Raw genomic sequence first — 50284 nt, 5'->3', positions numbered from 1 at the left:
CTAAGAGGATGCTTGAAAAGTTTTTTAGAGGTAAAATATTATGCTAATAGCCTCATATAATGCGGATCATGGCAAGATAAATAAAAGTCTCCGATGTTTCGGGCAATAACTCGCACGTCTCTGATTAATCGCTGATATCCCATCAGCCGACCAAAAGTTTGTTCTGACTTTTCACGGTAAGTCTTCAAACACCGAAAAAGCGTGGGTTTTTCCACAAGATAATTATCAATAGCTCTGAGCTAATGATAATGGTTAACAGAAAAATCAGGGCTTGGAAACCCTCAAAATGACCTTTTCCACATACCGTGAAAAGTCAGAAAGTTTGTTCGACTACCCAACGTTTTCAAGCAAAACAAAGCCTTTGGCTTCTTCTGGTCGCAGAACCACCTGCACAATCCAACGGCAAAAGTTCATCACCCATTACATAAACCAGGACTTTTTAGTTGATAACTTAAGACTTATGCAAGAATGAGTAGTTATTTTATGCGTACTCGTAAAAGTATCAATGAATTATTTACAACTTTTTTACAATTAGATGCTGACAGAATAATTGGTTGGGCAATCGATCCTAAACTACGACGAAATCTACTTAATTGTCAGGCAAGTCTATCGCAGCCAGAACATTCAGAGAATTTTTGGATATGTTATTGGTATAAATTGTGGCAAATTCAACCAGAAGGTCTGGCAAGAGAACATTTTTCGGCTTATTTACAAGAACCGTGTTATTGGGCGGCTTACAAAATAATTACTAATCTTTCTGCTACTCAATACACAGTATCTGACTGCTTTCAAATGGTCATAACTAGTGTAGATAAAATTTTAAAAGGATTTAAACCCAACATGGGTTTTAATTTGAATAATTATGCGAGTGCAATTTTCAGTAACGAGATTAAGGAAATACTGCGATCGCACAATGAAATTGATATTAGTACTAACTGGCGATTGTTACGGAAACTGACTCAAAAGCGTCTGGTGGAGTCTTTACAAAATGTTGGTCTGAGTGGAGAGACAATACAACGCTACGTATTAGCTTGGAAATGCTACCAAGCACTATATGCTCCACAGCACCCTACAGGTACTCGCCAACTGTCAAAGCCAGATGACTCTACATGGATTGCGATCGCCCAGCTTTACAATTCGGAACACCACACCCAACTTTCCCAACCAGGGATGGAGTGCAACCCGCAAACGATAGAAAAATGGCTGGTTGCTTGTGCCAAAGCAGTACGAGAATATTTTTACCCCAGTATGGCTTCTCTGAATGCGCCTAGAGGGAATGACGATTCTGGAGAGTATCAAGATATATTACCGCAACTGAAGCAGGACTCCTTAATGACGGAAATCATTGCTCAAGAAGAATTGCTTGAGAGACAGTCAATGCAATCTCAAATCAGCAATGTGTTAATTGCAGCGTTGGACAACCTGGATGAGGAGGCACAAAAGATAATAAAACTTTACTATAGCCAGAATTTGACTCAACAGCAGATTGCCCAACAGATGGGAATTAAGCAATATACCATTTCTCGTAAACTCGCCAAAGCAAAAGACTCGTTACTACTCAAGCTGGCAAACTGGAGTAAAGAGTCACTGCATATTTCTCTAAACTCACTCATACTTAACTATATCAACACCGTTTTAGAGGAATGGTTAAAAGCTTACTATAGTCTTTCCTCCTCTAAGTTGGAGTAGTATCAACATGATGTTTAATCCAGGCACAATCAATTTAATAAACTCTACACATTTGTGGTTAGAAATTCCTGAAACCGAGCAAACCAAACTTTGGCAGCAAAATCAAGCGTTTTCGACGAGTAATCGCCGTTGGATGGCATATCTCAACCGCTTGAGCTTGAATGCTTTTCTGCCTTGGCTACGATCGGAACATACTCCCAATGCTGCTGTTTTTCCTAATATTGCCGCTTTGCCCAGCGTTTGGGAAGTAGTCGATGGCGTAGCGATTTCCCTGGAAGAAAAACGGTTGGTATTAATTCCATCTGAAGCAGCAGATTTAAGCGAACTGCGCGTTCCTCAGGAGTGGGTGGATATTCCTACCTGGACAGCAGATTATTATCTAGCGGTACAAGTTAATTTGGAAGAGGGTTGTATACGGATTTGGGGATATACGACCCATACTCTACTGAAAAGTATGGGTAGTTACGATGCAAGCGATCGCGCTTATTGTTTGGATGGAGAGGATTTAATTTCTAACCTCAATATCTTGTGGATGGCAAGTCAATTATGTCCCGAAGAAGCGACCCATGCTGAAGAAACTGTACCACTGGCAGAATTAGCCCTCGCGCAAGCACACAACTTACTTCAACGTCTAGGAAATCCTAAAGTCATTTTACCACGGCTAGCAGTACCATTTTCAATTTGGGGAGCGCTCCTAGAACATGGAGGTTGGAGACAGCGATTGTATGAACAACGCCAGGGACAACAACAACAGTGGTCGATTAATCAATGGTTGCAAACTGGGGTGTCAGATTTTGCACAGAAATTTGGCTGGGCGAGTATCGAGTCACAGTCAAATTTTGCATTAGCTAGGAGTTCACAGCAACCATCAACATTGCCAATTTTAGTGCGAAAAGTCACCATTGCCGGACAACAATACAAATTGCGCGTACAGCCTAAAACTAATATTGAAGATAGAGTATGGCGCATTGAACTGCATAATGCAAGCAAAGGCGAGATGATTCCCAGTGGATTTAAATTGAGACTTTTGACAGAAGATTTACAACCATTTGATGGAAACCAAGTACAAGCAAAAACTGCTGTAGATAGGCTTTACATTGATGTAGCTCTGGGCGATCTTCAAGAAGGATTGGTTTGGGAGATAGAACCGACCCCAGAAAACTTTGAACGCGAAATCTTACTTTTTTAACCCACCTTCCGCACCCCAACTGTCACACATCAACAAAAAGCGGACAGAGATAGTACACAGGAACTAAGTTCGATTCAAAATTTAACAGACTTAATGTCACTATGACTACATTGTGATTGGTGCCTGTTAGTCCGGTATGGCTAGAGAAACTCGGCTATGAAAAGCTCCAAGAGGAACAGGTACGCATGGATATAATATACTACGCGCATCTATCGCCGCAAACCAGGAAACCTCCAAGGCGATCTCTCGACAATCATCACACCTCTCCCTAACTGGCGCTGTGGAGTCATATTGCCTCAAGAAGGCGATCACTGGATCGTGAGCATTGCTGGTTATCTAGGCGATCGCTATCTTAGTAAATTAACGTGAGTTCGACAAGCCCTTTTTTGACCTCTCCCCCAACCCCTCTTGGACACCCAGAGGGGAGCCAAAACCCTAATTTCTCGTTGCTCCTCCCTTTCCCCGTGGGAGAGGGAGGTTGTCCGGGAGAGGTTCATCGAACTCACGTTAAATTAGTCCAATAATCAACACAGTTGGCTTACCTTAGCCGCAAGTTCGGCGGGGTTCATCTGCTCGTAATGTTCAAAAGGTTGATGAATCCAGGGGTTATCAGGTAGATAATCAACATAATAATTGGGTGCTATAACTGAACAAGCTTTATACCAAAGAACGGCGGTGCGAATTTCTTCAATGGGAAAATCAGTATTTTGTTTGAGCCAAGGTATAGTTTGCTGGAGTGTTACCCCAGAGTCTACTAAGTCATCCACTAGGAGAATGCGCGAACCTAACTTTTCCGCAGTCATTGTCAAGTGACGGGAGAAAATTAAATTACTTCTTTCTTGCTTACCAGTGCCATTGTAATAAGATGAGGTTGCTAAAATTGCTAGCGGCTGCTGGTATATACGGGAAAGAATATCTCCGACTCTTAGTCCTCCTCTGGCAAGACAGATAATCTGGTTAAATTCCCAACCGGATTCATAAATCTGAATAGCCAGTTGTTCAATTTTTTGGTGATAATCTGACCAAGAAACATAAAGGTCTGGCATAAGTCTAACGGGAGTGGTAGATGGCAGTATTGAAGGCGATTGCAGACTTTTTATTTTAGTATGAGTGCAAAGTTTTATGAATAATTCTGCTGCTGATGGCGATGCCAAACGAGATCCTCTCAGTGAAAAACTCGACTTAAAAACAAAGTTGGCTTACGGTGCAGGAGATTTAGGCCCAGCAATTACTGCAAATATCTCCGTCTTTTTTCTGCTGGTTTTCTTCACGAATGTTGCTGGTATCCCTGCGGGTTTAGCTGGCAGTATTTTGATGATTGGCAAAATCTGGGATGGCATAAACGATCCGTTTGTCGGGTTCCTGACTGATAAAACGAAATCTCGGCGTTGGGGTCGTCGTCTTCCTTGGATGTTTTATGGGGCTATTCCCTTTGGAATTTTCTTCTTCTTGCAGTGGATTGTACCGCGATTTAGTGCAAATCAGAGTGATAATATTTGGCCATTATTTTGGTATTACGTAGCGATTGGGGTGATATCTCAGGCGTTTTACACAGTTGTGAATTTGCCCTATACGGCGATGACTCCAGAACTGACTCAAGATTACGACGAACGCACCAGCCTTAACAGCTATCGCTTTACATTTTCTATTGGTGGCAGCATTTTATCGTTGATTTTAACGCAAATTGTTTTTTCGCAAATTAGCGATCGCCAACAACAATATCTCGTTTTAGCAGCCATTTGTACGGTAATTTCGATTTTCGGATTATATTGGTGCGTTTTTGGAGTCCGCGATCGCATTTTGGCTTTTGAGGCTAAACGCAGCCAAACCGAGGAACCTGCATCTCTCCCCTTCTTTGAACAGCTACAAATTGTCTTTAGTAACCGACCTTTTTTATTTGTTATTGGTATATATCTTTGCTCTTGGCTAGGCGTACAAGTAACAGCCAGCATTATTCCCTATTTTGTAGTCAATTGTATGGGTCTTAAAGAATCAGACGTGCCCACAGTGATGATTGCAGTCCAAGGAACTGCTTTGGTGATGCTATTTGTCTGGGGAGCGTTGAGTAAAAAAATCGGCAAAAAAGTTGTTTATTTTCTGGGAATGAGTTTGTGGATTATAGCAGCAGCCGGACTATTTTTCTTACAGCCTGGTCAAATAGTTTTGATGTATGTGATGGCTGTGATGGCAGGTATTGGTGTATCAACAGCTTATCTAATTCCCTGGTCAATGATTCCAGATGTGATTGAATTAGATGAACTGCAAACCGGACAACGCAGAGAAGGCATTTTTTATGGCTTCATGGTTTTGCTGCAAAAATTTGGTTTAGCTTTGGGACTATTTTTAGTGGGAAATGCTTTGCAAGTAGCTGGTTTCAAAGAATCTGTAGCCGGAAGTCCATTACCCATCCAACCGGAATCAGCACTGTTTGCTATTCGCGTTGCTGTTGGCCCCATACCGACAGTTTGTCTGATTTTTGGCTTAGTTTTAACGTATTTTTACCCAATTACCCGCGAGATGCACGCCCAAATTATGCTGAAACTCAAAGAAAGGCAAGAGAACAGGGGGAGTTAAAGAGCGGGGAAGGGAGTAGGGGGCAGGAGGCAGGGGAAGAATTTTGAATTTTGAATTTTGAATTTTGAATTTTTAACTTTTGACTAATGACTAATGACTAATACCTATTAACCTTTTCCCCAAACCCAATTCTGAGTTAAAAATGCACAAAACGAGTGATATTAGGCATAATTGTTTCTTGAAGATTTACGCCGCTGAGGTTAGCTCCCCGAATGTCGGCTCCTCTAAGGTTAGTTCCTCTGAGATTCGCCCCTGCCAAATTCGCGTCTCTAAGGTTAGTCCAACTCAAGTCAGCTTGACTCAAATCAGCTTCACTTAGGTTAGCCCGCAACAAGTATGCACCACTGAGGTGAGCCTTGGTCAGATTAGCTTTGTATAAGTCAGCTTTGTAAAGATAAGCCCCTAAAACATCTGCTTGGTACAAACTCGCCTCGCTGAGGTCAGCTGCAATCAAATTAGCTTCAATCAGGTTGGCAAAAGTGAGGTTAGCCCGAATCAACTTCGCTGCACCTAAATCGGCATCTCTCAAGTTAGCGCTTTTTAAGTCAGTGCCAATTAGATTAGCAGATGCGATCGCAGCACCTCTAAGATCCACCCCGCTTAAGTCAGCTCCAATCAAATTGGCATAACTCAAATCTGCCTGCGTAAGTATAGCGCCACTCAAGTTAGCAACACTGAAGTTAGCCGCACTCAGGTTAGCTTCATTCAAGAAGGCTTTATAAAGGTTGGCACTACTGAGGTCAGCACCACTGAGGTTTGCCCGTACAAGTAAAGCATTACCCAAATCAACTCTTCTCAAGTTTACCCCTTGGAGGTTTGCACCTCTGAGGTTATCGCCTTGCAAATTCGCGGCGCTCAGGTCTGGTTCAATCTGGGGATTTTTCTTTCTCCATTCAATCCATTTAACTGCACCTGCTTTGAGTAAAGTTAGATGCTCTCGATTTGCCATTTTCTCTTTTTTACTCCTGACGCCCACCCAGAGAATTTACCCGACCAGCGACACTTTCAATAGCCGTTAATGCTCCTGCTGCTCCTGCTAGGATATCCTGTTCTTGTCCACCTAAGTAAAGCCGTCCAAAACTACCTACAGCTTGAACTTCTAAAATGTTAATCCTCGCTGCTTTTTCCGCTTCATTGGCAGCTAGTGCGGCGTAAGCAGCAGGCTCCACTTCTAATACATACAGCGTTTGACCTGCTAGTAGTAGCTGTCCTCGGCGCGTGCGATTAATCAGTTGGGTTTGATAAGCATCGATGTTGCGGATAATCTGACTAGAAATAACCCGCGGTTTCAGACATTCCTCTCTTCGGACTCCCAGTGCCGCCAAAATAGCTTGACCAGCAGCTCTGGTTTCGCCTTGGGAGCTAGAATGAACTTCCAATAGTCCATATAGTCGTTCCACTACCTGTACTCCCGGACGGACAGAGGCAGATTTTAGGGCGATATCCGTAATTTTATTAATTTCGATACCAGGAGATATTTCAATCCACAGTGATGTATCTCCTGGTAATGGTAAGAAGCCTTGGGCTACTGTTCCCATATATGCTGCATGTTGAGGTTGCAGGCTGTCGAGAAATACGAAACTGCGTAATTCTATGCCCAAGATTTTGCTCTCCAGTGGTGAGGGTAAAAGTTATCTATATGCGAGATATAAGTGCCTAACTTGACAATATAGGGTATAAAAAAGCGCAAAATCTGTTAAACGGATCTACACCCGTATGTCAAATGGCAATTATAGAAGCTAATGCTTATTTAAAAGACCATTGTCGTCTTGGGATAAAATCTACTTTGAACGGACGACATAATTTTTGTTTAACACGGCTGCTTTGTAAACATCTTGACCCTTTTACATTACCCCAGTTTTACCCCAAATATTTCCCCAACATCTCCCAACTGGAATCGCAAGGAATTTAGATACCAATAAATAGACATCTTGCAAAAGTAACAAATGCCAAGATGTTGGGGAAAGGGACTCATGTTAAAGGGTAAGGGAAAACTCCATACCTTTATCCTTTACCCGTAACCCCATTCCCCACAAGTATTTTCACAAACGCCCGTAAGTTCTTTTCTTTATCCTCCCAATCAGGTAAATAAGCAGATACAAAGTCCTTAAACACCTTGCCGTGGTTTGGGATTTCGGCGCGATCGCTCGCCAATGTTTGGCAAAAGGGGCGATCGCGATTTTTCTGGTATATCTATCAAGTACTGGGCAAGTCTCCTTCTGGTAAGACATTATCTATGCTGAGTACCCACGGTATGCCTTTGTCAATTGGAGAACTGAGAGTAATTTTAGCTCTATTGGCAAACTGTTTTAAGCGATCGGCAAATTAGGGAACAGCTTTCATGATATTGCGATAGCCTTCCATGCTATTACAAATCAGGATCGACGTCAAAACGCCACTATTGATTTGGAAATACCAATGACAACTCGATAACAAAATCCGTGTCATGCGATCGCTAGGAGTTGAAATTCACGCAGCAGTGACAACAACACGCTTTCCTTTGCTCGAAAAACTGCCGATCGAGAGCGTTACTATCGGCGATTTGGAAGACTTTGAGCAATTGGCGGTTGGGTATGATTTACTCATTACCAACTCTCATGGAGTAGCGATCGCTTAACGTTTAAAAATTCCTCTCTATCGTCAAGGGATTCCCATTTTTGACCGCTTGGATAGTGGTCAGTTCTGCAAAGTTGGCTATCGAGGTACTATGCAACTTTTATTTGATATTGGCAATCTGTTTTTAGAGCAGGAAACAAAGGTTAAGCATTAATATTATTTATCATGCCAATGTTTCCTTCACTGACACAGACATTTTAAATCATGATGAAAAGGTTTGTAGAGTGGTGTGTTGAGTTTTCTTCTTGGTGGAATATTCGCCAGAGTAGAAAGTCTCTTTTGTTTATCGTTATGCTTACCTTGAGTGCGATCGCGACGCTGATTCTGTCGTTCCCATTGAACGCTCAAATAAATCTGCCGTCAACGCCAAAAGCTGAGTTAAGGGGAGTGTGGTTAACAAATATTGATAGTGATGTGTTATTTGAGCGCGATCGCCTCAAGGGATCTTTGCAACGCCTTGATGAACTCAATTTTAACACCATATATCCGGCGGTTTGGAATTGGGGATATACATTGTATCCTAGTAAAGTTGCCCAAAAAGTTATCGGGCGATCGCTCGATCCCACACCCGGACTCAAAGGGCGAGATATCCTCAAAGAAATTGTCGATGTGGGACATCAAAAAGGCTTAACAGTGATTCCCTGGTTTGAATTTGGCTTTATGGCACCAGCGGATTCTCTATTAGCTAAAAATCGTCCCCAATGGCTCACCAGTCGCAGCGATGGGACTCGGATTGTCAAAGAAGGGACACATAATCGCGTTTGGCTTAATCCCTTTCGCCCAGAAGTACAACAATTTATTCAAGATTTAATCGTTGAAATTGTTAGAAACTACAATATCGATGGTATTCAATTTGATGACCATTTTGGTTTACCATCAGAATTAGGATACGATGCTTATACAGTAGCACTTTACAAAAAAGAACACGGTGGGAAAGCTCCCTCCAAAAACTTCAAAGATCCAGAATGGATACGCTGGAGAGCTAATAAAATCACCGAGTTTATGAAGCGAGTATTTACAGCTATCAAAGCTACTAAAAAAAATTGCCTGGTTTCCGTTGCTCCTAATCCTCAGCGTCTTTCCTACGATTTCTTTTTAGCAGACTGGCAGAAGTGGGAACGGCTAGGAATCGTCGAAGACTTAGTTTTGCAGATATATCGTGATGACTTGAATGTTTTTATCAGCGAATTAGAGTATCCAGAAGTGAAAGCAGCCAAGAGTCATATTCCAGTGAGTGTAGGCATTTTGGCTGGGTTGAAAAACCGATCTATACCAATGCAGCAGATTCAGACACAAGTGCAAAAAGTACGCGATCGCAATTTTGCTGGAGTTTCTTTCTTTTTCTATGAAACCCTCTGGAATATGAGCAAAGAAAAGCCCCAAGAGCGTCAAACTGGCTTCCAGAAAATTTTTCCCACACCAACAGCTTACCCGAATTTGCTAGCAGGCTGGAAACCGTTCGGTTAATTTTCCTAACAAGCTATCGGTGAACATATCGCTTAATTTTAAGTGAAGGTTCACCGACAATCACTTAAGAATTTGTCTTGAAAGGAACTAAGTTTTTTAGTCAAAAAGCAACTGATTGGAGAATACCTGTATTTTTTAATTTCAGAGTTAGTTAAATTGGTAATACTTGTATTGCTTTGGCGGGGCATTTTACTACACTATTTATATATTCTGGTTGAGAGGGTAGCTCATAACTTTCTTTGTTTCGACAGACAATACTTATCATTTTAAGTTGCTTGTCCCCATTCATGCGAACAGCAAAGACCGCTCCAACATACGACCTAAGTTCAAAACCAAACATACCAGCACAGTCGTCTTGAACGGCATAGCTATAAACAGCATCAATAGTTGTCTGAGAGAAAACTTTAGTATCTGTTTCAGTATAGTACCGATAGCATCTTTGTGTTCCCAAAATTGGTGGAAATGAGCCATATTTAGTTGCTGGTTCGTCAGGAGGTTTTAAAAAGGTTTTGTGCTTTAAGAAGTAGTTATTCTGAGTCTGAACTTTAGATATAATATTTTTTTCTGCTTCTCTCTCCAGTCTTGATATTTTTTCATCCAGCGCCTTATTTTCATCTTCCTTCTCACACCCACCAATAAGGAAACTTAGCAGAATAATGCTAAAAACTAATAACTTTAGAGAAAGGTAAATAAATTGATTACTAGAATTACGAATTGCGTTTAATTTTTCTAAGTATGGTATGTGCTTCACTCCTAACTCCTTTACAGACGCGATTAATCGCGTCTGTACTCCTAATTCAGCACTATCCTATTCCCAAACGCCCAGCCAAGCCAGGAGTAAGAGGTAGAAGCGTGGTAATCATCAAGAATAGAGCCAAAAGACCCAAAGCGGCTCTAGCATCATCGGGTTCAGTAATTTCATTCAAGCTTGGGCGTTCTTGATCCCGTTGTAAAAAGAAAATTACGATCGCCCAATACATGGCAAGAGTATTACCGAGAGACACTAGCGCTAGTAAAATTAAAGTTGCGATCGTTGCTCGTCCTGCGGTTTTGCGTCCATAAATCGCCTGAATAATTCGCCCACCATCTAGTTGTCCTGCTGGCATCAAATTCAAAGCGTTAATTACTAACCCCAGCCAACCAATCACTACTAGGGGATGAACGCTTACCAAGGATGACTGCAATGCCGAACCAAGGACAACTCGCGCCAAGCTTCCCACCAAAATCGACCCTTGGAAAAACTGATTGGGCAATTGAAATAAACTACCTGGATGAGAAAGCAGCAAGCCTGTCACCAGCATTAACAAAGAGACAATACCACCTGCAGCTGGCCCTGCCAAGGCAATATCAAATAATACCTTGCGGTTGGGCAACAGAGACTCAAAGCGGGTAATTGCACCAAAGGAGCCAATTTGCACTGCGGGGAGAAAAAAGGGCCAGCTAAGGCGAATTTGGTGACGCTGGGCAAGTAACCAATGACCAATTTCGTGAGCTAGTAAAATCGAAAAGATTCCAGCGCCTATGGGCAAAGCTTCTTGAAACCGCCCTGGATTGCCAAAAAAATCAAAATTCAGTAGTAATCCCGCAGCTTCTAAACTTGTGGCAATGGTTGCTATCAACAGAACACCTGCAAAGGCTTTTTGCGATAACAACATCGGCCGGGGATCGTTGCGGCTCGGTAGGACAATTACCACAGGTCTACCGTCTGTATTTTCCACTAAAAACAGACGATATTTATCGCCAAGGCGTTGTTGTAAACTTGCAGTTAGACGGTTGTGAGTCTCTTCTGGTTCTCCCCGTAGATTGCCTTTAAAAATGGCTCCATCTTGGTAGGCGATCGTTTCTGTAGCAAAAAATGTATCGATACCGAAAATACCTTTAACTGCATTTAAGTCTTCTTCTGGTATCGGTGGGATCTCCGGTTTCAGTTCTGCTACTTTTGGTTGTGGGGAATTTGCTTCAAGTGAGGAAGCAGCAGCGAGTCTTTCTGTAGCGCGTTGCTTGAGGATGGTATCTTGCCCAGCTTGGCGTAACTGTCTGCCCAAGTAGACGTACAATCCGGCGGAAGTTACTACTAAGAACAATATACCCGCTATATTAATGTAAATCCCTGCGGCAAACAATCCAAAAAACAGGAGCCAGGGAGTCATCAACACCACCGACTGTAACCAGGCTAAGATTCCCAGTTTACCAAAAGGTCTGGCGCGATAAAAGCCCCAGCCCAAAATGCCTAAAGCTACCAGTAGGATTGCCGCCAGGATAGAAGTTTCTGATAAAGTAAACATCTCCAAACCTTTGCTATTGAGACTAAGCCAGAACAAGTCCGGTATTGCAGATACACTTAATAATGTATAACGCCGCCTGTAATCTGCCCAAATTATCCCGCTTTGCGTGGGCGTAGCCAAACCCAGGCAACGGGTAAAAAAGTTTGTAGTCAGGACTTTAGTCCTAGATTTTTAAGCACGCTTTGTGCTTACTACAAACCCATCAAAATTAATGGGACAGACCACAAAGAGCGATCGCATCATATAGCGATCGCTCTCTCGTCCAATAATTAATTTGCTTAAACTTTATATGAGCGAAGTATTCTTCTAAGTCCAATAAAGAATTTCAGCATTTGGAAAGCGTTTACTAATCTCACTCTCAAAAAAGCTACGTAACGCCTTCATTGTGTCTTTCTCATAAACGTACTTCGTCCCGCCAAACTTATTACGCTTGACACTGCGTTTTGCCTCATCCATCTCTAATTTTGATTGCGGATACCAAGTTTGTAACACTTCTTTTGACCCAGGTGTGAACCGATGCGAGATTAACTCAAAGGTAAGGTTACAGTCAAAATCCAGTGCCTCGTTTATCTGCTCAAACAAACGACTATAGTGCATTTGCCAATCGTCTATCGGCATAATTGGCGCAATAACCAAGCCTACTGGATAACCGCCACCGCCACGCTCTTGTGGTAGCGCCAACCGTCGCAATGCATTCAATCTGGATGCTACGGATGCCGTGCCACCTTCAAACTTACCAGAAATCGGTGCGGCATTAACGCTCATCCGACAGCGAGTATGCCCATTGTGTGGTAAATCGAGTAATCCATCCACAGCATCAAACTTCGATACCCAACGTAGATGTGCATTAGGACGAGTGCCAAAGTAACGGATACATTCAGCAAGACTTCCAGTTAAATGCTCAATACCCAATGGGTCTGTATAACAGCTAACTTCAAAACTTGTGGTTTTCCCCTGTTGTTCGTAGTTAGCTAAATTCTTTAATATCTGCGGTAAGTTAGCAAAAACGCGGATGACAGGTGGCCCCGACAAGCTACCCGCTAGGTAGCAGTATTGACAATGAGCCGGACAACCCTCGGCAAGGTGAAACTGCCAATCCGCAGAAGGTGGGATCGGACTCAGTTTAAAAGAACTGGGTGGTGCAGCAACCACTGCTAAGGTACGCTTGGCGATGTTGTAAGTATCCCGCTCAGATTCACCGCGCAGACCCTTCAGGCGGTTCTGTGATAGTTCTTCTATTGGTAAGTTGAGTGACTGCACACGTTTAAGAATCTGCTGCCCCCAATCCTCATCTAGGGCAGCAGGTGTAAACAGTACCCGTTCAGGTATCCACAACCTTGGCGATCTTGTTTGTGTATCTGATACTGAAACTTGGTCTGTAATGGTATTCAGCAATATCTTTCTCCGTTATTTAGTTTGCTGATTTCTGCAATTAATTTTCCAGGACTTGCTTAATTCGTCGCTCTAACAAATCAAGATCCAAACTGCCTTCATCACGGTTAATTCGGCGCACAGTCGAATTAACATTAGCTAAATTAACCAATAAATCTTGAAGAATTTCCTGCTGTTGACGGGCTTGAGTAATTTCGCGTGGTTCTTGTACTAAATCACGCACGATGGTATCTTCAGCGCGAGAGGCGATAATTGGATCGTTTTGCCCTTGAACGTGAACAAAGGTTCGTCGCCCAGGCCCTCGTTCTTCTTCTATTGGTATAACTGCTGTTACTTGGTCAGAACGCACATATTTGCCAAATCCCAAATGAACTAGTTCTGATGAGAGTATTTTCATATAATTGAAGCGTTATTTTTATGTCTTACTTATATTGTAAAATATAGGGAAGTGACTTAAAGCCATAGACCATACGGGTTATACCCAATTCACTGTAGTAGTTTCCTTTCCCAATTGCTGCTTGATATCTCTATTTCAATTACACTATTCCTACCAGCTTTCGGACTTGTTCTGGGGTTTCACTGGCAGGATATTTATCTTGCTCTGATTTAATATCCTTATCTGCGATCGCGTCCACTTAGGCAAATGCCAGAACTGACAACAGTTAAATCAGTTTTAGCGATCGCACTACTATGGCAAACACCATCAGCGGTTGTCCAATCGACTGTCCAGTAATCGCTGCGATCGTGGAATTGATTTAAGGTACCGCTACAACCGTTGCTGTTTTTTCATCCACAGCCTGAAAGATGCCCCAACCTTCAAATGTTACTAAGCTTTGGGCTGAAGGTGTAAACCATTCCGGCTACCCGTGTGCAAACTCGTCCACCTTTGACGCAGGGCGCGAGAAATTGGGTGGTATGTAATTGTGCTTCTGCGATCGCAATTTGGTTGATTAGCTTACGGATGTCATATCATGTCCGCTTGATTGCTTATTAAACCCGAAGAACCCCACCCCGCCAAAGCTACGCCTTGTCTCCCCTCCCCGCAAGCGGGGAGGGGTTGGGGGTGGGGTGTAATGACTGTGGTTAGCATAACTAATTATGCGGACATGATATCAGTCATCATTATCTCTATTTACGCATAATTACTCAAGATATTCTTAAAACTAAAGTATATAAAAAAACATAGTTATCGGACAGTAAACCCAAAAAATAGAAAAATAATGACTACCCAAATACAACAAATATCAGAATCCCGAAAAAAGTTAGCATCTGCTTACCGTGCAGTTTACGCAATTGGAGTTTTGAGTATTTTTCTAAGCATAATATTCTTTGTTGCTGGTAGTCGATTGCCCGATCATCTAATATTGGTTTTTTGTTCTTTATTTATTGGTTTACTCTATTTAGTTCTAGGTTTTTTTGTACAACGTAAATCAAAAATTGCACTAGGTATTGCAGTAGGATTGATGTCGCTAAATGTGTTAACAGGCATTTTCAATATGATTCAAACTGGTAAACCGTTTGGCTTGATTGTTCCTATGATATTTTTAGGTCAGACTATAGGAGGATTTAAAGCTATAGAAGTATTAAAGTCAAAGACTTGAAGTTAATTTTAATTTTGTTAATCAATATCCTCCTACTTAGAAAGTAGTAAAATTCCTGCGTGCAAGTTGGTGGAGCATTGCGTGTTCTCAGTTACTAAAGGGACTCCGCTGGTGAGTTGTTACACACTCTTTTAAGGATGGCTACTTTTAAGCCTACCTCCCAGGTTCTTCGTACTCCCCGTTCACACACGCCCACTGTATTTGACAGTGTACCGTTCCTCTCGTACTAGTATGTAGGCTCCAAGAGTTGGGGCACGCAGTATATTAATATAATACAATATACTACATAAAATTAGAAGACATGAAAAGAGAGATTTTGGAGTTGAGCGATCGCGATCATCAGCTCAGAAACGTCTGCTGAAAACCTTATTATTTCGTCAAATTACAAAAGTTTTCAATCTACTGAATGTAAGTTAATCGTTTTATTTCTAAACTAACTAACCTCACTAGGCGTTTCCGTATTCGCCAACAGCGTCACATCATTTGCGAACCAATCTCCCCTTTTCACATCCCGTGAAAAGTCAAGCCGGAACAGGTTGCATTTGGCTCTCTGCCTCCCTGACATTGCGGTTGTACTCCTCAATCAACTGAGCTTCTTTTTCACTAAAGAAAAATGACACAAGCGCAAAGCGTCGTCCTTTTGTAATGTCTGTAACCTCATGGAGTAGCGAACTCGAAAATATTGCTGCACAGCCTGTTTCTGGCTGGTATAAATCTGTCCCGTACTCTGGAAACCTTAGATATCCCCCTTCATATTCCCCTGCATTCAGGTTAATGGTCATAGAAAGGCGACGGTAAGCAGTATTCTCTGTACAATTGTCACGATGTAAACCCAGGTATCCACCATTACTTGCCTCGTAGCCAAAAATACTAAAACCCTCAAATCGAGTAACTTGAAAGTGAAACGCTTTCTGAATTTCAGGGCGAACCCGATTCCGAATGAAATGCTTAAGGCGCTCTAGTGTCTCTCCTTCTTTAAGACAATGGTTTCGTCGAACAGCTTGTTTATAGTCAATACGTTCACTCCATTTTCCGTTCTCTTTAATTAGGTGAGTAGTATCTTGATTTCCTTGAGTTTCCCAAATGTGAATAAGGTGTTTACAAAAATCAACATCTAAAACGTTTGGGATGAAAAGAACTGGTGCCTGCATTGTGATTTTACGGGGGCAGTCTGTAGATTGGGTCATAACTTTACTAATTCTTATTCCAAGAAAAATGTGAGCATTCAGAGTTTAGCGGTTAGCTATCTAAAAGATGAAATGGGTATGCTTTGTATCGACGCTGAGGGGTTGTTGGGCTTAACCTTTTTCGTAAGATATGTTAAGTACTAATGTTGATATGTGGGCGAACCTTGTGTTCGCCCTGAACGAGTGTAAAAGGCCCCCTTACTACAACAAAAAAGTTAGTTTTAATTTCATGTAGATTGAGGCTCAATTAAGGGGAACGGTAGAACCATTCTCATCAGTGTTATAGTACAGAACCTACACCAAGTTTTGCTATCCCTAAATTAGCTATCCCTAAATCAGATGTTGCTAAGTTAGCTATCCCTAAATTAGCTATCCCCAAATCAGATGTTGCTAAGTTAGCTATCCCTAAATTAGCTATCCCTAAATCAGATGTTGCTAAGTTAGCTATCCCTAAATTAGCTATCCCCAAATCAAATGTTGCTAAGTTAGCTATCCCTAAATTAGCTATCCCCAAATCAGATGTTGCTAAGTTAGCTATCCCAAACTCAGATGTTGCTAAGTTAGCTGTCGCTAAACCACCTATGATGTCATTGCATTCTTTATCATCTAAATCGGTCATCGAGATTTCGGAATCCAGTTTGTAGATATTAATTTCAGCCATTTAGAAATGTTCTCCTAAGTTTTGTCTGCAAACTACAAAATTTCTAATTTTGAGTTGCTAGCGACTAATGCGATTGATATCTCTTTTTTATGCAAAGACTAAGGTTGTATGTAACATTTCTTCACAAAACTGATTTTGCAGACCGATGAATCATGTAACACTAGCCAGTAGGGTGTGTTAGCGACAGCGTAACGCACCATCATCAAGGGTTTGTGCGTTACGAACTGTGTTCTAACACACCCTACAATACCTAATTTTGTTCAAAAATCAAATATGATTCCTATAGATATATGCATAAACTTGGCAGTTTCTAGGACTTAGGCACTTTACACATTGACTATTATGTGAAGAGTTAGCCTGTTAAACTAAAAGTCCTACCCTGCCTCGTTCCCAGGCTGTGCCTGGGAATGCAATCAAGGTGGGCTACTACCTACTTGTTTGAGGAGAGGCAGAGCCTTGTAACGAGAGGTAATTCACAGTTGGCTGTCTTTGTCAATGCATAAGTTCTATAGACTTCACCGAACTTTAGAATATGTATAATTTGAACAAATATTGACAAATTATCTCAACAGTATGGTATTTTATTGATAATTGTTCTTGAGTTATTTGCATAAATTTAAAGGGACTAGATGGAACTAGGTGGAATACGTGAATTGTTTGAAGCAGGCGGTGCTGTCATGTGGCCTCTGCTCTTCTGCTCAATTTTGGCATTAGCCTTAGCTGCCGAGCGTACAATCTTTTGGTGGAAAATTTATAATCGTCAACAGCGTGTATGTAGCACGAGATGTTTTGAATTTGTACCGTTTAAATAATGTAGTTGGGGCTATAGAAAAACTACGAAAAAATATTGATTTACCCATAGCACGCATTTTTATTTTTACTTTAGAGCTTGAGAACCCGAATCCAGAAGAGTTTCGTTTGGCATTGGAAACTGAAGCCAAAGTTGAGATGTCGTTACTTAAGCGTTTTAATCATATTTTTGACACAATTGTTGGACTTGCACCTTTACTTGGTCTTCAGGGAACAATATTTGGGTTGATGACAACTTTTGCATCTTTAAATATTGGTAATCTTGGTGCTACCAATAAAGCTGGTTTGACGGCAGGTATTAGTGAAGATTTAATAGCTACTTCATTCGGATTGTTAGTAGGTATTATGACACTCACATTTGCCAGTATTTTTCGAGGCTTATACCAGCGTGAAATAGAACGTATTGAGGAGTATGGCGGACACTTAGAACTAATCTACCTTCGTCGTTTTCAACCAACAGAAAAAGCTTATGAAGTTACCCAAAGAACCGAATATTCCGGCACAAATTAACATTGTGCCATTACTTGATGTAGTTTTCACTCTTTTGACGTTTTTTGTTATCTCGACTTTGTTTTTAACTAATTTCGAAGGGCTGCCAGTAAATTTACCTAAAGCTAGCACTGGACAACAATCACAAACCCCACAGAAAATTACAATTACGATCGATTCACAAGGACAAGTAAGCTTAAATCGCCAACCAACTACTTTTGATGCTTTGACAGAAAAAATACGTACTTTAGTTGGCAGTAATCAAAATGTATTAGTAGTGATTAATGCCGATGAAAAAGCATATATGGGGCTGACGGTAAGTGTAATGGATAAGGTGCGAAAAGTTCCTGGTACAAAGCTGGCGATCGCGACTCAAAGGCAATAAAGCTCTTTGTGTTGCCAAAATCCCAACAGGTAAACTCAAACTGAGAAGAGTTTTTCGAGTTTTCAAATATTTCTTATTTAGTTGCTTGGCTCGAAAAAAGTACAAGTAGGTAACATTGAAAAAATTCAATGCTTACTATTTATGATAATAAGCATTGTCATACTTTAGAACCTACTTATCATCCCGCACAGGCAACGGCATATCCAAAATCTCCATTAGCAAATCCAGGCGAGAGGGGCGCGTCAGGAGTGGGACGATGTTCGGCAAACTGTAGTAGTCACCCGCAAAGGTGAACGTATCTACAGGTGCTTGCTGCTGCTTCAATTGACTCTCCACCCAGTTGTAATGAGTACCCACACGGACAATCACCACATTGGGCATTATCGCCAACTCCCGGCAGTAGTTCTTGTAAACTTCACCAAAGTAAGGAGCCGCATTTTCGCCCTCATCCGTCACCAAAATTATCTGGTCAACTACCTGCTTTTTCTTCCGCATTGCTTCCAATGCACAGCCGATGCTAGTACCACCGCCTGCCTTGATGTGCTGGAAGGCACGCTCCCAATCGCTCAACTCCTTGCCCTTTGCTGTAACAGCGTAAGGAATGGTATCGAAGGCGTAGACAAACAGTTCTGCCTTAGTGATACCAGAAATTAGGGCAGCGAGTTGCTTACCGATCGCGATCGCATTTTCCATTGAACCAGACTTGTCCACTAGTAAAGCAGTTGGACGAGCGATCGCACCACGCCGCTTTACCTGTTCGTTTGTCACCTTTTCCAGTTGAGCAACCGTGTCTGCGTCAAAATCTCCTACGTCTGCGGCAACCTGTGCTTTGAATGCTGAGACACGCCCACTCTTAGACGCTGCTTCTAGTTTGGAATCAATCAACTTCTTGACTTCTGGATGATCCATTGCACCTCTAGTCTGGAGAGACTTGAGGTTGTTGATCGCTTCTTGTGGAGACATGCTGTTGATTAACGCCACCAAGACAACTGGTGTAAGTTGCTTGATTGCACCAACTGCGATCGTGTATGGAATTTTGAACTCCACAATCAGCCGTGCCTGTTCTGCGGCATTTTCTGCCTTAGGAAGCTGCTTCAGCACATTTGCCAAGGAACCCTCTGGAGGAGTATCGCCAAATAGAATCGCATTTGCCCGCTCATTTGGCTTGATGTGCAGTGAAGCGTATAAGTGCTTCATTGCTTTACGACCTCTGAGCGCAGCGCGATCGAACAGAGCCGGATTGTTCTCCCGTGCTTTTAGGTAACGCCGTACCGCAGTCCGAGCGGAACGAGGCAGTTTATTCTGCTGCTCCTTCATGAAGTCCACCACACGAGCCACTTGATAGGGAGGAAATTCTTGCAGCATCATAAATCCAGCATCTCGGTGTTCAGTCAAATTGCTAGTTAACAAATGAGCAACAAACACCTCCTTGTGGTCGCGGACATCACCATAACGCTGATACCAAACTGCCAAGTGTCCGTAGAAGATGGGATCGAGTTCAACAATTAACTGATGAATTTCTGCGACTTGCTCAAGCTTGCGGTGAGGAGTTGTGAGCAAACTGTTGAGCATTTCCAAACGCAGATCGCGTTCTGCGGTGTTCATTATGAACCTCCTTTAAGAATTTTGGATTTTGGATTTACGATTTTGGATTGCAATCAAAAATCCAAAATCTAAAATCTAAAATTGAAGGAGGCAGATGTTGCACGCGGGGCGATAAAGTCACCGCGCAAGTTGTAGAAGCATTGGATATAACTTATGCAGAGTTATGTAAGCTTCTGCGATCGGGGCGCGGCAACAACTGCCAAGTAAAAGGGACTGGGGATTAGGGATTGGGGACTGGGTAATGAGCGGAAAATTATCGAATTTGCTCTTACTCCCTAAAAGTAGTAGCTGCGTAAGCTGCCATCATATCTGCCGCTATTGCGACAGCACTTTTTGAAAGCAGCGACCAGAACCACAAAGACAAAGGTCATTGTTACCAAGTTTTTCTTGTAGTTCCTTGTCGCCATGAACAAGGCGATCGCCACGTTTAACAGCTTTTTCAGATGGGTAGCCACGACGACGTTTGCTCGATGGTTCAAAAGCAGAAATCGTCAAATTCGTCGAAATCTTCAGGCTCGATGTTGAAAGAATTAATCTTTTTCATCGTTCTCACCTCCATATTTAAATGAAATAAAATCGCTTCGTGCAAGTCGAAAAAGCTGTTGATTCACACACGGGATTTGAACCCGTAGTTGCTCGATCTTCAGTCAAGTGCCTTACCATTCGGCTAGTATGTAAGCTTTTTCAGTTAGGGCACGAAGTGAAAATTTTAGGTTTTAGAAAGTTGATTTAAAATAAATCGAATTTCTTTCTTGTTACACTGCTGTTTCTTAACAGCGTAAATCATTCGACCTGTATATGCCACAGAATGATGAATTATACCTTTGACAGCATCCCTCACATAATGAATGGGTGGCGATGGCAAATCTTCAAAGGTAATTAAATACCAAATTTCGTTTAGCTTCTGGTATTGATGATAATTATCAATGATGACAATATCAGTTTGTTCCTGCTTTTGCTTCTGCTTTCGAGGTATTTTCTCGGCTGCACAAAGAATTCCAGTTTCAGGATGGATATAGAAGCGATCGCGATGGCTTACATCTAGCTGATTTCGATACCCTTGATAAGGCTTGCTATAAAAACCACCATCAATTATTTCCACATGCCGTTCAACGTAGTCCCACACATGATCGATAACATGCTGTCCTGCCATTGTATTGGGATCTAGTCGTTGACACAGTTGACTGTAAACGTCATTCCAAGGCTGTCCGACTTTTGAGCGTAAAAATCTACGCAGAGGGCCGAGATGATCTGAAAGATACTTAGATTTATTTATTGGTTTAATCAGGTAAGAATTCAACAATCCATCCTGAATTGCATCCTGGGTGATTTTGTATAATTGCTTCTTAAAGCCAGTCACCTTTTTGAGGCTAATTCTCCTCCCACCGCGAGGACGCTCAATTACAATCTCGCTCAAACGATGTTCGCTCATATCTCACATTCTTTAAATGCAATTGTGCTAATTGAGTTGTTATTAAACATGAGTTAGCTAACATCATTGAACTCACCTCCGTATTGAGTAAAGGTTATAGATAAATACGATTTAAATAATTGAAATTCCGCGCAAGTTAGCAAAGCAGTTTTCACGATTGCCTTTACCAGTTTGGCTACGCTCCCATTAGCGGGAGCGGCAGGAATCGAACCTGCATTCCGTTGCCGGAGTGTGTGTAGACTTCACAAGTTAGGGCGCAGAATTGAGTCTTAAATCATTCCGTGCAAGTTCAAAAAGCTTTTTACAGCTACGGCCGCTCTTACCAAATATTGGCAGTGGGCACGCACGCTAAATCTGCGAGAGACTTAGAAATCATGCTTCGCTTAGTCCGATCGCTCGAACTTTACTACCTTAGGGCCGTTATGAATGTGTATGTATGCTTCTTCTGTTAGGGCACGGATGACTCGGAAATTTAACCATAGACAGCTTCCGGACGAACAATCAGATCGCCACTAGGACGGCGATCGATTACGTAAGCAGAAAGGCGATCGCTATTCACATCTAAATGCCGAGCAACGCGCTCCTTCACTGCCAGATCGTTCATCCCTGCTGCAATTCCCAATTGTGTTTTTGGCACATCAACAGAACGTCCTTCAAATCGAATATGAACCATTACAATCACCTCTTGTTTTAATTACGAATTGATATTAGTGGATCTGATCGGGATTGAACCGATACCCTCCCTGTGAGAGTTACACTCACACCTCGTGCGAGTCGAAAAAGCTGTGGTTACACCGCAGGAATCGCACCTGCAACTTATCGTTTTAGAGACGATCGCTCTACTATTGAGCTAGTATGTAGGCTTTTTCTGTCAGGGCACAAGTGACATCTGGGAACTCTACCGTTAGAGCTACAGACCCAAGGAAAGCATTATTGCAATGCTTTTGAGGAGGCTTTTTTTTGTATACTACAAACGTAATACATAATTTGCATAATGTCAAGTGTCGGGATGAATCGGGCAATTGTCTTTGATGTAGTGTCCTTGATGTCGTGTCATCGAAACCATTGCCCGACAGCATCGACCATTTTTCACCATTTGGCACGAGCGCGGCGGAACCAATACCTTTTTTCATAACAGTCTTTCAACTCAACACCACAATCTTGGTTTTTATATCAAGTCCGGTTAATCACTTATGATTACCGCATCTGTGCAAAAATCCCAAAAGCCCCTTTCCCCCTGCTCCCTGCTCCCTGCTCCCTGCCCCCTGCCCCCTGCCTCCTTCACGACTTTGTTTTTAATTAAAAAGTATTGAATACAGTTGACAAATTCTTCTAATTCTAAAATTAAATTAGTAGTACCTCTAAAGTCTCGATCGCTAGCTAATTGTTCTAGTTTGTCAGTTGCTAAGTACATAGCTGTAGCTCCAATGTTGGCACTAGCACCTTTAAGGTGATGAGTTTCTCGTGCTATTTGCCCAAAGTCATCAGCTGCGATCGCTGCTTTAATTATCTCTAAACGGGGTTTAATATCTTCAACGCATATTTGCAATAAATTTAATTCAAATTCTCGATCGTTTCCTGATATCTGATGCAAGTGTTCCCAATCAATTGCTAAGTCAGTGGAAACTGTCTGTTCATACACACCTGCCTCTTGCTGGGAAACGATCGCACCTGTCCAATATTCTAAAGTCTGTGCCAATTTTTCTTTAAATACTGGCTTACTCAAATAGTCGTCCATTCCGGCATTTAGACAAGTTTCTTCGTCTTCTTTCATCACATTAGCTGTCATCGCAATCACTACAGGACGATGACCCAATGCAAAAGCATCCTCTTGCCAACGATGAATTTCTTTTGTGGTTTCCAAACCGTCGAGAATTGGCATTTGGCAATCCATTAAAATCAAATCGTAAGGAATTTTTTCTAAAAGCTGCAAAACTTCCTTTCCATTAGCAACGACATCAGCTTTATAGCCCAAACTCTGGAGTTGCTTTAGTGCTACTTTCTGATTCACCAAATTATCTTCGGCTAAGAGAATTCTTAACTTGGATTTAGTAGAAGGATTAGAGGGACAGGAAGTAAGAATACTTGAAGTTTCTGTACTCGGAATTTCTTCTGTAGCCTCTAGCTTTCTGCCTCTACACCCTTGTTCTGATTCCGGCTGAGTTTCTAAAATGGCATCAAGGAGTCGTGATGGCTTAATGGGTTTGAATAAATAAGTAGCAAATCCAATTTTGAGCGCCTGTTGTACTTCATCCCGTTGATTAGTAGAGGCGAGCAGAATCAAAGGAATCTTAGCAATTGCAGAATTGGCTGGAATTTGTTCTTTTATTGTCATGCCATTTGTTTGGGCTATTTGCATATCAACCAAGGCAACATGATATGATTTCCCCTGCTCGCTAGCTTGCTGAATAACTTTAACGGCCGCAGCAATACTGTCAGCTCGATCTACCTCCATTCCCCAATGAGTAGCTTGATGGGAGATAATTTTATAATTAGTAGTGTGGTTATCCACTACCAATAAGCGGCGATTTTGCAAAAGTCCGCGTTCGCATTTTGGCTCAACAGGCTCAACTTGTTTGGTAAAAAGCAACTCAAACCAAAACTTAGATCCTTTGTCCATCTGACTTTCTACCCCGATCGCTCCTCCCATCAAAGTTACAAGTTGTTTACAGATGGCTAATCCCAAACCGGTACCACCATACTTGCGAGTGGTTGAAGCATCCACTTGGGTAAATGGCGTAAAGAGTTTGCGTTGGTCTTCAGGGCTAATGCCAAGACCTGTATCTGTAATGGCAAAATGGATAGTGGCTGTAGTCAAAGAAAGCGATCGCAATTCGGCTTGTACTAATATTTCGCCAGCGCTGGTAAATTTGATCGCGTTGCTGATTAAGTTCATCAAAATTTGCCGCAGCCTACCAGTATCTCCTTTGAGTTGAGTGGGGACATTGCGATCGATTATTGCAGCAATTTCTAATCCCTTGTTATGGGCTGAAGGAGCCAATAATTCCACCACGTCTTCTACACAAGTGGATAGGTCAAAATCGAGAGTTTCGAGAGCCATCTCTCCAGCCTCAAGTTTGGAAAGATCCAAAATCTCGTTGATTAAACTTAAAAGAGCGTCTCCACTACTCCGAATTATTTCAATAAAATCTCGCTGTTCTTCGTCTAAAGGAGTATCTAACACCAAACTAGTCATCCCCAATACAGCATTCATCGGAGTGCGAATTTCATGACTGATATTTGCCAAAAAGGCACTTTTCGTCTGAGAAGCTAATTCGGCTTGGCGACGGGCAATTTCAAGTTCTTGTCGCTGACGAGTTTCTGCTGCTAATAGTTGGGCTTGGGTTAAAGCAATACCTACTTGGTCAGCTATTTGCCGCAAAAGATCGGTTTCAAAACTAGACCAGTGGTGGGAATCGTCACACTGATGAACTATGAACAAACCGCTAAGTTCTTCTTTAACAAGAATAGGTACAACCAAATTAACTTTGACCCCAAACTGTTGCATTAATTCCAGATGGCTTTGTTCAACTTCCAAAAGATCCAAGTTATCCAGTCCGAAAACCTTGCCTTGACGGTACTGTTGTAGATAGTACTGTTGGAGATATTCTGCTTCAAAGTAGGGGGCAGCATTGTTTTGCTCTTTGATTGCTGGTAAGCCAGAAACTACTGCTTCAACAACGGTGTTTGCAGTAGTTTCTGGCATCAGCTGATAGATTAAAACTCGGTCAGTCTGGAGAATCTTTTGTACCTCTTCGACAGTGATTTGGAGAATTTCTTCGATGTCCAAAGATTGACGAATCTTCAGAGTGATTTCGGTAAATAGTTGCGATCGCAAATTTTGGCGTTGTATTTCTTCTTCAGCCTGTTTACGTTGGATAAATTGCCCTACTTGCTCGCCGATAGAATTCATCGTTTTTACTAAATCTTCGTCAAGGGGCTGGATTTCACGGTTGAAGCAGGTAATCACACCGAGGATTTTGTTACCACTGCGGATCGGAAAACCAAAAGCTGCGTGTAGTCCTACTTGAGCAGCTATTTTGAAGTTAGGGAAATTAATATCTTTAGCGATATCAGCGATCCAAACCGATTCAGAACTAGCCCAAACCCTTCCAGGTAGTCCAATTCCGGGTGCAAAGGTGGTTTGCCGCTTCAGTATTTCAAACTCTTGCATTTCAATGGATGCTTTATGCCAGATATCGAGAAAATGCAGCACATTTGCTTGCTCATCTACCATCCAAATTTCACCCAAATCCCATGCCAAACTCTCACAGATTCCTTGCAATATTTGGCGAGTAGCTTCGCTAATTGTGGCGGACTCTGCTAGAACGCGGGTTGCAGCATATTGTGCTGTCAGATGCTTTTGTGTGCGTTTGGCATCGGTAATGTCAATGCCAGTAGCAACTATGTATTCAACACAGCCCTGATAGTCTTTTAAGATGGTATTCGACCAGGCAATCAGCCGCCGACTACCATCTTTCATTACCCAATAATTTTCATAATTATTGGAAAGTTGACCAGATCGTAACTGGTCAAAAACTGCTTTAACTGCCTCCACCTCTTCAGGAAGTAGTAACAAGTTCCAGCTATACCTACCCCTCACCTCATCAAAGGAGTAACCCGTTATTTGCTCACAGGCTTGATTGAAACGAACGATTTGCCCTTGAGAATTGAGAACTATTACCAACGCACCGACCGTATCAAGGACTGCTGAGATAAAGTTGCGTTCTTGATTTAAGGTTTCTTCTGTTTTCTTCCGCTCAAGAACCTCACGATAGATCGAGTAGTAGACTACAGCAAGAACGATAAAACTTAGGCAAATAGCGATCGCCAATGTGAAAATTGTGTTTCGAGTCCAAGTCTTTGCCGCTTGTGACTGCTGTCTAATTCGTCCCCTGTCCTCGTTTTCCATCTCAGCGATCGCTTTGCGGATATCATCCATGAGATTTTGTCGATCGTTTTTCAGCAGTACTTGCAACGCTGCCTCTAATCCCTTATTCTGGCGCAAATCGATAGTCTGTTTTAGTTCAGTAAGTTTAGCTGTTATCAGAAATTCAAGCGTTGCAATCTGCTTTTGTTGGTTCGGTTGAGTTGCTGTTAAATTCTTCAGCTTGGCAATTTCTCGATCGACGTTACTAAGTGCTGTTTGATACGATTTTAGATAAAGTTTTTCTCCAGTGAAGATGTAACTACGTTGCCCAATTTCAGCATCCTTTACCTGGGACAGTATTTCCTCTTGGCTGTTAAGTTTTTTATAAGTATTTTTTACGATACTGCGATTAAAATTACTAAATACTCTTGTATTTTGATCGGAAACCACCCCAATCAGAACTAAAATTAGTGACGACAAACCAAAACTTGCTGCAATCTTTTTGAAAAATTGCTTGCGTACCCTCTGTACCTGGTTGCTTTTCTTGCTAACAAGTACCAAACTTGCTAAATTTCGGCGCAATTCCAGTTGCTTTATGACTTGACGACCTAAAGTTCGTAATGCCTCTATTTGTTCTGGATTAAGTTCTCGCGGTACGTAGTCAATTACACACAGGGTTCCGAGGACGTATCCTTCAGGGTTAGTTAAAGGTACACCAGCATAAAACCGAATATTTGGGTCAGATGTCACCAGTGGATTTGTTGCAAACCGTTCGTCATCTTTTGCATCAGGCACTACCAAAACATCAGACTGGAGAATGGCATGGGCACAGAATGCGAAATCTCGGTGCGTTTCTGAGACATCCAAACCGATTTTTGACTTGAACCATTGGCGATTTGTATCAATTAAGCTAATTAAGGCAATAGGAGTCTGACAAATATACGAGGCTAAACGAGTCAGATCGTCAAAGGTGGCTTCCGATGGCGTATCGAGAATCTTATACTGCAAAACTGCATCGATTCTCTGGGCTTCGTTATCAGGTAATGGTGCTTTCATCCTTGAGCCTTATCTACATTCTGGGGAGTGGGGAAATGAGGGGACAAGTGGGATCGGGAAGACAAGGGAGACAAGGGGACAAGGGGACAAGGAGACAAGGAGACAAGGGGGAATTATTGAACAAGTCTCTCCCAAGTCTCCCTGCTCTTCCTTGTCTACTTTGTCTCTTCTCCATGCTCCATGCCCAATGCCCCATACCCAATTTGGTCAATAAACTTACCTTAATTAATGACAATAGTTTACTTAAAACCGTTAGCGTAATTTTACTGACTTATATGTTGTTAAATAATCGATCAAATGCTTAAGTCTCTGCTGTATTTTTTGTGGGCTGGTTTATTTGAAATTGGGGGTGGCTACTTAATCTGGTTGTGGTTGCGCGAAGGTAAGCCGGTCTGGTGGGGCATATTGGGGGGAATTGCTTTAGCTTTCTATGGGATTCTTGCAACTTTCCAATCGGCAAATTTTGGCAGAGTCTATGCAGCTTATGGCGGCGTATTTATCGCAATGGCAATGCTTTGGGGTTGGAAGGTAGATGGGGTAACTCCAGACCGCTACGACTTAATTGGAGTATGTTTAGCTTTAGTGAGTGTTTTAATTATCATGTTTGCTCCCAGAAGTTAAGTAAAATTTCTAGATTATTTTGAACTTTTATATAGGACTCATATTTGATTGCGTGAAAAAAACTCAGTACAGCTTTATTCCTTCTTCCCAGTCCCCAGTCCCCAGTCCCTAGTCCCTACGATTAATTCAGAAATCAAATCAGATTGCTATAGTGTTCCCTGTTAAACAACTAATAATCTCACGCAAAATTGCAAAAGTTTTTTCGCAACTAACCTGTTAGAAGCAGGCATCTAGATATCTACGTGTTTATGAGGGAAATATAAAGAGAACTCATGATGCAGCATTTTGCAACTAGATGAGGTATATTTATCCCCAACCCTCACGCTATTTGCTTCTCTCTTCTCTAAGATGACGATCGCGATCGCACGAGTAGGATATTTCTCTACCTCATATTGGCGTAGCCTCTGTCTTTGCACCCTGTTCGCGATCGCACGAGAAGTTGAAATTTGCTGCATATTTGGGCAAATTATCGGAAAATACTGACAATAATTTACAAGACTCGTCACATATCACAATTATTTTGGTTTGTAACAGTAAGTAACTAAAAATTCGTAATTTTGTCCGGCTTGAATAAAATACTATTCTTCTATTCTTTAAAAAAAAAGATGCAATGTAATGATTGCGTGTTTATACGCTAATTTAAATCTTGGCAACTACAATCAGGTATATATTTTTGTTAACATTTCAAGAAAATTCAAGTTAAGTAACTTTCAAGACAAAAATGTGTCAATAAAAGTAATCAAATGTAGTTAAGGATACAAATTCTTGGTGTTTAGGAAGAAAAAAAAGTGTTGAAGAAAGTTGTGATGATTGGAGCTATCACCCTACTATTTTTAGGAGGGCCGTTGATGGGCAATGCTTTTGCCCAAACCCCAACTGCTGCCCCACCTACTGCTGATACTGGAGACACAGCATTTATGCTGATTTCAGCAGCACTTGTGCTGCTAATGACACCAGGATTGGCGTTTTTCTATGGTGGATTTGTGCGATCGCGCAACATCCTAAACACATTGATGATGAGCTTTGTGTTAATGGCAATCGTCGGAGTTACCTGGATTCTGTGGGGCTATAGTCTTGCCTTTGCGCCAGGTTTACCATTTATCGGTGGATTGCAATGGCTGGGTTTGAATGGTGTCGGATTAGAGATAACCGATTATCTCAAAGGATCAAACCCGCCAGAAGTCGTCTCTTATGCCGGCACAATACCCCATCAGGCATTCATGATTTACCAAGCCATGTTTGCCATTATCACCCCAGCCTTAATTTCTGGGGCGATCGCAGAGCGGATGAGTTTCCGCGCCTATTCGCTGTTTGTCCTCCTGTGGTCAACCTTTGTTTACGCTCCCCTAGCCCACATGGTATGGGCGAAAGGTGGATTCTTGGGTTTGTACGGTGGATTGGGTGCCCTCGACTTTGCAGGTGGCACAGTAGTTCATATTAGTTCTGGCGTTTCAGCCTTGGTAGCAGCGATCGTCCTTGGGCCTCGGAAAACCCATCCCGATCGCCTTAGCCCGCCCCACAACGTTCCTTTTATTTTGCTGGGTGCTGGCTTGTTGTGGTTTGGTTGGTTCGGTTTCAACGCTGGGAGTGCCCTATCTGCTGCCAGTGGAACTTCTGGTAATGTAATAACAAATTTAGCAACAACAGCCTTTGTTGCTACCAATACAGCGGCGGCGGCGGCGGCTTTAATGTGGCTAATTTTGGAAAGCGTTTTACGAGGTAAACCAACCGCCGTGGGAGCAGCTACAGGAGCTGTTGCTGGTTTGGTGGGTATCACCCCCGCCGCCGGATTTGTCACACCGTTATCAGCAATTTTAATTGGTTTTATCACCGCCTTAGTTTGCTTCTACGCGATCAGTTTCAAGCACAAACTAGAAATTGACGATGCTTTAGATACTTATCCCGTGCATGGGGTTGGTGGTACAGTAGGGGCGATTTTGACGGCTATCTTTGCCACGACTCAAGTCAACGGAGGAGGTAAAGATGGAGTACTGCGTGGTAATTTGGGTGAATTGGGAGTTGAACTAGTAGCAATTGTCGTTGCCTATGTAATCGCAGGTGTTGGTACGTGGATTATTCTCAAAGTGATCGATGCTACAGTCGGGCTGCGAGTCAAAGAGGAAGCTGAATTGCAAGGTATGGATATCAACGAACACGGCGAAGAAGGTTACAACTCCGAGTTTGGCGATCGTCCTACTCAATAGAGAGTGCTGAGTTAGAAGTTGGGAGTTAGGGGTTAGGAGTTTAGAGTTTGGAGGAAAGAACTTTCTGTTTGCTTCTCCAATCCCCAATCCCCAATCCCCAATCCCCAATTTAAGATTGTGTAATTTGCGATCGCTAGCGTTAAAATTTGATTCAAATAATTGGTAAATTTCGCTAGTCGTGTCTACATCTCTTAAAACCTTTCCTATCTGGGCATTTTTCTCGCTGTTAACCAACGGCATCCTAATGTTGGCGGTCATTCTGCTCATTTGGCAACAGCAGAGATTGGCCGCTTTTTTTGGGATAATCGCATCCCCACAGCCAATCAACCTGAATAATTCACCGCAAATTGCTACACCTGATTTAGGTCGCCGTCACCAACTCACTTATCAAGAGTGGATAGATATCCTCAACCAAGAAGCCAAGGTCGCTGCTGACCAACATCCTCCGCATTTAACTATCCTGGCGGGAGATTCTTTGAGTTTGTGGTTTCCCCCTGAGTTATTACCCGAAGGTAAAAATTGGCTCAATCAAGGAATTTCTGGCGAAACCAGCAACGGACTCTTAAAAAGATTAAAAATATTTGACCGCACCCAGCCAGAGGTGATTTTTGTAATGATTGGCATTAATGACCTAATTCGGGGCATGAGCAATGCAGAAATTTTAGATAATCAGCAGCAAATTATCAATTATTTACGAAAGACTCATCCCACAGCGCAAATCGTTGTCCAATCGATTTTGCCACATGGGGCAGAAGAAGCAACTTGGAAAGGACGAGATAAACTATTGGCTGTTGCCAACAGTCGCATTCGCGAGTTGAATCAGCAAATACAAAGCATATCTACCAAAAAAGGTGTCAAATACCTCGATTTACATCCCCTGTTTACCAACAAGCAAGGAAATCTCCGCCGCGAATTTACTACTGATGGCTTACACTTAAGTCCTGAAGGCTATATGGTTTGGCGTTCTGCATTGCAGATTTATAGCGAGATTGAATTAAAACCCCAGCGTCAACGTCCTGCGAGAGAAAAAGGCTAAAGCCCAAAAAGAAGTAATATCTTTGAAGACAACTCTGTATCAATCGCGTCTAGGCGCGAGAAAATAAGAAATAGTGAGTTTAAGTAGACAAATCTAATGGATACAAAAGCTTTTAAGCGCAACCTCCAACATTCAGAAAATTACAATCGCAAGGGCTTTGGTCATCAAGCAGAAGTTGCCACGCAGTTGCAATCTGAGTATCAGAGTAACTTGATTCAGGAAATTCGCGATCGCAATTACACTCTGCAACGGGGTGATGTAACAATCCGACTAGCACAAGCCTTTGGCTTTTGCTGGGGTGTAGAACGTGCTGTGGCCATGGCCTATGAAACTCGTCAGCATTTCCCCACAGAACACATCTGGATTACTAACGAGATTATCCACAACCCTTCTGTAAATAAGCGGATGCAGGAGATGGAAGTAGAATTCATCCCCATTCAAGAAAAGAATAAAGACTTTTCTGTTGTTGGAATTGGTGATGTGGTCATATTACCCGCTTTTGGGGCTAGCGTTCAAGAAATGCAGATACTTCACGATAAAGGCTGCAAAATTGTTGATACAACTTGTCCTTGGGTATCTAAAGTTTGGAATACAGTAGAAAAACACAAAAAAATCGATTATACATCAATAATTCACGGTAAATATAAGCACGAAGAAACAGTTGCAACTAGTTCCTTCGCTGGCAAGTATTTAATTGTGTTAAATTTGCAAGAAGCAGAATATGTTGCTGACTATATTATCAATGGTGGCAACCGTGAAGAATTTCTGACAAAATTTGCTAAAGCTTGTTCGGCAGGATTTGACCCCGATCGCGATTTAGAAAGAGTTGGCATTGCTAACCAAACTACCATGCTTAAAGGCGAAACTGAGCAAATCGGCAAGCTTTTTGAGCGGACTATGTTACAGAAGTATGGCCCCACTGAGTTAAATCAGCATTTCCAAAGCTTCAACACCATTTGTGATGCCACTCAAGAACGGCAAGATGCCATGTTGGAATTAGTGGAACATAATTTAGATTTGATGGTAGTAATTGGTGGGTTTAATTCCTCGAATACTACTCAGTTGCAACAAATTGCCTTTGAGCGAGGAATTCCTTCTTACCATATTGATACTGTTGAACGCCTTAAATCAGTATCTTCTATTGAACATCGGCAATTAAATGGGCAGTTAATAACTACAGATAACTGGTTGCCTGATGGGGAAATTGTTGTAGGCATTACTTCTGGTGCTTCTACGCCTGATAAGGTAGTAGAAGATGTAATTGAGAAGATTTTTAGATTAAAAGCAACGGCAGCACTAGTTTAAAAGTTCTCAGAGGGACTTTCAAATAAAAACATCCAACTACTTATGAGGTGGGCAGCATTCGACTGAACAAAGCCAAAGTCTTGCCCGCCTTACAAAAGTATTTTTGCTGTATTATGCAGACTGCAATAATCCCGAATTCTTACTTTTGAATTCCTCTTTAATTGTTTGCAATTGCCAAGATAATGAGTGAGGTACAAGAACTGCATCCTTAACCTCTCTTTGCAAGCGAGGAAAGGACTATAATGTACCTTCACTACGATGAGGAAATACTATATTTATTCACACATCACGCGTTTTGAAAAAATTATAGATAGCAAGGCCAATAGCTAAAAGCAACACTGCATGAATGAGATTTCCGGCAATATGAAGTGCCAGTCCTAATGCCCAAAAAGCAACCAGTATAACAACAATACCCCAAAGTATACTCAACATATTATTTGTTCTGAATTAAATCAGTTTTAATTTGTTCAAATATTTTACTCCCTAGCTTCACTTTTATCCATTTGCCTGAAGAAAGATTACTTTGAGTGATGGCGCACAGTCATTTGCTATGCTTAATCTTTCGTTACTATTTAATTAGATAAAGATAACGGTTTTGAACTGTCAGTTAACTGCCCCCATCACTATCTCAAGCAACAGGATTGCTTTATAGTCGGAGTCTGCGCGAGTTGCGCCATAATTGCCACTAATCAACCGCAACCGTCGTGCGATCGCCTGCAAGCTGGCAATTATTGAGTCACGTCCAAAAACGGCAACAAACCAGGGAATACCAGCAGCAGGCATCCAAAATTGACAGTAACTTTTGTAGGCATTTTCAATTAACTAATCTGTGGTTTTAATTTCCCGGTTTCCAACAAGCGGCAAGTTTTCTTTAACTAGCTATTTTGGTAATTCTGGCATGATTTTAGAGATTTGCAAGAATTAACGCTTCTAGCCATTGGGATAATAAATATCTCTACCGAAAGAACTATAAAAATTTCATCACGATTTCATTATTGGATGAAATCTTTAAAGGATAAATTCAGTTGCATGTCTTTCTTCAGCTAGAGATAAATTTTATAATATTTTTGATATTGATTGATTTATGCAAGACTCATATTGAATTTTTGCAAAGCTAGTACATAATAAGTACAAAGTCTGTTGAATATGTCTAGTCAAACCGATGTACAAGTACAAAGAATTAGAGCTATTGGCTTAACAGTGACAAACTGCGTAGGCGTAGCCCGTCGTAGACATCGCTCTTTGGATTTCTATACACAAGCACTTGCTTTTGAATTAGTTTCTGACATTACTGTTGAAGGACAGGATTACAGCGATTTAGAAGGTGTGACTGGGGCAAAAATTCGCATTGTCACTTTGCGATTAGGTGATGAATTTATCGAGTTGATGGAGTATCTTAATATTCAGGGTAAATCCATCCCCAGCGATTCACAAAGTAATGATTTGTGGTTTCAACATATGGCGATTGTAGTGAGTGATATGGATCGTGCTTATGCTCACTTGCGTTCATTTCCCATTGAACCAATTTCAGTTGCTCCCCAGACAATACCACCTGAGAATAAAGCATCTGGTGGTGTCCGCGCTTTTAAGTTTAAAGACCCTGATGGTCATGATTTAGAGTTAATTTGGTTTCCGCCTGATAAAGGACAAGATAAGTGGCATCAAAACAGCGTAGACGCGGAGCGGCTTGTCGGTAGACATCGCTTGTTTTTGGGAATCGATCATAACGCAATCGCTATTTCCAATACCGAGCAGAGTCTACACTTTTATCGCGACCTTTTGGGAATGCAAATTGATAGTCGCAGTCTCAACTGGGGTGCAACCCAATCTCGCTTGGATAATTTACCAGGAGCCGAAGTCAAAATTACAGCACTACGACCTGTTCAAGATGGTATGGGAATTGAACTGTTAGACTATATTGTGCCTAAAAAAGGCCGCCCAATGCCGAGTGACTGGAAAAGCTGCGATATTGCACATATGCAAATTGAGCTTGTCGTAAATAATCTTGAGCAGTTAGTGGATAAACTACGGCGTAACGGGGTTGAATTTGTATCGTCGCAGATTGTACAGTTTGCAGATAGTACAAGTCCTTATCGGCAAGGTTGTTTAGTTAAAGATCCTGACGGACACGCAATCTTGCTAATTGCGGAATCTTGATGTGGGAAGCGGTAGGTCGTTGATTGGCTATAATGCTTGTAGTGAGTAGGACATAAATAAAAATGTCAGAAAAAACTTTTGATATTGCTTACTTATCTGATAATTTACTTGAGTTATTATCAGATATCCAAAATAATGTTGAAATTACGCTAACTCATCAAGGGGTTCCTTGGGCAAAGGTTTTACCTCTGTCTCAAGCAGAGTCTATAGTTGAAAAAGCAAGTTTAAATCATGGCTCGATGGTGATGATTAGTGAAGATATCTTAGAACCCAGAGTTGCAGGTTTTTGGCAAGGACAGGTTAAGATTTATGATGATTTTGATGAAACTTCCGAAGAGGTGATTGCTGCTTTTTATGGGGAAGATTAATGAGTTTTCTGCTAGATACTCATATCCTGCTATGGTTTTTAGAAAATGATTCTAAGTTGTCAAATCAGGTACGAGAGATAATTACTAATCCTGAAAATTTAATTTTTGTCAGTGCTATTAGTGCTTGGAAAATTTCGATTAAACAGTCTTTAGGAAAGTTAATAGCTCCTAGTAATTTAGAGGAGGCTTTGCACTTTAGTCGATTAGAAGTTTTAGCGATTACGTTGGCACATGGAATAAAGGTTGCTGATTTGCCAATGTATCATAAAGATCCTTTTGACCGGATGTTAATTGCTCAGGCTTTGGTAGAAGGTCTAACGATAATTACTGTAGATCAAAAGTTTAAATTTTATGATGTGGCGTTGTTAATAACTGAATCATAAATATGATAATTCACCTTCCAAAAATCATAGTATCCAGCGAATAAGCACCAGGGCCTAAAACTGCGATCGCAATCAGCATAACGCAATACATAAAAGCCTTTTCCCAACTTGGGGGTTCACCTTGTCCTAAAGCACCCTGATACTGTTCTTGAGGAATTAAGTATGGATCTTGAGCTACAAAAGGCTTACTTCCAGTGATGTGCAAATATATCGCAAAAATCATTGAGCAGAGAATGGGCAAAGTTGCTAAGAGTGTGAGGAATCCAATAATCAAAAAAATTCCGCCACCTAACATTGATGCAGCTGATAAAAAGCAAAGAAAGACAGGCATTTTTAGAGACTCAGCCCACCGTCGAAGATGCGTTATTTTGGGATAGCCGTGTAATATAAACAACCAGCCAAGGCTAACTCTGAGAAGTAAAAGTGCCAATCCTGGGAATCCGTCAGGATACACCGGAGAAAGTGAACTTAACAAGTGTGGACTTAGCTGTGGGAAATTAAATGCAGCTAGGAAAAAAGCGAGTTCCTTCGGAATAGCTTTGCTTAACGCTACACCCAACCCAAATTGATAAATCATAGTTGTACACCACGGGTATTAAGGTCGATAACATATAACGAATGACCGGCTGTGATAAATAGGCGTTCACGAAGTGTCCCTGAAAGGGAATCGCCTTCTTTACCACCGAAAGTCAGGTTAGCTGATGTCTCCGGTACAAAAATTTTTCCTAAGCGAGTTCCATCGGGGGCGTATATCTGCACGCTATCTTGAGAGGTAGTAAAAACATTGCCATATTCGTCAACCCGCAGTCCATCTGGTTGTCCTGGCTCAATGACTGCAAATACACGCCCATTCTTTACATAGCGCTTGCCTACAACCTCATAGACGCGAATATGATGAGGCCCCCCAGGAATATTAAACGCGGCTGTATCTGAAACATATAAAAGGCTTTCGTCTGGACTGAAAGCCAACCCATTAGGGCGCACCATGTCTGTTACTACAGGATAAATCTCAGCAGTTACCGGGTCAAAGCGATAGACGTAACTTCCAGGTTGTTCCTGTTCGCCGCCATACCCTTGATTTGGCTCGGTAATCCCATAAGGCGGATCGGTGAACCAAATTGTACCGTCACTTTTGACTACCAAATCATTTGGACTGTTCAGGCGTTTGTTTTGGTAGCGATCGACTAAAACCTTCCATTCACCGTCTTGTTCGCATCGGATAATAGCACGCAAACCAGAGGAACACGCAACCAGACGACCTTCCAAGTCTCGATAATTACCGCTTTGGTAATCAGATGGATCTCGTAAGACAGTCACATTGTCAGTGGGACTCCACCGCAACAGGCGATTGCCGTGAGCATCACTCCATACAACACTGTCATCTTCATGGAAGTATACAGGCCCCTCGCTATGGACTGCACCGTTGGCAAGCTTTTGAAGTGAGGCTCCTGGGCGTACAATAGCACGCAGGCGATCGTCATAAATCTCAATGGCTTCAGGCATAGAAATCTTCTGTTATTTAACTTGGCTACTGACGATAAATAGCAGGTCTAAATTAATACTAAAATACTGTAAATGTGTATTTAATATCGTGTAACAAAATGAATGTAAAATTTCTAGCTATTTTCATCACTTACTAAATACAAAATTGAAGTTAGTTATTACAAAATCAATTCTATTTTCTTACTCTCAAATAACATTGCACCATAGATATAGATTGCACCAAAACAGACTATTGTTGTTAACAGCAAAAGTATTTAGTATTTGTATTAAAAACTAAATATTTTTTCAGACAATCAAATTGCTGGTTTAGCAAAAAAGGTCAAGTTAAATTTATTTGTTAATTTTCTCAAGAGATTATATGGCTAATTCACATAATAGAAAGAAAAAATGAAATTAAAATGAAATATTAACCTGTCTTTAGACATAAATAAATATTAACCCATTAGAAAGAAGCAAGATTGTAGTTAAAGCTTTAGTCTAAGCATAAGAATCTGTCTTTAGAGCTATTTAAATTTTGATAAAACTTATAAATTAACTTAAAATATTGCCAAATTACTTTGTGGCATCAAATAAATTAAACCGTAATTAATATGAAATTACTAATTATCAATTATGACTAGTATCACAGAACATTACGACATCATTATTATCGGTACAGGAGCCGGTGGAGGTACATTAGCCCACCGCCTTGCACCCACAGGTAAAAAAATTCTAGTACTGGAAAGAGGCGACTTTTTACCGAGAGAGAAAGCTAACTGGAATCCAGAGGAAGTCTATCAAAAACATCGTTACCATACACATGAAGAATGGTATGACAAAGAAGGTAAAGCCTTTCAACCTCAGACAGGCTACTGGGTTGGTGGCAATACCAAACTCTACGGTGCAGCCCTAATTCGATTCCGGGAGCGAGATTTTGAAAGGGTAATTCATAAAGGAGGAATTTCTCCAGAATGGCCTTTGAAGTATCAAGACTTTGAGCCATACTACACCCAAGCAGAAAAGCTGTATGACGTGCATGGACAGGAAGGAGAAGACCCCACCGAACCACCTCGCAGCGAACCATATCCCTATCCGCCAGTGAGTCATGAGCCAGATATGCAGTCCCTTGCTGATGGCATTCGGGAACTAGGTTATTACCCATTTCATTTACCACTAGGATTAAAGCTCAATGAAAGCGATCGCACCAAGAGTCGCTGCATTCGCTGCGATACTTTTGATGGATACCCTTGTCTCGTACATGCAAAAGCTGATGCTGATGTCAACGCCATTCGTCCGACTCGTGAAAAGTATACCAATGTTACTCTCTTAACTAATGCCAAAGTCTTGCGGCTGCATACCAGTGAGTCGGGGCGAGAAGTGACGAAGGTAGAAACTGAAATTGCAGGAGAGCAACATTGGTTCACAAGCGATATTGTGGTTGTTGCCTGTGGTTCTGTCAACTCAGCGGCTTTGCTGTTACGCTCTGCTAATGACAAACATCCCAACGGATTAGCAAATAGTTCCGATCAAGTGGGGCGGAATTTCATGAAACAGTTGGAAACAGCCATAGTTTCCATACATCTAGAGGTGAATCACGCCAACTTTCAAAAAACGATCGCTGTCAATGATTTTTACTGGGGAGAGCCGGATTTCCCTTATCCGATGGGCATGGTGCAGAATACAGGTAATGTCCTAGCTGATATGATTCCCGGAGAAGCACCGCCACTGATGGCTCCATTTGTCAAGCTGATTCCTCATTTTGAGCGCCATTTGCTGGCCGAGCGATCGGTTGGCTGGTGGTTGCAAACAGAGGATTTACCAGACCCGAATAATCAGATTCGGGTGGTAGGCGACAAGATTCATGTTGACTATACATTGAATAATATTGAAGCAAGCGATCGCTTAATTCACCGATGGACATCTGTACTCAAATCAATCCCTGGTTCTGCTAAACACGTCTTGCCATTTAGCATTTATCCCCGCACTCATATACCAGAACAAGCAGTTGCTCATCAATGCGGTAGTTGTCGATTTGGCACAGATCCTAAAACCTCAGTCCTGGATCTCAATTGCCGTACTCATGATGTCGAGAATCTTTATGTTGTAGATAGTAGTTTCTTTCCGTCAAATTCGGGAGTTAACCCTACACTGACGATTATGGCGAATGCATTGCGTGTTGGCGATCTGCTTGCAGCACGCTGCGCGTAGCAAGATCCCAGAGGGTGCGCTAACGCATAGCTGAAGGACTGTTAGGTTCGGGTTATGTGTCTGGTGGAACCGCAACGATCGTTACCATTGTGCTGATGATCCTGTTAGATGTGATGCATCCTCCAGCCGTTTCTACATCCTTAAGCTTTGCTTTAAAAGCTGGCAATGAATAGGACTTACGCAAAATCATGAAAAAACGAACCGCAAAGGAGGCAAAGGAACAAGAGTTTCAGAGAGTTTTTGCGTAAGTCCTAATGAAAATAACCTAGTTTTGTTTGGGCTGTCTGTAGGCATCACTGCCCTGTTAGTTGGATTACAACGCTTCGCTCCGTGGCTTCTGGCACACCTGAGCCAGAAGTAGTTTCATACTGGATTATAGTTTCAAGGAGAAACAGATTATGAACGAAGAACACTCTACTTCTAACCAAGAACATGAAAATCAAACGCCCCCAAATACTCATCCTATTGCAACAGGATTGGGAGCAGCTGGAGGCGGAATTGCCGGAGCCGCACTAGGCCGCTCAATTGGTGGTAAGGTTGGTGCTGCAATTGGTGGCGTTGCAGGTGCGATCGCACTTGGAGTTGCAGCCAATGAACTGGCAGGATACACCGAGCAATTCATTGAAGAACTCCAGCCGACAGTAAGCTTAGGATTAGGAGCAGATCGCAAACCAATTGAATTACCTAGTCACTATAGTTGGGAAGAACTACAAGCACTATCAAAACCTCAAGGGGAAAAAATCTAGAACCGCAAAGTTTGCTAGAGAATGAGTTCGACAAGCCCTTTTTTGACCTCTCCCCCAACCCCTCTTGGACACCCAGATGAAAGCCAAAACCCTAATTATCTCGTTGCTCCTCCCTTTCCCCGTGGGAGAGGTTCATCGAACTCACGTTCAATTACATCGAGGATAACGATTAAACAACCACAAAATTATTGTTCGTTAGTGACAACCCAGGAGATAATCCGGCAAATTGTACCTGAGTAAATGCGCCTGCACTACCATCAGAGTCAAAGAACAATGCACCTGTAGTGGAGTTATAAATAAATCGCTGGCTACTAGTAGTTGCGGATTCTCCAAGTGTAAACTGACTTGCTTTAAGTACACCTGCTGATAAACCGCCACCAAAACCAGCAGCCGACACCTGAATTATTTCATTCGGTTCATTAACGGCACCGAAATCACGTATCAAATCGAGACCTTCATCGAAACTATTGAAAACAAAGGTATCAGTACCACCTTCTCCAAAGAGGCGATCGTTACCCTTGCCACCGATGAGGATACCATCGCCACTGCCACCTGTGAGAGTATCATCACCATTACCACCTATGACGGTGTTATTACCAGTCGCACCAGAGGCGATCAGGGAATCATTACCATCGCCCCCATCTAATATGTTGGCATTTGAACTGCTGACATCTAATGTATCGTTACCAACACCACCGTTGAGGGTGTTATTACCTGAGGTATAAGAGGCGATCAGGGAATCATTACCGTCGCCCCCATCTAATAGATTATTGCCTGTTGAACTGCTAACATTTAATGTATCGTCACCAACACCACCGTTGAGAGTGTTATTGCCAGATACGCTACCCTGAACGTAATTTCCGAATTCATCTTGAATGTAACTCAAGACCTTTAAAGAATCGTTACCATCGCCTCCATTGAGGAGGTGATCCCCTGTTGAAAGACTAATATCTAAGAAATCTTCACCAGCGCCGCCATCTATTGTATCGTTACCATTGCCTGAGCGGAGCGTATCATTACCATTGCTTCCGATTAGATAATCATCGTAGTTTGTACCTGTGATATTTAATTGTTCGATATTCTTGTAGCTAAACACTGTTGTGTCCGGCGTCGTCGAAATTACTACAGTGTTATTAGTAGGGTTGAAAGTCGAAGTAATTCCGGTGGTAGCACTGCTATAACTCAAAGACAAAAAGTCGTTACCTGTTCCCCCGTCTACTGTTTGAGTTACTAACGTCGATAGGGAGCCGAAATTAAAGGAATCATCGCCATTGCCACCATTGAGGATATTATTGCGATCGCCACCATCGAGAGTATCATTGCCATCGCCCCCATTGAGAGTATCATTGCCATCGCCACCCCTCAAAATATCATTGCCACTTAAGCCTTGAATAATGTCATCACCCCCTTGACCATTGATGACATCATTTGAATTGTCAAATCCACTAACATTGTTGTCTAGGTCGTTTAGGAAGGTGACTGTATTTTTTTTAAAGACAGTGTTTTGGGTGAAGTTGGCATCGAAGACATCAAAGCTGTCAGCGATCGCAGTTTGCCCATAAAACAGAATATTGCCCAAATCTACAGTCGCTCCAGTAGATTTTGTGAGGTTATCCAAGTTTTCCAGAGCAAAGTTTTCCAGGATGAATCTGGCATCACCATACCCTTGAAAGCTGATTTCTAAACTTGTGCCATTCTGGGTAAGAAGCAAATTTTTGGCAGTGAAACCACTATTGTCCTGGAATATCAAAGTATCCACTTCGGCAATGACTGCTGCTGTCGGGTTTATTCCTTCACCTACTCCAGTAAAATCGGCGATTGTATAAGTGCCAGTATTAATCGGGTCTGTGCTTCTTACGCCATTCGTGTTGTCTCCGATTAAGCCTTTGTAAACAAATTTATCCTTACCACCGCCGCCTGTGAGGCTATCTTTACCACCACCGCCTGTCAGGCTATCATCGCCATTACCACCGTTGAGGGTGTTATTACCAGTGGCACCAGAGGCTGTTAGAGTATCATTGCCATCGCCTCCAGAAAGCAGGTTCTTGCCAGATGACCGAGAGCCGAAGTAGGAGTCCGAATATTGGTAAACATAGCCAGAAATGTCTAGAAAATCATTGCCATCGGCTCCAAAAAGCAGGTTATCGCCTGACGATCCACTAGCGCTCAAGGTATCATCACCAGCACCACCTTTGAGGGTGTTATCGCCTTCTGAGCCAGAGATAGACGCTGAATACTCCCCACTGCTTCCACTCCCAGAGATGGAGAGAGAATCATTGCCGTCGCCTCCATCTAAGAGGTTATCGCCAAATGAACCGCTAGCATTTAAAGTATCATCACCAGCACCACCGTTGAGGGTATTATTGCCTAAAGAGCGATCGTCGTAGTCTGGTGCGTAGGAATAGTACTTGTAGCTGCCAGAGGCGAAGAGAAAATCATTGCCATCGCCACCATTAAACAGATTATTGCTTGAGGGAGAGTCAGCATACAGAGTATCGTCACCAACACCACCGTTGAGGGTATTATTGCCTGCACCACCCCTCAAAATATCATTGCCACTTAAGCCTTGAATAATGTCATCACCCCCTTGACCATTGATGACATCATTTGAATTGTCAAATCCACTAACATTGTTGTCTAGGTCGTTTAGGAAGGTGACTGTATTTTTTTTAAAGACAGTGCTTTGAGTGGAGTTAGCATCGAAGACATCAAAGCTGTCGGTGATGGTAGTTTGCCCATAAAACAGAATATTGCCCAAATCTACAGTGGCTCCAGTAGATTTGCTGAGGTTATCAAGGTTGGACAGGGCAAAATTTTCCAGGATAAATCCGGTATTACCAAACCCTTGAAAGTTGATTGACAAACTTGTGCCATTCTGGGTGAGGAGCAAGTTTTGAGCAGTGAAGCCACTGTAGTTCTGGAAACTTAGGATATCTACTTCGGCAATGACTGCTGCTGTGGGGTTTATTCCTTTACCTACTCCACCGAAATCGGGGATCGTATTAATGTAGTTTGAGCCGCCGTAAAGAAATATATCGTTGCCACCGCCACCAGTTAGAGTGTCGTAGTTATCGTAGTAATCTAAAGTGCCCTGTAGGGTGTCGTTACCGCTGGTTCCAATGATAATTGCCATAAGTTTTTCCTACCTGGATCGATTTTTGGAGTAACTTTAGTTGTCAATAATCGAGTTAATGCTGTTTGATGGCACAAATAATCTGCCAAAAGTTGAAGCTTTCGGCATACCTTATTCAGTCTTTAGATAGAGTCGCAAATTGTTCATTAAAGACTTCCTTTTTAATTCACTGGCAAACATTACTATCCGAGTATTAAGGACTATCTAAGTCTTAAGCACTGGACAAAATTTAGTTGGTTTGTCAACGCATAAGTCTTACTAGTTTCAAAATAGGTAGGGGACACTTGAGACAGCACAAAACAGGAAATCTTTATAAATTCGTTATCAGCGTAGCTTGCCGCCGTAGGCCTCGCCTTTGAAAATTCTATCTGGAAATAGGAAACATCAAAATAACCCAACAATAACTAAATACCGAATATTTACTTAGATGTCTATCTTTTAAAAAAATCTTTGCATACTCTTCATATTCATAATCGTTCAAATAATGGGGGTAGGAAAGTGATGTCTACGGCCGCAAGCTACGCAAACAATGGTAATCAAAATCTGATAAATTAAGTACACCAAGATGCTAAATATATATAATACTTTATGAGTAATGGTATAAAAAAGCTTGCTGTTGCTAAACCCAAGCGAGTTGCGATCGCAATCTTTTCTTTCACCGTCCTCGTTTACAGCCAAGTTGCATCAGCTGCCTTAACTTTACCCCTACGCAGCAAGAAGGGGATGGTGGTTTCAGCCCATCCCCTAGCAAGTGAAGCGGGAATTTTGATGTTACGCAAAGGGGGTAATGCAGTGGATGCAGCTGTAGCCACAACCTTTGCTCTTTCTGTAGTTGAGCCTTTTTCAGCCGGAATCGGTGGCGGCGGATTTTTATTGATGCACTCTGAGAAAACTGGCGAGATGAAAGCGTTAGATTTCCGCGAACGCGCACCCCTAAAAGCCACAAAAAATATGTATCTAGATGCAGCAGGAAAGGTGCGTCCGAATGCAAGTATTAATGGTTATTTGGCAGTAGCGACACCAGGAACGGTGGCGGGACTTTATGAGGTGCATCGCCGCTATGGTAAGCTTTCTTGGCAAGAGGTGATGAAACCTGCGATCGCACTCGCTAAAGATGGCTTTATTCTTGGCAATGTGCTAACCGAAAGGCTGAACCAGCGCCAGGAAGCAATTCTCAAGAATCCCGCAGCGCGAGAAATTTTCACTCGCAATGGTGAATTTTATCAACCAAGGGAAAAACTTGTGCAGCGCGATTTGGCACGCACTTTAACAGCAATTGCCGAAAATCCCCAAAGTTTTTACACCGGAAGTATTGCTCGCGCGATCGCTTCTGATATGGTAAAAAATGGTGGTTTAATTTCTCTCGAAGACCTGAAAGCCTACAAACCAATCTGGCGCACTCCTGTTTGTGGCAACTTCCGCAAAGCTAAAATCTGCTCAATGCCACCACCATCATCAGGAGGCGTTCACCTATTGCAGATTTTAAATATTATCGGTGACACCGATCTAAAATCTTTGGGATGGCATCATCCAGACGCGATACATTTAATGGTAGAGGCAATGAAAATTGCTTATAGCGATCGCTCAAAATATTTAGGCGATCCTGATTTTGTCAAAGTCCCCGTACAAGAACTGCTCAGTCCAGCTTACGCCAAAAAACGCCGTCAAGAAATTAATATGCAAATGGCTCGACCCTCCACCGAAGTCAAGCCAGGAGATTTAAATTCAAAATGTCTGCGTCTTCCTTCATCCCCTTGTCTTCCGCACGAATCTCTCCAAACCACTCATCTGAATGTTGTGGATGAACAACACAACGCCGTCAGTCTGACTTTCACCATTAATCTCAGTTTTGGTGCTGGTGTGGTGACACCGGGAACTGGAATTATTCTCAACAATGAGATGGATGATTTTGCCGCTGCGCCAGGAGTGCCTAATGCTTTTGGTTTAGTTGGTAACGATGCCAACAGCATTGCACCCCGCAAAACTCCTCTATCCAGTATGACTCCTACAATTGTCACAGAAAATGGTCATTTTCGGATGGCGGCGGGTGCGCCTGGTGGTAGCACCATCATCACCCAGGTTTTGCAAGTAATCCTGAATGTGCTGGAATACAACATGGATGTTGGTGCGGCTATTTCTGTTCCACGCATACATCATCAATGGCTGCCAGATGAGTTGCGCGTTGAATCTTGGGGCTTGGATGCTTTGACTTTGCAAGACTTACGCCGTCGGGGGCACAAAATTAAGGAAACTACTCCTTGGGGTAATGGTAACGCGATCGCTATTACATCTGATGGAATTTTAGAAGGAGCCGCCGATCCTCGCGGCGAAGGTTCCCCCAGAGGTTTGTGAGGAAGACGCGGGGACACAAAAAATAACTAATGACAAATGACAAATGACTATTGATTTTGGATTGTTGACTCTGCGTAGCTGCTGCTGCCAAACTCGTTTGCCCGTGCGCTAGGTACTAGTGTCCAACCTGCTTTCAAAAGTTTTTGATAAGTTGCCCAACCTTTAGAGCCACCTGGTATTTGATAATCTGGGACTGCAAAATGTCCAAAAGCTGTGTAAGGACGCCAAGGTTGATTGGGTTCTGTCTGCAAATACAAAATTTTCTCTCCATCGCCACCAGACTTAGATAACCAGCACATTTGTCGATGCATTGCAAACTCCTTTGCTTTTAGCTAATGATGCATAATAGCTTATCTTTGTCAAGCTAATTATCACCCTTGGGGATAATTTTTGCCTAGTACTTTAGACAAAATGTAATTAAGTTCTATCCACTGCGAGATAATTGCTTAATAACTTATAGCCTGGAAGACAGCTGCTAACGGGACATAAAGATAAACAGCCTTGGCTCACCTTGTTTATTGGGTGAGATTTTTCTCATGTTATCCGCGTTTTTTGCGATCGTGTGTAACAATCACTACTATTTTGGCTGAGGCTCGGAATTAGACTATTTGTTTTTCTGCTGAGATATATAAGCGCAGATTCTAGAAGTTATACCAATTTGAAAAAAGAATGCGACAAATAGACCATTTGTAGAGACGCGATTCATCGCGTCTTTACCCAAGGATGTGTTGCAATCATTAATTGAATTAGTATTAGTTATAAATCGTTGATTAAACACTTTGAGCAAACAATATAAAATCTATTTTGATGTTGGTTGTATACAATCTTCCGTTTGATGACGAGAAACAATTTCGTATTTATCTATAAGCTAAATTTAAATCCCCGACTTTTTAAAAAGTCGGGGATTTGAGCAAACAAGTTGGGTTATTAGAAGGATGGAGCATACAACTTATCGCCGACAATTTCGCGAATTGTCTCTACTAGTTGGCTGTATGCAAAGTTAGATAAAACTGGTTGTGCTGTTTGCAACTGAATTTCTCGATCTAAATCAATCCATGACTTGCAGCCAGCGTATTTGGCGTAATAGGGAATTTCTTGCTCAAGCGGTAGTTTATATGTCCGTAGGAGGAGGATATAAAGGGGCTGACGTGCCTTCCATTTGAGGCGATCGCTAATAAAATGCTCGTTCCAAATATGGAAGGGAAGTAAGTTGTTGACAATAGATTCGTCACTACAGGGCAAAATATCTGTAATTTCAGCCCAACTACCAATGCGAACTGTTTCAGGATGCCAGCCTGATGTTACTGGATAGACGTTATTGGCATATTCAGCTTTCAGCATGAAAGCTTGTTGATGTTCATAAGTAGGATAAAGCAGAATTTGCTTGTGAGCAACTTGGAAATGTCCATTTCGTTCGTGGATACCGCCTTTGCGGAGCAACATAATTGTTTTGCCACTTTCCAAGGCATTTATGGCAACTGCCCATTCTTTGAGAGCATGAAAAGTTGTAGTCAATTCCATCGGCATCTACTGTAACTCTGATTTAATTTGAAGCTAAGACTGATAAAGTGTGAACCTATCCAAGGCAATAAATTAGGAAAGCGATCGGTGTTTCCAATTTTTCTGGCGTCCAGTTAGCAAAAACAGCAAGTTATAGACGTATTGATAGTTTACAACCACCCTATTCTTTATTCTGGAGACAGGTAGAACAAGATGCATTGCCCTATTGTATCGAAAACAATATTTCTATCCTTGCTTATTCGCCTTTAGTACAGGGGTTGTTAACAGGAGATTTGCTCTCAGTCATAAATTTGACCCAATAGATAACCGTGCTAAAAATAAACTGTTTCAAGGCGAAACTTTGAACTTGCCTAACAAGCACTAGAAAAACTGCGTCCTATAACTCTTCTTAATAATTGTACCCTTGTTCAGTTAGCTTTAGCCTGATTAATTGATCAACCTCAAACAAACGCACAGACGCGTCATAGCGGCTTGTCGCCAAATGCATTAGCCGCCCAAATCAAGCTTTCTACAGCCGAATTGGCAGAAATTGATGCCATTAGCAGTATTGTCACCGATCGTCTGGATGACAATCAGATTATGTGGAATTGATGACAATGTAGTTTTGTTGCGATGCTTAATCTATCTAAGATCCCTTTAACTTTCTTCAAAAGAGAGTTGGGGATCAAATTTATGGGCTAGATTGCAAAATCTAACAAAACATCAACTTTCGTAAACCAAGGGTTGCAACTCACAAATGTAAGTGATAATTTAGATAGTAGGACACAAAACAAAATAAACCAAACAAAAGGGTCAATGACTTAGTGTCCCCTCGTCATCAGCCCAAGCAAATTTCAGCATATCAAATGTGATAAAAGTGGCAAAAAGCCTAATGTAGAAGGCAAAGCCAAATCCTAAAGCGGAAAAACGCAAGAATGCTGAGTTTGTTAGTTTTTTTAGTCCACCCTAGTTATTAACCTTCAGTTAGTTAATCAGTTTAAAATTTGAAATCTGTAAACTCGATAAAACCTGGTCAACCTCGACCAGGTTTTTGGCATTTTATTGTAATATGATTTTCTCAGTACGGCAGAGATTATGGGTGGGGCTTTGTTGGGTTGAGCGACAGATAAACCCAACCTACATCAGTATAATTTTTAGTCTTAGCTGAACTGTATTAAAGCGTATTGGACTCTAGCTAATTTTCCAGCAGCGAATAAAATAAGACAGCAACATATCCTGCGAGGAAAATTTGATGAAAAATTATCGCTTTTTAACTAAGATTACTACAATTATGATTGTAGCTGCACTTTCTTTTTCTTGTAAATCTTCTGTTAGTAAAAATGCAGAACAGGCAAAAGCAACTGAGAAACCGAAGCCAGAACAAAATCTTATCTATGGCGATTTAATTATTAAAGAACAATCAGATTATCTAATGATTCCTGTTAGTCTTGCAGAACAGAATGAAGATAAAGGAGTTGATTTAAACCTTTCACGTTCTTATGAAAAGGAAAGAAATAATCAATTGTATAACATCATCTTTTATCAAAAGCAAGGTGGTGAAGCTCATCTTTTATTAAATAAAAAAGCCATTGTCGCTTCCTTCGATTTATTGGAAGTAAAAGCGGCTAACAAGCCTAATACAAGAGTTTGGTTATATAAAATCATTGACCAAGATACAAATATAGATAAAAAACTTAATAGCGAAGATGCTACTATTGGCTATCTTTCTGATATATCAGGTAAGAACCTCCAGCAAATTACCCCAAATAATACTCGAATCATCAGTTGGGTTGTTGTTCCAGGTCAAAATGCAATTTTTCTAAAAATTCTTAAAGACTCGGATAATGATAAAAAGTTTACAAAAGAAGATAAAACAAATTTTGTGAGGGTTAACCTCGATAAAATCGGTATGGGAACTGAGATTATTAGTGACCAAATAGAGCAAGAAATTAAATCTTACGTTTTTAAATAATTAAATAAGTGTATTTTAAACTTGACAGGGCAAATTTTAGCTGGTAATGAACCGCTAAAATTCCTTTGCTCTTTAGCGATCGCCTTTTCTACAGGTGGATTCGTTCATATTTTGATAGCCATCAACAAAAATTGCCAAAACTAATCCATAAACTTGACAATTATTCGTAGATTACGAGTAACATTGAAAACATATAATTTACGACGCAAAACACAAGGTAATGTCTGAGGAGAACTATGTAAGTAACTTCTGGCGCTCGCATAATTTTCGCTTGGAGCCTTGGGGGAATGACTATGAGCCGCCAATTCAAATCAGTGATGAACTTTCGCTCTCTGAAAGCGATGTTAACCCGACAGTAGAGACTGAGAATTGGGAATGTTTTCAGTCGCCTGAACCGCGATCGCTACCTAATCGCCTTATCTTTATTGATGGGCGTCGTCGCCTGGATGCTGGACTCGTTGGTGGCAATGGCAACACCATAATATACGGTGTGTTTGGAACAATTGCTGTGGGTGCGGTGGTAGTAGATAAAACTATTCCCAAGGCGAGTTGCATTGAAATTGATGTTCGTCGAGTTTTGGGTTTTGGCGGTGAGCAAGAGGCTGTATCAACATCCATCCCTTGTCCTTTAGGAAGTAAAGCAGAATTACTCTACAAAGCAATTAAAAGCAATCAACCAAATACTCCTGAAGCTCGAAGTGCAATTGTTCAAAATGCCATGCTAGCCGCAGAAGAACAGCTAGTAAGCAAACTAGATATAAAAGATACGAATACTTTGGTAATTCGAGATGGAGCATTACGATATGAATCTCCAACTTTTACCTTGGGCTACATTAAGACAATGCATAAACAATACTTGTCTGAAAAATATGCTGCCCTTCTGTGGAAATTATTACCAGGACAACGCACGCCTATTTTTAATATTAAAGATAGATTGCAATACTCATGGTATTTAAAATCTGGTAATTATCAACATTCCCCACAACAACTCGGCTACCACGATTTACATGGTATTGTGCGCCTGGAATTATCTAGCAAAATTGACATTGAAAAAGCTCAAGAAATAGCCAATCAAACTTGCTATTTAATTCCCAATTATGCTTCCCATCCATCACGAGATCCGCGCGCGCCACAAAACCTCGCACCTGTTAGCGCTTTGGAACGGGAATTAGGCAGAAGAATGGGTGATGCAATACTAATTAAGCGGCGGCTGCAATGTTTTCTGGCATCTTTTGGAGGTAATAAATGATATCTTCTGAACCAATCGGTTTTGTACTTGGTACTCAAGAAGCTACTCCTTTGGAATTTTGGATTGCAGTGGATGTCAAAAAAGTTTTACGGCTAGATGATGTTGTAGAGGTGCAAACTCAACGTCCTGATGGTGCGGGAATTGTGCGTTTTTACGGTGTGGTAGACTATGTTCGCACTCAATACGAAGGAGCGCAGTTTGATACTGATACTTTTTTAGTTGCCAAAGAAGGTATTTTACCAATAAATATTTCTTACACT

General features: G+C 41.7%; 44 protein-coding genes, 1 tRNA gene, 4 pseudogenes and 1 other annotated feature (1 of these 50 running past the window's edge). Of the genes and pseudogenes, 25 read left to right on the top strand and 24 right to left on the bottom strand.

Features of this window, described 5'->3' with window-relative positions:
* Window positions 1–316: 316 nt before the first annotated feature.
* Window positions 317–402, bottom strand: a pseudogene (locus RMY64_RS18255) (IS5/IS1182 family transposase); the annotation flags it as partial.
* An 81-nt stretch (window positions 403–483) separates the two neighbouring features.
* On the opposite strand from RMY64_RS18255, the gene RMY64_RS18250 reads away from it, so the two are divergent.
* Together RMY64_RS18250 and RMY64_RS18245 are read left to right on the top strand one after the other, a co-directional pair.
* The gene (locus RMY64_RS18250; RefSeq protein WP_322670144.1) at window positions 484–1689 is read left to right on the top strand and encodes a sigma-70 family RNA polymerase sigma factor; all 1206 of its coding nucleotides are present in this window, start codon (window positions 484–486) and stop codon (window positions 1687–1689) included.
* A gap of 7 nt (window positions 1690–1696) precedes the next feature.
* Complete coding sequence (locus RMY64_RS18245) at window positions 1697–2878, top strand: DUF1822 family protein (RefSeq protein WP_322700776.1); 1182 nt, start codon at window positions 1697–1699, stop codon at window positions 2876–2878.
* Window positions 2879–3402: 524 nt separating this feature from the next.
* Here the strand turns inward: RMY64_RS18245 and RMY64_RS18240 are convergent.
* Entirely contained in the window at window positions 3403–3924 is a 522-nt protein-coding gene (locus RMY64_RS18240; protein ID WP_322670146.1) for a phosphoribosyltransferase, read from the bottom strand.
* Window positions 3925–4000: 76 nt separating this feature from the next.
* Between RMY64_RS18240 and RMY64_RS18235 the strand changes: the two genes are divergently transcribed.
* Window positions 4001–5452, top strand: coding sequence for an MFS transporter (locus RMY64_RS18235; RefSeq protein WP_322700775.1), 1452 nt, complete (start codon window positions 4001–4003; stop codon window positions 5450–5452).
* Between the two features lie 136 nt (window positions 5453–5588).
* Here the strand turns inward: RMY64_RS18235 and RMY64_RS18230 are convergent, their stop codons facing one another.
* Entirely contained in the window at window positions 5589–6401 is an 813-nt protein-coding gene (locus RMY64_RS18230; RefSeq protein WP_322700774.1) for a pentapeptide repeat-containing protein, read from the bottom strand.
* Window positions 6402–6411: 10 nt separating this feature from the next.
* The gene (locus RMY64_RS18225) at window positions 6412–7053 is read right to left on the bottom strand and encodes a hypothetical protein (protein WP_292856419.1); all 642 of its coding nucleotides are present in this window, start codon (window positions 7051–7053) and stop codon (window positions 6412–6414) included.
* Window positions 7054–7568: 515 nt separating this feature from the next.
* Between RMY64_RS18225 and RMY64_RS18220 the strand changes: the two genes are divergently transcribed.
* The 3 genes and pseudogenes from RMY64_RS18220 to RMY64_RS18210 all read left to right on the top strand — a co-directional run bounded on the left by RMY64_RS18220 (window position 7569) and on the right by RMY64_RS18210 (window position 9535).
* The gene (locus tag RMY64_RS18220) at window positions 7569–7781 is read left to right on the top strand and encodes a hypothetical protein (RefSeq protein ID WP_322700773.1); all 213 of its coding nucleotides are present in this window, start codon (window positions 7569–7571) and stop codon (window positions 7779–7781) included.
* A 123-nt stretch (window positions 7782–7904) separates the two neighbouring features.
* A pseudogene (locus tag RMY64_RS18215) lies at window positions 7905–8222 on the top strand (nitrogenase component 1); the annotation flags it as partial.
* 53 nt (window positions 8223–8275) lie between these two features.
* Window positions 8276–9535, top strand: a complete 1260-nt coding sequence (locus tag RMY64_RS18210) for a glycoside hydrolase family 10 protein (RefSeq protein WP_322700779.1) — start codon at window positions 8276–8278, stop codon at window positions 9533–9535.
* Window positions 9536–9686: 151 nt separating this feature from the next.
* Here RMY64_RS18210 and RMY64_RS18205 read toward each other — a convergent pair whose 3' ends face one another.
* The 4 genes from RMY64_RS18205 to RMY64_RS18190 all read right to left on the bottom strand — a co-directional run bounded on the left by RMY64_RS18205 (window position 9687) and on the right by RMY64_RS18190 (window position 13609).
* Window positions 9687–10286 (bottom strand): hypothetical protein, encoded by a 600-nt coding sequence (locus tag RMY64_RS18205; RefSeq protein ID WP_322700772.1) that lies wholly within the window; start codon window positions 10284–10286, stop codon window positions 9687–9689.
* 52 nt (window positions 10287–10338) lie between these two features.
* Complete coding sequence (locus RMY64_RS18200; RefSeq protein ID WP_322700771.1) at window positions 10339–11820, bottom strand: site-2 protease family protein; 1482 nt, start codon at window positions 11818–11820, stop codon at window positions 10339–10341.
* Window positions 11821–12126: 306 nt separating this feature from the next.
* Window positions 12127–13149, bottom strand: a complete 1023-nt coding sequence (locus tag RMY64_RS18195) for a spore photoproduct lyase family protein (protein ID WP_322700778.1) — start codon at window positions 13147–13149, stop codon at window positions 12127–12129.
* Window positions 13150–13252: 103 nt separating this feature from the next.
* Window positions 13253–13609, bottom strand: a complete 357-nt coding sequence (locus tag RMY64_RS18190; RefSeq protein WP_322670153.1) for a hypothetical protein — start codon at window positions 13607–13609, stop codon at window positions 13253–13255.
* A 471-nt stretch (window positions 13610–14080) separates the two neighbouring features.
* On the opposite strand from RMY64_RS18190, the gene RMY64_RS18185 reads away from it, so the two are divergent.
* Together RMY64_RS18185 and RMY64_RS18180 are read left to right on the top strand one after the other, a co-directional pair.
* Window positions 14081–14206 carry a hypothetical protein gene (locus tag RMY64_RS18185; RefSeq protein ID WP_322670154.1) on the top strand — a complete coding sequence of 42 codons (126 nt, stop codon included), beginning with the start codon at window positions 14081–14083 and terminating at the stop codon, window positions 14204–14206.
* Between the two features lie 226 nt (window positions 14207–14432).
* A complete protein-coding gene (locus RMY64_RS18180) occupies window positions 14433–14813 on the top strand; it encodes a hypothetical protein (protein ID WP_322670155.1) in 381 nt (126 codons plus the stop codon).
* A gap of 108 nt (window positions 14814–14921) precedes the next feature.
* Window positions 14922–14977: a sequence feature (23S ribosomal RNA rRNA prediction is too short), on the bottom strand.
* 357 nt (window positions 14978–15334) lie between these two features.
* Here RMY64_RS18180 and RMY64_RS18175 read toward each other — a convergent pair.
* Window positions 15335–16000, bottom strand: coding sequence for a 2OG-Fe(II) oxygenase (locus tag RMY64_RS18175; RefSeq protein WP_322700770.1), 666 nt, complete (start codon window positions 15998–16000; stop codon window positions 15335–15337).
* Between the two features lie 280 nt (window positions 16001–16280).
* On the bottom strand, window positions 16281–16661 hold the full coding sequence (locus tag RMY64_RS18170) for a hypothetical protein (RefSeq protein ID WP_322700769.1): 381 nt from the start codon (window positions 16659–16661) through the stop codon (window positions 16281–16283).
* Window positions 16662–17290: 629 nt separating this feature from the next.
* Here RMY64_RS18170 and RMY64_RS18165 point away from each other — a divergent pair.
* Window positions 17291–17981: pseudogene (locus tag RMY64_RS18165) on the top strand (MotA/TolQ/ExbB proton channel family protein).
* Window positions 17941–18345 (top strand): biopolymer transporter ExbD, encoded by a 405-nt coding sequence (locus tag RMY64_RS18160; RefSeq protein WP_322700768.1) that lies wholly within the window; start codon window positions 17941–17943, stop codon window positions 18343–18345. The pseudogene RMY64_RS18165 and the gene RMY64_RS18160 overlap by 41 nt, the downstream one beginning before the upstream one ends.
* Window positions 18346–18516: 171 nt before the next feature.
* Here RMY64_RS18160 and RMY64_RS18155 read toward each other — a convergent pair whose 3' ends face one another.
* From RMY64_RS18155 to RMY64_RS18130, 6 genes are all read right to left on the bottom strand, one after another.
* Window positions 18517–19950, bottom strand: coding sequence for a vWA domain-containing protein (locus RMY64_RS18155; protein ID WP_322700767.1), 1434 nt, complete (start codon window positions 19948–19950; stop codon window positions 18517–18519).
* A 315-nt stretch (window positions 19951–20265) separates the two neighbouring features.
* A complete protein-coding gene (locus RMY64_RS18150; RefSeq protein WP_322670160.1) occupies window positions 20266–20445 on the bottom strand; it encodes a hypothetical protein in 180 nt (59 codons plus the stop codon).
* 113 nt (window positions 20446–20558) lie between these two features.
* Window positions 20559–20627 (bottom strand) — tRNA-Phe (locus tag RMY64_RS18145).
* 32 nt (window positions 20628–20659) lie between these two features.
* Entirely contained in the window at window positions 20660–21382 is a 723-nt protein-coding gene (locus RMY64_RS18140) for a hypothetical protein (RefSeq protein ID WP_322700766.1), read from the bottom strand.
* 472 nt (window positions 21383–21854) lie between these two features.
* On the bottom strand, window positions 21855–22055 hold the full coding sequence (locus RMY64_RS18135; protein WP_099100993.1) for a hypothetical protein: 201 nt from the start codon (window positions 22053–22055) through the stop codon (window positions 21855–21857).
* A 510-nt stretch (window positions 22056–22565) separates the two neighbouring features.
* Window positions 22566–27308 (bottom strand): GAF domain-containing protein, encoded by a 4743-nt coding sequence (locus tag RMY64_RS18130; protein ID WP_322700765.1) that lies wholly within the window; start codon window positions 27306–27308, stop codon window positions 22566–22568.
* Between the two features lie 297 nt (window positions 27309–27605).
* On the opposite strand from RMY64_RS18130, the gene RMY64_RS18125 reads away from it, so the two are divergent.
* On the top strand, window positions 27606–27929 hold the full coding sequence (locus RMY64_RS18125; RefSeq protein WP_322683656.1) for a YnfA family protein: 324 nt from the start codon (window positions 27606–27608) through the stop codon (window positions 27927–27929).
* A 230-nt stretch (window positions 27930–28159) separates the two neighbouring features.
* Here RMY64_RS18125 and RMY64_RS18120 read toward each other — a convergent pair whose 3' ends face one another.
* A complete protein-coding gene (locus RMY64_RS18120; RefSeq protein WP_322683657.1) occupies window positions 28160–28384 on the bottom strand; it encodes a hypothetical protein in 225 nt (74 codons plus the stop codon).
* 351 nt (window positions 28385–28735) lie between these two features.
* Here RMY64_RS18120 and RMY64_RS18115 point away from each other — a divergent pair, with 351 nt between their 5' ends.
* The 3 genes from RMY64_RS18115 to RMY64_RS18105 all read left to right on the top strand — a co-directional run bounded on the left by RMY64_RS18115 (window position 28736) and on the right by RMY64_RS18105 (window position 32474).
* Window positions 28736–30133, top strand: a complete 1398-nt coding sequence (locus tag RMY64_RS18115; RefSeq protein WP_416212152.1) for an ammonium transporter — start codon at window positions 28736–28738, stop codon at window positions 30131–30133.
* A 178-nt stretch (window positions 30134–30311) separates the two neighbouring features.
* Window positions 30312–31169 (top strand): SGNH/GDSL hydrolase family protein, encoded by an 858-nt coding sequence (locus RMY64_RS18110; RefSeq protein ID WP_322689308.1) that lies wholly within the window; start codon window positions 30312–30314, stop codon window positions 31167–31169.
* Window positions 31170–31265: 96 nt separating this feature from the next.
* Complete coding sequence (locus tag RMY64_RS18105; RefSeq protein ID WP_322670167.1) at window positions 31266–32474, top strand: 4-hydroxy-3-methylbut-2-enyl diphosphate reductase; 1209 nt, start codon at window positions 31266–31268, stop codon at window positions 32472–32474.
* Window positions 32475–32753: 279 nt separating this feature from the next.
* On the opposite strand, the gene RMY64_RS18100 is transcribed toward RMY64_RS18105, so the two are convergent.
* Window positions 32754–32906 (bottom strand): lmo0937 family membrane protein, encoded by a 153-nt coding sequence (locus tag RMY64_RS18100; protein WP_322670168.1) that lies wholly within the window; start codon window positions 32904–32906, stop codon window positions 32754–32756.
* Window positions 32907–33077: 171 nt separating this feature from the next.
* On the bottom strand, window positions 33078–33257 hold the full coding sequence (locus RMY64_RS18095) for a hypothetical protein (RefSeq protein WP_322670169.1): 180 nt from the start codon (window positions 33255–33257) through the stop codon (window positions 33078–33080).
* A gap of 363 nt (window positions 33258–33620) precedes the next feature.
* On the opposite strand from RMY64_RS18095, the gene RMY64_RS18090 reads away from it, so the two are divergent.
* From RMY64_RS18090 to RMY64_RS18080, 3 genes are all read left to right on the top strand, one after another.
* A complete protein-coding gene (locus RMY64_RS18090; protein WP_322670170.1) occupies window positions 33621–34631 on the top strand; it encodes a VOC family protein in 1011 nt (336 codons plus the stop codon).
* 62 nt (window positions 34632–34693) lie between these two features.
* Window positions 34694–34999 carry a hypothetical protein gene (locus RMY64_RS18085; protein ID WP_322670171.1) on the top strand — a complete coding sequence of 102 codons (306 nt, stop codon included), beginning with the start codon at window positions 34694–34696 and terminating at the stop codon, window positions 34997–34999.
* The gene (locus RMY64_RS18080) at window positions 34999–35382 is read left to right on the top strand and encodes a type II toxin-antitoxin system VapC family toxin (protein ID WP_322670172.1); all 384 of its coding nucleotides are present in this window, start codon (window positions 34999–35001) and stop codon (window positions 35380–35382) included. The genes RMY64_RS18085 and RMY64_RS18080 overlap by 1 nt, the downstream gene beginning before the upstream one ends.
* Before the next feature lie 10 nt (window positions 35383–35392).
* Here the strand turns inward: RMY64_RS18080 and RMY64_RS18075 are convergent, their stop codons facing one another.
* Complete coding sequence (locus tag RMY64_RS18075; RefSeq protein WP_322670173.1) at window positions 35393–35959, bottom strand: DoxX family protein; 567 nt, start codon at window positions 35957–35959, stop codon at window positions 35393–35395.
* Entirely contained in the window at window positions 35956–36885 is a 930-nt protein-coding gene (locus RMY64_RS18070; RefSeq protein ID WP_322670174.1) for an SMP-30/gluconolactonase/LRE family protein, read from the bottom strand. Before RMY64_RS18070 ends, RMY64_RS18075 begins: the two co-directional genes overlap by 4 nt.
* A gap of 612 nt (window positions 36886–37497) precedes the next feature.
* Between RMY64_RS18070 and RMY64_RS18065 the strand changes: the two genes are divergently transcribed.
* From RMY64_RS18065 to RMY64_RS18055, 3 genes are all read left to right on the top strand, one after another.
* Window positions 37498–39072: a GMC family oxidoreductase gene (locus RMY64_RS18065; protein WP_322700763.1), complete on the top strand. Its 1575-nt coding sequence runs from the start codon at window positions 37498–37500 to the stop codon at window positions 39070–39072.
* Between the two features lie 56 nt (window positions 39073–39128).
* Window positions 39129–39245 carry an HPP family protein gene (locus RMY64_RS36845; RefSeq protein WP_416211784.1) on the top strand — a complete coding sequence of 39 codons (117 nt, stop codon included), beginning with the start codon at window positions 39129–39131 and terminating at the stop codon, window positions 39243–39245.
* 225 nt (window positions 39246–39470) lie between these two features.
* Entirely contained in the window at window positions 39471–39818 is a 348-nt protein-coding gene (locus tag RMY64_RS18055; protein WP_322670176.1) for a hypothetical protein, read from the top strand.
* Window positions 39819–39987: 169 nt separating this feature from the next.
* Here the strand turns inward: RMY64_RS18055 and RMY64_RS18050 are convergent, their stop codons facing one another.
* Entirely contained in the window at window positions 39988–42951 is a 2964-nt protein-coding gene (locus RMY64_RS18050; RefSeq protein ID WP_322700762.1) for a calcium-binding protein, read from the bottom strand.
* 588 nt (window positions 42952–43539) lie between these two features.
* On the opposite strand from RMY64_RS18050, the gene ggt reads away from it, so the two are divergent.
* Window positions 43540–45303 (top strand): gamma-glutamyltransferase, encoded by a 1764-nt coding sequence (gene ggt / locus RMY64_RS18045; protein ID WP_322700761.1) that lies wholly within the window; start codon window positions 43540–43542, stop codon window positions 45301–45303.
* Window positions 45304–45350: 47 nt separating this feature from the next.
* Here the strand turns inward: ggt and RMY64_RS18040 are convergent, their stop codons facing one another.
* A complete protein-coding gene (locus tag RMY64_RS18040; RefSeq protein WP_292785151.1) occupies window positions 45351–45614 on the bottom strand; it encodes a hypothetical protein in 264 nt (87 codons plus the stop codon).
* A gap of 616 nt (window positions 45615–46230) precedes the next feature.
* Window positions 46231–46830, bottom strand: coding sequence for a DUF1802 family protein (locus RMY64_RS18035; RefSeq protein ID WP_322700760.1), 600 nt, complete (start codon window positions 46828–46830; stop codon window positions 46231–46233).
* 71 nt (window positions 46831–46901) lie between these two features.
* Between RMY64_RS18035 and RMY64_RS18030 the strand changes: the two are divergent.
* From RMY64_RS18030 to RMY64_RS18015, 4 genes and pseudogenes are all read left to right on the top strand, one after another.
* A pseudogene (locus tag RMY64_RS18030) lies at window positions 46902–47415 on the top strand (aldo/keto reductase); the annotation flags it as partial.
* A gap of 640 nt (window positions 47416–48055) precedes the next feature.
* Window positions 48056–48775: a hypothetical protein gene (locus RMY64_RS18025; RefSeq protein WP_322670180.1), complete on the top strand. Its 720-nt coding sequence runs from the start codon at window positions 48056–48058 to the stop codon at window positions 48773–48775.
* A 220-nt stretch (window positions 48776–48995) separates the two neighbouring features.
* Complete coding sequence (locus tag RMY64_RS18020) at window positions 48996–50024, top strand: hypothetical protein (RefSeq protein WP_322683669.1); 1029 nt, start codon at window positions 48996–48998, stop codon at window positions 50022–50024.
* A protein-coding gene (locus RMY64_RS18015; RefSeq protein ID WP_322683670.1) for an ATP-binding protein crosses the window boundary here: on the top strand, window positions 50021–50284 show its 5' portion. 1503 nt of this gene lie beyond the right edge of the window; 264 of the gene's 1767 nt are visible here — the first part of the coding sequence; its start codon is at window positions 50021–50023; its stop codon lies off the right edge, out of view. The genes RMY64_RS18020 and RMY64_RS18015 overlap by 4 nt, the downstream gene beginning before the upstream one ends.

This window comes from Nostoc sp. DedQUE08 (genome assembly GCF_034530895.1).
Lineage (GTDB): Bacteria > Cyanobacteriota > Cyanobacteriia > Cyanobacteriales > Nostocaceae > Nostoc.
Note: the sequence above shows the minus strand (reverse complement) of the source record. Positions and strands in the feature narration are given on the sequence as shown.

Bases quoted from the DNA above. Each gene is read 5' to 3' on its own strand.
- RMY64_RS18250 (WP_322670144.1), top strand. From the start codon at position 484: ATGCGTACTCGTAAAAGTATCAATGAATTATTTACAACTTTTTTACAA.
- RMY64_RS18245 (WP_322700776.1), top strand. From the start codon at position 1,697: ATGATGTTTAATCCAGGCACAATCAATTTAATAAACTCTACACATTTG.
- RMY64_RS18240 (WP_322670146.1), bottom strand. From the start codon at position 3,924: ATGCCAGACCTTTATGTTTCTTGGTCAGATTATCACCAAAAAATTGAA.
- RMY64_RS18235 (WP_322700775.1), top strand. From the start codon at position 4,001: ATGAATAATTCTGCTGCTGATGGCGATGCCAAACGAGATCCTCTCAGT.
- RMY64_RS18230 (WP_322700774.1), bottom strand. From the start codon at position 6,401: ATGGCAAATCGAGAGCATCTAACTTTACTCAAAGCAGGTGCAGTTAAA.
- RMY64_RS18210 (WP_322700779.1), top strand. From the start codon at position 8,276: ATGAAAAGGTTTGTAGAGTGGTGTGTTGAGTTTTCTTCTTGGTGGAAT.
- RMY64_RS18200 (WP_322700771.1), bottom strand. From the start codon at position 11,820: ATGTTTACTTTATCAGAAACTTCTATCCTGGCGGCAATCCTACTGGTA.
- RMY64_RS18190 (WP_322670153.1), bottom strand. From the start codon at position 13,609: ATGAAAATACTCTCATCAGAACTAGTTCATTTGGGATTTGGCAAATAT.
- RMY64_RS18180 (WP_322670155.1), top strand. From the start codon at position 14,433: ATGACTACCCAAATACAACAAATATCAGAATCCCGAAAAAAGTTAGCA.
- RMY64_RS18175 (WP_322700770.1), bottom strand. From the start codon at position 16,000: ATGACCCAATCTACAGACTGCCCCCGTAAAATCACAATGCAGGCACCA.
- RMY64_RS18170 (WP_322700769.1), bottom strand. From the start codon at position 16,661: ATGGCTGAAATTAATATCTACAAACTGGATTCCGAAATCTCGATGACC.
- RMY64_RS18160 (WP_322700768.1), top strand. From the start codon at position 17,941: ATGAAGTTACCCAAAGAACCGAATATTCCGGCACAAATTAACATTGTG.
- RMY64_RS18155 (WP_322700767.1), bottom strand. From the start codon at position 19,950: ATGAACACCGCAGAACGCGATCTGCGTTTGGAAATGCTCAACAGTTTG.
- RMY64_RS18140 (WP_322700766.1), bottom strand. From the start codon at position 21,382: ATGAGCGAACATCGTTTGAGCGAGATTGTAATTGAGCGTCCTCGCGGT.
- RMY64_RS18135 (WP_099100993.1), bottom strand. From the start codon at position 22,055: ATGGTTCATATTCGATTTGAAGGACGTTCTGTTGATGTGCCAAAAACA.
- RMY64_RS18130 (WP_322700765.1), bottom strand. From the start codon at position 27,308: ATGAAAGCACCATTACCTGATAACGAAGCCCAGAGAATCGATGCAGTT.
- RMY64_RS18125 (WP_322683656.1), top strand. From the start codon at position 27,606: ATGCTTAAGTCTCTGCTGTATTTTTTGTGGGCTGGTTTATTTGAAATT.
- RMY64_RS18120 (WP_322683657.1), bottom strand. From the start codon at position 28,384: ATGCAGCAAATTTCAACTTCTCGTGCGATCGCGAACAGGGTGCAAAGA.
- RMY64_RS18115 (WP_416212152.1), top strand. From the start codon at position 28,736: ATGATTGGAGCTATCACCCTACTATTTTTAGGAGGGCCGTTGATGGGC.
- RMY64_RS18105 (WP_322670167.1), top strand. From the start codon at position 31,266: ATGGATACAAAAGCTTTTAAGCGCAACCTCCAACATTCAGAAAATTAC.
- RMY64_RS18100 (WP_322670168.1), bottom strand. From the start codon at position 32,906: ATGTTGAGTATACTTTGGGGTATTGTTGTTATACTGGTTGCTTTTTGG.
- RMY64_RS18095 (WP_322670169.1), bottom strand. From the start codon at position 33,257: ATGCCTGCTGCTGGTATTCCCTGGTTTGTTGCCGTTTTTGGACGTGAC.
- RMY64_RS18090 (WP_322670170.1), top strand. From the start codon at position 33,621: ATGTCTAGTCAAACCGATGTACAAGTACAAAGAATTAGAGCTATTGGC.
- RMY64_RS18085 (WP_322670171.1), top strand. From the start codon at position 34,694: ATGTCAGAAAAAACTTTTGATATTGCTTACTTATCTGATAATTTACTT.
- RMY64_RS18080 (WP_322670172.1), top strand. From the start codon at position 34,999: ATGAGTTTTCTGCTAGATACTCATATCCTGCTATGGTTTTTAGAAAAT.
- RMY64_RS18075 (WP_322670173.1), bottom strand. From the start codon at position 35,959: ATGATTTATCAATTTGGGTTGGGTGTAGCGTTAAGCAAAGCTATTCCG.
- RMY64_RS18070 (WP_322670174.1), bottom strand. From the start codon at position 36,885: ATGCCTGAAGCCATTGAGATTTATGACGATCGCCTGCGTGCTATTGTA.
- RMY64_RS18065 (WP_322700763.1), top strand. From the start codon at position 37,498: ATGACTAGTATCACAGAACATTACGACATCATTATTATCGGTACAGGA.
- RMY64_RS18055 (WP_322670176.1), top strand. From the start codon at position 39,471: ATGAACGAAGAACACTCTACTTCTAACCAAGAACATGAAAATCAAACG.
- RMY64_RS18050 (WP_322700762.1), bottom strand. From the start codon at position 42,951: ATGGCAATTATCATTGGAACCAGCGGTAACGACACCCTACAGGGCACT.
- ggt (WP_322700761.1), top strand. From the start codon at position 43,540: ATGAGTAATGGTATAAAAAAGCTTGCTGTTGCTAAACCCAAGCGAGTT.
- RMY64_RS18040 (WP_292785151.1), bottom strand. From the start codon at position 45,614: ATGCATCGACAAATGTGCTGGTTATCTAAGTCTGGTGGCGATGGAGAG.
- RMY64_RS18035 (WP_322700760.1), bottom strand. From the start codon at position 46,830: ATGCCGATGGAATTGACTACAACTTTTCATGCTCTCAAAGAATGGGCA.
- RMY64_RS18025 (WP_322670180.1), top strand. From the start codon at position 48,056: ATGAAAAATTATCGCTTTTTAACTAAGATTACTACAATTATGATTGTA.
- RMY64_RS18020 (WP_322683669.1), top strand. From the start codon at position 48,996: ATGTCTGAGGAGAACTATGTAAGTAACTTCTGGCGCTCGCATAATTTT.